At 62.9% G+C, this 48,801-nt stretch carries 54 protein-coding genes; 14 read left to right on the top strand and 40 right to left on the bottom strand.

Translation table 11 applies throughout. From position 1 onward, the window contains the following. Positions 1-8 precede the first annotated feature (8 nt). The 30 genes from ACBR42_RS14260 to ACBR42_RS14115 all read right to left on the bottom strand — a co-directional run bounded on the left by ACBR42_RS14260 (position 9) and on the right by ACBR42_RS14115 (position 29,077). Positions 9-641, bottom strand: a complete 633-nt coding sequence (locus ACBR42_RS14260) for a hypothetical protein (protein WP_371208441.1) — start codon at positions 639-641, stop codon at positions 9-11. A gap of 2 nt (positions 642-643) precedes the next feature. Next, positions 644-2,917, bottom strand: a complete 2,274-nt coding sequence (locus tag ACBR42_RS14255) for a type IV secretory system conjugative DNA transfer family protein (protein ID WP_371208440.1) — start codon at positions 2,915-2,917, stop codon at positions 644-646. 2 nt (positions 2,918-2,919) lie between these two features. After that, positions 2,920-3,357 carry a hypothetical protein gene (locus ACBR42_RS14250; protein ID WP_371208439.1) on the bottom strand — a complete coding sequence of 146 codons (438 nt, stop codon included), beginning with the start codon at positions 3,355-3,357 and terminating at the stop codon, positions 2,920-2,922. A 31-nt stretch (positions 3,358-3,388) separates the two neighbouring features. Then, positions 3,389-3,784: a hypothetical protein gene (locus ACBR42_RS14245; RefSeq protein ID WP_371208438.1), complete on the bottom strand. Its 396-nt coding sequence runs from the start codon at positions 3,782-3,784 to the stop codon at positions 3,389-3,391. Next, complete coding sequence (gene icmT, locus ACBR42_RS14240; RefSeq protein ID WP_225063057.1) at positions 3,781-4,029, bottom strand: IcmT/TraK family protein; 249 nt, start codon at positions 4,027-4,029, stop codon at positions 3,781-3,783. Before icmT ends, ACBR42_RS14245 begins: the two co-directional genes overlap by 4 nt. A gap of 2 nt (positions 4,030-4,031) precedes the next feature. Continuing rightward, positions 4,032-5,150: a type IV pilus twitching motility protein PilT gene (locus ACBR42_RS14235; protein ID WP_371208437.1), complete on the bottom strand. Its 1,119-nt coding sequence runs from the start codon at positions 5,148-5,150 to the stop codon at positions 4,032-4,034. Further along, positions 5,147-5,491, bottom strand: a complete 345-nt coding sequence (locus tag ACBR42_RS14230; protein WP_371208436.1) for a hypothetical protein — start codon at positions 5,489-5,491, stop codon at positions 5,147-5,149. The genes ACBR42_RS14235 and ACBR42_RS14230 overlap by 4 nt, the downstream gene beginning before the upstream one ends. Positions 5,492-5,507: 16 nt before the next feature. Next, a complete protein-coding gene (locus ACBR42_RS14225) occupies positions 5,508-6,668 on the bottom strand; it encodes a hypothetical protein (protein WP_371208435.1) in 1,161 nt (386 codons plus the stop codon). After that, the gene (locus ACBR42_RS14220) at positions 6,665-7,603 is read right to left on the bottom strand and encodes a type IV secretory system conjugative DNA transfer family protein (RefSeq protein WP_132307107.1); all 939 of its coding nucleotides are present in this window, start codon (positions 7,601-7,603) and stop codon (positions 6,665-6,667) included. Before ACBR42_RS14220 ends, ACBR42_RS14225 begins: the two co-directional genes overlap by 4 nt. Then, positions 7,596-8,039 (bottom strand): DotD/TraH family lipoprotein, encoded by a 444-nt coding sequence (locus tag ACBR42_RS14215; protein ID WP_371208434.1) that lies wholly within the window; start codon positions 8,037-8,039, stop codon positions 7,596-7,598. Before ACBR42_RS14215 ends, ACBR42_RS14220 begins: the two co-directional genes overlap by 8 nt. 7 nt (positions 8,040-8,046) lie before the next feature. After that, positions 8,047-8,769, bottom strand: a complete 723-nt coding sequence (locus tag ACBR42_RS14210) for a transglycosylase SLT domain-containing protein (RefSeq protein ID WP_371208433.1) — start codon at positions 8,767-8,769, stop codon at positions 8,047-8,049. 4 nt (positions 8,770-8,773) lie between these two features. Further along, a complete protein-coding gene (gene pilV, locus ACBR42_RS14205) occupies positions 8,774-10,414 on the bottom strand; it encodes a shufflon system plasmid conjugative transfer pilus tip adhesin PilV (RefSeq protein WP_371208432.1) in 1,641 nt (546 codons plus the stop codon). Beyond that, positions 10,414-10,887, bottom strand: a complete 474-nt coding sequence (gene pilM / locus ACBR42_RS14200; RefSeq protein WP_371208431.1) for a type IV pilus biogenesis protein PilM — start codon at positions 10,885-10,887, stop codon at positions 10,414-10,416. Before pilM ends, pilV begins: the two co-directional genes overlap by 1 nt. Before the next feature lie 18 nt (positions 10,888-10,905). Further along, positions 10,906-11,418, bottom strand: coding sequence for a type 4 pilus major pilin (locus ACBR42_RS14195; protein ID WP_371208430.1), 513 nt, complete (start codon positions 11,416-11,418; stop codon positions 10,906-10,908). Positions 11,419-11,463: 45 nt separating this feature from the next. Continuing rightward, positions 11,464-12,588, bottom strand: coding sequence for a type II secretion system F family protein (locus ACBR42_RS14190; RefSeq protein ID WP_371208429.1), 1,125 nt, complete (start codon positions 12,586-12,588; stop codon positions 11,464-11,466). Between the two features lie 68 nt (positions 12,589-12,656). Next, a complete protein-coding gene (locus ACBR42_RS14185; RefSeq protein WP_371208428.1) occupies positions 12,657-14,336 on the bottom strand; it encodes a GspE/PulE family protein in 1,680 nt (559 codons plus the stop codon). A gap of 1 nt (position 14,337) precedes the next feature. Further along, entirely contained in the window at positions 14,338-15,522 is a 1,185-nt protein-coding gene (gene pilO2, locus ACBR42_RS14180; RefSeq protein ID WP_371208427.1) for a type 4b pilus protein PilO2, read from the bottom strand. A 7-nt stretch (positions 15,523-15,529) separates the two neighbouring features. Further along, positions 15,530-16,222: a type IV pilus biogenesis protein PilP gene (pilP, locus tag ACBR42_RS14175; protein ID WP_371208426.1), complete on the bottom strand. Its 693-nt coding sequence runs from the start codon at positions 16,220-16,222 to the stop codon at positions 15,530-15,532. Beyond that, entirely contained in the window at positions 16,219-17,655 is a 1,437-nt protein-coding gene (locus tag ACBR42_RS14170) for a pilus assembly protein PilN (RefSeq protein WP_371208425.1), read from the bottom strand. The genes pilP and ACBR42_RS14170 overlap by 4 nt, the downstream gene beginning before the upstream one ends. Before the next feature lie 281 nt (positions 17,656-17,936). Beyond that, positions 17,937-18,737, bottom strand: a complete 801-nt coding sequence (locus ACBR42_RS14165) for a toxin co-regulated pilus biosynthesis Q family protein (protein WP_371208424.1) — start codon at positions 18,735-18,737, stop codon at positions 17,937-17,939. Beyond that, positions 18,737-19,720, bottom strand: coding sequence for a TrbG/VirB9 family P-type conjugative transfer protein (locus ACBR42_RS14160; RefSeq protein WP_371208423.1), 984 nt, complete (start codon positions 19,718-19,720; stop codon positions 18,737-18,739). The genes ACBR42_RS14165 and ACBR42_RS14160 overlap by 1 nt, the downstream gene beginning before the upstream one ends. Positions 19,721-19,761: 41 nt before the next feature. Continuing rightward, positions 19,762-22,848 carry a type IV secretion protein DotO gene (locus ACBR42_RS14155; protein WP_371208422.1) on the bottom strand — a complete coding sequence of 1,029 codons (3,087 nt, stop codon included), beginning with the start codon at positions 22,846-22,848 and terminating at the stop codon, positions 19,762-19,764. After that, positions 22,845-23,303, bottom strand: a complete 459-nt coding sequence (locus tag ACBR42_RS14150) for a hypothetical protein (protein ID WP_371208421.1) — start codon at positions 23,301-23,303, stop codon at positions 22,845-22,847. Before ACBR42_RS14150 ends, ACBR42_RS14155 begins: the two co-directional genes overlap by 4 nt. Positions 23,304-23,388: 85 nt before the next feature. Continuing rightward, positions 23,389-23,778 carry a hypothetical protein gene (locus tag ACBR42_RS14145; protein WP_371208420.1) on the bottom strand — a complete coding sequence of 130 codons (390 nt, stop codon included), beginning with the start codon at positions 23,776-23,778 and terminating at the stop codon, positions 23,389-23,391. Between the two features lie 34 nt (positions 23,779-23,812). Then, a complete protein-coding gene (locus tag ACBR42_RS14140; RefSeq protein WP_225063073.1) occupies positions 23,813-24,364 on the bottom strand; it encodes a hypothetical protein in 552 nt (183 codons plus the stop codon). A gap of 7 nt (positions 24,365-24,371) precedes the next feature. Next, positions 24,372-25,601: a hypothetical protein gene (locus ACBR42_RS14135; protein ID WP_371208419.1), complete on the bottom strand. Its 1,230-nt coding sequence runs from the start codon at positions 25,599-25,601 to the stop codon at positions 24,372-24,374. Between the two features lie 52 nt (positions 25,602-25,653). Further along, positions 25,654-26,997, bottom strand: coding sequence for a TrbI/VirB10 family protein (locus ACBR42_RS14130; protein ID WP_371208418.1), 1,344 nt, complete (start codon positions 26,995-26,997; stop codon positions 25,654-25,656). After that, the gene (locus ACBR42_RS14125; RefSeq protein WP_371208417.1) at positions 26,994-27,929 is read right to left on the bottom strand and encodes a DotH/IcmK family type IV secretion protein; all 936 of its coding nucleotides are present in this window, start codon (positions 27,927-27,929) and stop codon (positions 26,994-26,996) included. The genes ACBR42_RS14130 and ACBR42_RS14125 overlap by 4 nt, the downstream gene beginning before the upstream one ends. After that, entirely contained in the window at positions 27,930-28,514 is a 585-nt protein-coding gene (locus ACBR42_RS14120; RefSeq protein WP_225063077.1) for a DotI/IcmL/TraM family protein, read from the bottom strand. Between the two features lie 65 nt (positions 28,515-28,579). Then, a complete protein-coding gene (locus ACBR42_RS14115) occupies positions 28,580-29,077 on the bottom strand; it encodes a hypothetical protein (protein ID WP_371208416.1) in 498 nt (165 codons plus the stop codon). A gap of 584 nt (positions 29,078-29,661) precedes the next feature. Between ACBR42_RS14115 and ACBR42_RS14110 the strand changes: the two genes are divergently transcribed. From ACBR42_RS14110 to ACBR42_RS14075, 8 genes are all read left to right on the top strand, one after another. Continuing rightward, positions 29,662-29,820: a hypothetical protein gene (locus ACBR42_RS14110; protein WP_371208415.1), complete on the top strand. Its 159-nt coding sequence runs from the start codon at positions 29,662-29,664 to the stop codon at positions 29,818-29,820. Further along, on the top strand, positions 29,817-30,371 hold the full coding sequence (locus ACBR42_RS14105; RefSeq protein WP_371208414.1) for a hypothetical protein: 555 nt from the start codon (positions 29,817-29,819) through the stop codon (positions 30,369-30,371). Before ACBR42_RS14110 ends, ACBR42_RS14105 begins: the two co-directional genes overlap by 4 nt. Further along, a complete protein-coding gene (locus tag ACBR42_RS14100; protein ID WP_243705447.1) occupies positions 30,368-31,534 on the top strand; it encodes a hypothetical protein in 1,167 nt (388 codons plus the stop codon). Before ACBR42_RS14105 ends, ACBR42_RS14100 begins: the two co-directional genes overlap by 4 nt. 7 nt (positions 31,535-31,541) lie before the next feature. Further along, positions 31,542-33,113 (top strand): hypothetical protein, encoded by a 1,572-nt coding sequence (locus tag ACBR42_RS14095; RefSeq protein WP_371208413.1) that lies wholly within the window; start codon positions 31,542-31,544, stop codon positions 33,111-33,113. A 3-nt stretch (positions 33,114-33,116) separates the two neighbouring features. Beyond that, positions 33,117-35,450 carry a DotA/TraY family protein gene (locus ACBR42_RS14090; protein WP_371208412.1) on the top strand — a complete coding sequence of 778 codons (2,334 nt, stop codon included), beginning with the start codon at positions 33,117-33,119 and terminating at the stop codon, positions 35,448-35,450. A 5-nt stretch (positions 35,451-35,455) separates the two neighbouring features. Continuing rightward, entirely contained in the window at positions 35,456-35,782 is a 327-nt protein-coding gene (locus ACBR42_RS14085; RefSeq protein WP_371208411.1) for a hypothetical protein, read from the top strand. Between the two features lie 330 nt (positions 35,783-36,112). Beyond that, complete coding sequence (locus tag ACBR42_RS14080) at positions 36,113-36,388, top strand: type II toxin-antitoxin system RelE/ParE family toxin (RefSeq protein WP_371208410.1); 276 nt, start codon at positions 36,113-36,115, stop codon at positions 36,386-36,388. A 9-nt stretch (positions 36,389-36,397) separates the two neighbouring features. Further along, positions 36,398-36,718 (top strand): HigA family addiction module antitoxin, encoded by a 321-nt coding sequence (locus ACBR42_RS14075; protein WP_132307071.1) that lies wholly within the window; start codon positions 36,398-36,400, stop codon positions 36,716-36,718. A 217-nt stretch (positions 36,719-36,935) separates the two neighbouring features. Here the strand turns inward: ACBR42_RS14075 and ACBR42_RS14070 are convergent, their stop codons facing one another. The 3 genes from ACBR42_RS14070 to ACBR42_RS14060 all read right to left on the bottom strand — a co-directional run bounded on the left by ACBR42_RS14070 (position 36,936) and on the right by ACBR42_RS14060 (position 38,768). Then, a complete protein-coding gene (locus ACBR42_RS14070) occupies positions 36,936-37,295 on the bottom strand; it encodes a hypothetical protein (RefSeq protein ID WP_371208409.1) in 360 nt (119 codons plus the stop codon). A gap of 94 nt (positions 37,296-37,389) precedes the next feature. After that, positions 37,390-37,839 (bottom strand): hypothetical protein, encoded by a 450-nt coding sequence (locus ACBR42_RS14065; RefSeq protein WP_371208408.1) that lies wholly within the window; start codon positions 37,837-37,839, stop codon positions 37,390-37,392. Then, complete coding sequence (locus ACBR42_RS14060) at positions 37,836-38,768, bottom strand: DsbC family protein (protein WP_371208407.1); 933 nt, start codon at positions 38,766-38,768, stop codon at positions 37,836-37,838. Before ACBR42_RS14060 ends, ACBR42_RS14065 begins: the two co-directional genes overlap by 4 nt. A 136-nt stretch (positions 38,769-38,904) precedes the next feature. Here ACBR42_RS14060 and ACBR42_RS14055 point away from each other — a divergent pair, with 136 nt between their 5' ends. The 5 genes from ACBR42_RS14055 to ACBR42_RS14035 all read left to right on the top strand — a co-directional run bounded on the left by ACBR42_RS14055 (position 38,905) and on the right by ACBR42_RS14035 (position 43,142). Next, positions 38,905-39,369, top strand: coding sequence for an SH3 domain-containing protein (locus tag ACBR42_RS14055; RefSeq protein WP_132307037.1), 465 nt, complete (start codon positions 38,905-38,907; stop codon positions 39,367-39,369). Between the two features lie 5 nt (positions 39,370-39,374). After that, positions 39,375-40,082: a transglycosylase SLT domain-containing protein gene (locus tag ACBR42_RS14050; RefSeq protein ID WP_371208406.1), complete on the top strand. Its 708-nt coding sequence runs from the start codon at positions 39,375-39,377 to the stop codon at positions 40,080-40,082. A gap of 380 nt (positions 40,083-40,462) precedes the next feature. After that, complete coding sequence (repC, locus tag ACBR42_RS14045) at positions 40,463-41,770, top strand: replication initiation protein RepC (protein ID WP_371208405.1); 1,308 nt, start codon at positions 40,463-40,465, stop codon at positions 41,768-41,770. Beyond that, complete coding sequence (locus tag ACBR42_RS14040) at positions 41,767-42,486, top strand: HNH endonuclease (RefSeq protein ID WP_371208404.1); 720 nt, start codon at positions 41,767-41,769, stop codon at positions 42,484-42,486. Before repC ends, ACBR42_RS14040 begins: the two co-directional genes overlap by 4 nt. 11 nt (positions 42,487-42,497) lie before the next feature. After that, positions 42,498-43,142, top strand: a complete 645-nt coding sequence (locus ACBR42_RS14035; RefSeq protein WP_371208403.1) for a hypothetical protein — start codon at positions 42,498-42,500, stop codon at positions 43,140-43,142. 48 nt (positions 43,143-43,190) lie between these two features. On the opposite strand, the gene ACBR42_RS14030 is transcribed toward ACBR42_RS14035, so the two are convergent. The 7 genes from ACBR42_RS14030 to ACBR42_RS14000 form a co-directional block, all read right to left on the bottom strand. After that, the gene (locus tag ACBR42_RS14030; protein ID WP_371208402.1) at positions 43,191-43,919 is read right to left on the bottom strand and encodes a hypothetical protein; all 729 of its coding nucleotides are present in this window, start codon (positions 43,917-43,919) and stop codon (positions 43,191-43,193) included. Then, positions 43,862-44,185: a PHP domain-containing protein gene (locus ACBR42_RS14025; RefSeq protein ID WP_132307027.1), complete on the bottom strand. Its 324-nt coding sequence runs from the start codon at positions 44,183-44,185 to the stop codon at positions 43,862-43,864. Before ACBR42_RS14025 ends, ACBR42_RS14030 begins: the two co-directional genes overlap by 58 nt. A 3-nt stretch (positions 44,186-44,188) precedes the next feature. After that, complete coding sequence (locus ACBR42_RS14020) at positions 44,189-44,434, bottom strand: hypothetical protein (RefSeq protein WP_132307025.1); 246 nt, start codon at positions 44,432-44,434, stop codon at positions 44,189-44,191. A gap of 10 nt (positions 44,435-44,444) precedes the next feature. Next, positions 44,445-45,638, bottom strand: coding sequence for a DNA polymerase Y family protein (locus tag ACBR42_RS14015; protein WP_132307023.1), 1,194 nt, complete (start codon positions 45,636-45,638; stop codon positions 44,445-44,447). Continuing rightward, positions 45,529-46,329 (bottom strand): ImuA family protein, encoded by an 801-nt coding sequence (locus tag ACBR42_RS14010; protein ID WP_371208401.1) that lies wholly within the window; start codon positions 46,327-46,329, stop codon positions 45,529-45,531. The genes ACBR42_RS14015 and ACBR42_RS14010 overlap by 110 nt, the downstream gene beginning before the upstream one ends. 72 nt (positions 46,330-46,401) lie before the next feature. Then, positions 46,402-47,076 carry a MucR family transcriptional regulator gene (locus ACBR42_RS14005; protein ID WP_243705445.1) on the bottom strand — a complete coding sequence of 225 codons (675 nt, stop codon included), beginning with the start codon at positions 47,074-47,076 and terminating at the stop codon, positions 46,402-46,404. Between the two features lie 349 nt (positions 47,077-47,425). Then, on the bottom strand, positions 47,426-47,815 hold the full coding sequence (locus ACBR42_RS14000; RefSeq protein ID WP_371208400.1) for a hypothetical protein: 390 nt from the start codon (positions 47,813-47,815) through the stop codon (positions 47,426-47,428). Positions 47,816-48,005: 190 nt separating this feature from the next. Between ACBR42_RS14000 and ACBR42_RS13995 the strand changes: the two genes are divergently transcribed. After that, positions 48,006-48,539: a hypothetical protein gene (locus tag ACBR42_RS13995; protein WP_371208399.1), complete on the top strand. Its 534-nt coding sequence runs from the start codon at positions 48,006-48,008 to the stop codon at positions 48,537-48,539. The last annotated feature ends 262 nt before the right edge of the window (positions 48,540-48,801 follow it).

Below are 48,801 nucleotides of genomic sequence, written 5' to 3'. Positions count from 1 at the left end.
GGCACGGATCAATGACATCCCCAATCCACGCCTCCATGAACTCCTGCCCTGGCACTGGAAAGCCCACCAGCAGGTCCACAATACCATCGCCGCCTGAATACGCCCGCGTCTCCCGCCGGATGCTTACCGAAGAGGAGCATGGCCAGTGTGCCGATCTTCCTGCGATACGCAGTATCGGTGGTCCGCAGATCGGCGATATGCGTCACGATGAGCGCCATAGCGCATGCGACAGGAAGGTTATAGAAGATCGGCGACTGTCCGCTCTCGCCTCGCGCAAGGATGGGCCAGATTTCATAAATGACGGCGGCCATGAATGCCCCGCCGAGAGGCGCGATGATCCTGGCCATACGGCAGATCAGCAGCGCGGTAGCCCATAGAGCCAGCAGCGCACCCGTCTGATAGGCCACGATCCGGTAAGGGCCGAACAGATGGAAAAACCCATAGATCAGGAACAGCCCGACGGGCTTCCTGTCCCAGAAGTCCACATAGGGAATGTCTCCGTGCAGGAGCCGCCCCCCGCCGAACAGATAATATTGCTCGTCCCAGTCGAGCATCGGATTTCCGAAGGTATTGATCCTCAGGGCGGCGGCAAACCCGAGCAGGAAAAGGGGTGGCAGGAAAAACTGGAAGAACGATTTCATCTTTATTTCTGGGCCGGGCTATATGAGGCCGCATTCAGTGCGGTGGCGACAGCGTTACGGGCCTGCGCCTCGCCAGCACCCATGCGGATCTCGAAAGCAACCATCGTCTCGAACAGTGCGCGGCTGATTTTCGGGTTGATCAGGTTGCCGGCGGCGTCATGGCGTCGCGGATAGGGCGTTGGCAGGTTCTGGAACAGGCAGGCAAAGGGTGCTGCCGGGACAGATGGCATTCCCGGGCCGAACAGTTCCTGCACGTCTTCGGAAGGTGTCGCCTGAACCTCTATGATTGTCGCCAGCCGGTCGAAGACTACGCCGAGTGATCCGGGCAGCGCGGGCAGGCGCGATGCGGTGACAATGTCATCGCCCGCCACGAGATGCTCCCGGATGGCGGCGTCCGGGTCCGGGGCGTTGCCGGATGTGATGGCGGATGCGGTTCGCGAGGGACGCGCAAGGGACAGCATCGGGAAGACCCGGTTGACGCCGGACGGTTTTACGCCTGCATAGAACAGGCGGGTATAAATACGCTTGCCCCGGAACAGGACGATCGCCTGCCCCTGCTGCAGGGACTGGACGTCACTCCATGATACCCGTTTGACTTCCCGGATATCGGCGCGTGTCTGGTCGGTATAGACGCCGAGCGCCGTCGACGTGTCATAGCCGGGCAGAACACTGACCTGCATCGTGCCGGCCGTCTGTTCTATCCATTCGCGCGTGGGACCGGAATCCTCAAGATTTTCGATGATCTTGAGCTTGGGGTTGCCCAGGAGCGGCACGCTCCGGTCACGCCCCAGCGTCGCGTAGAACGATCCTACTTCCTGAAATGACAGGAGCAGGCTGATATTGAGTTCACGGCCCTGCGCCATCATGACATCGAGGCCACGGGTGGCGATATATCCGCCTTCGTCGATGATGATCGGATAGGGTGTGGCGGATGCGGACGGGCGGTTGGTGACCAGATCCTCGTAACTGCCCTCCAGCGACGTGCCGAGGGCGCCTGCGAGGGCGTAGCGCAGGGCGGTAATGATGGTCTTGCCCAGCGCTGCATTGGTCGAGGTCGAATTTTCGAGCGAAGGGATCAGGACGACGAGGACACGCCGGTTGAAGATGATGTCGCGAAAGTCGATATCGGGTACCGCGCACTGGAAGATGTGGCGCAGGGTCGTGGTCATCTGGGTGAATGTCCGCGCAAAGCCGCCCACGACATAGGAATGCTGTTCGCGTACCTTGTCCTGCCCGGATGCGTCGCCCTTTTCCGATGAATACCCGCCCGTTTCCGCAACATAGGCACGAACGGGGTTGAGGAGCTGGGCGGGAAACTCCGGGGGCAGGGGGATCGTCTCGATCTTCCCCGCGGTATCATTGTAAAAGTGGAACCGGCGTTGTGCGTTTGAATGGTCGGGAGAACGCGTCAGGTCGATAAGGGACTGGATGTCGGAGAAGTTGGCCCGGATCGTCTCCGCCGTAACGGGTATGCCGCAGTGATCGCGCAGCCAGACAAAGACATGCGCCATGCTGCGGATCAGGGCATCCGCCCGATCCCTGAAGTGCTGCGAGTTGCCCCCGCCGTTTTCATCTTCTGGCAGAAACAGGGTCAGGAGCAGTTCGGTCATGCCCTCGGCATTGACGCTGCCAAAGGGGTTCCACGTATTGGTTTTCCTGTCGCCGTCCGAGACGATCAGGTTGATGATGCGAAGATTGGCCCCCATGCCCCAGCGCTGCAGGAGTGCGGCGACGGAAAAAACAAGGTTGTTCGACCCTTTCGCGTCGACAATGGTGAAGCCGCTGCCCTGCGCAAGGGCGTTGCAGAGCAGGCTGTATATGAACTGCGTCTTGCCCGATCCCGTAGCACCAGGCAGGACGGCGTGCATCGTCATGTCCTCGCCCGCAAGCCATATCTGCTGTCCGGTCGTATCATCCCAGCCGAGGAACCAGTCTCCTTTCGCGGGGCCGGGGCGCTGGACGCCGACCCGTTTCGGGTCGGGTACGGGATTGCCGTAATCCTTGCGCCGGGTATCGGCGGGCAGGCGGAGCGGCATCGTGATGGGGCGGGTCATGACATAGCCCGCATAGGCAAGTGCAAGGGGAACGATCGCGGTCGTCAGTGCGGGTGCCGCGAAAACCGTCGCGGCCATGCCCACCAGTCCGATGGCGGATGCGCCGGTCGTAAGGGCTTCCTTAAGGTGTACGCCGACGGTTCGGGTGTCACGGTAGGCGATTCCGCCGCGCTGCTCATGAAAATCCTGCGGACCGTCGATGCGACGCTGGATGACGGCCATGGCTACTGCAGCCCGAACGGGGTGTTGACGGTGGCGGGCGTGTCCGGCCGTGATGGCGCCGGATCAGACGCGTGTGGCACGCCGGGGGCGGTCGGCGGGAAGGGCAGGTCTTCCGCATGTCGTTGAGGGCCCGCGACGTTATGGGCGGGCGCGGCCGGTGGGGCGGACGGACTGGCATGGCCGGACAGGAGCCCCCGACCGAACGCCAGTCCGATGAGACAGAAGGACAGGAGGCACAGGCCAACCCCCAGACGCCTTTTTCCCGATGCCACGGGCATGTGCCGATCGGCAGGATGCGGGGTTCTGCCTGGCTTGCGGATGATCGCCGCGGCATGAATGGCGCTGCCAGCGGTCATGCCGGACTCGCACACGACACTGACGCCGCTCTCGCCCGGCATGATGGTGACGGGAGCGTCACCGTTCTTCAGAATGATGATCACAGGTCGTTCCTCTGCATTATGACAACGACTGTTATGGGGCGGGCGGTTGTGGGTGCGTTCGCGGGTACAGTGCGGTTGCATATTGATGCAGCCCCTCCAGCGGGATCGCTGAACCGCCATCGCCCACGCGACGCAGGACCTCGTCCATGCACAGCACGACAAGAGAGAGCGGGGCATGATGGATGGCCGTAAGGCGGTGCTCCGCGAGGGCTTCGGGGTCCGGCTCGATCAGCAGGCCGAAACCGTTTCCGGTCTCCCGACGCCACAGTTCTTCGGCCAGTCGGCCAAGAACCGGCAGCAGGCAGTCGGGGGCGGCGATCTGCCGGGGCGTCAGGAAAGGCTGTGCCACGCCATCCATGGTGAAGACATAACCGCGCGTCCGGATCAGATCGCTTACGGCGTCGATTACGGTTTCGATGTCGTTCATGCGTAATCCCGCCTTTTCCATGCAGGCAGGAGAGGGCGACGGGGCCCTGACACGAACACCCGGAACATGCGCCAGGCGACGGGAAGGGTCAGCCCCAGCCATGCCAGCAGACCGAAGAACGCAACGCCGATGATTGCGGTGATGAATGTCCATTCACGCATGTGGATCAGCCATAGCCCCATGGGCGCCATTGCGCGGCAGTCGATGATGAGTAATCGGACGGGGTCGGCGGTAAAGCGCCACATGATCAGGCCTCCTGTCTGCGGGCGGCGGCTGCGACCGCCTCGGTGATCCGGCCTTCACTGAAGGCGGCGTCGATCGACTGCGCGAATGTCTGTCCCGATGTCTCGACCGCCTCTCGGGTAAGTTCGGGCCAGCGTTTCAGCTCCGCGTCGAGCAGTCGGTTGCGCAAGGCGCGGGTGACGGGGAGGAATTCGCGTACGGGCGTCCGCCGGCCATCCGTGGAAGGCAGCAGGCGCTGGTTCACGATCAGCCTGAGGTTTTCGACGAACGAGATGGTCAGGCTGTCGCGCTGGTCGGCGGGACACAGGGCGGCGGAACGGCGCATGGTCGAGGCGCAGTCGAAGGTGTGCAGCGATGAGAGAAGGCGGTGGCCGGAAATGGCCGCCTGAATCGCAGCCATCATCGTTTCGGGGTCACGGCATTCGCCCACCACGATATCGCTTGGTTCCTGTCGCATCGCGGCCCGGATGAAATCCGCGAAGGTCGGCAGGCCGCGCGGGATCTCGATCTGCATGACCGTGGAATTGATGGCCGGCACAAGATCGTAGAGCAGTTCAAGGGGCGCCGAGCCCTCCACCAGATCCATATGACAGTCGGGATCTTCCAGCCGCCTGCGGTTGATCCCCCCGAGCAGCGTGGTCTTGCCGCTGCCTGTCGCGCCGCAGATCAGGTACATGCCGTTATCGCCTTCCAGTGCTTCGAGAAGACGGGGCTCGATGTTCTGGTCGCTGAGCGGGCGGGGAATGTCGACGAGGGGCCGGATCGTGATGCCAACCGCCTGTGTCGGCCCGACCAGGGTGGAGACGGCGTTGACACGGAAGGAATGGCGTCGCGCGCGCCGGTCCGCCCACACGGTATGGGACAGGTCCAGCGCCCTGGCCTGTCGCAGATGCGTAACCGCGGTGCTGTCACGAAACATGTAATTGATGGCGTCTTCCACGACACCCGGCAGCAGCACATCGCGGGTGATCGTGCGGTTGCGACCGTGGACCCTCATGACAACGGGCCTGTCGGTCTGCAACTGGATACGCGAGGCGTCCTGCCGGGCGCACCATACGAGCATCCGGTCGAGCGCGTCGGCTCTCAGTGAGACCCCGTCTTCGGGCCAGTACTGCGCGTTCATGGCGAGGGCCTCCTGCCGCCCCGGCTACCGGGACGAAGCGAGCCTTCCATGAGTTCGCAGATCCGCCGGTGCGCCTGGTAAAGCCTGCGCGGCAGTTCACGCCCGCTGCGGGGCTGACGACCTTCGCGGATGGCGCTCATATAGTCCCGCACCGGTGTAATCAGGGTTTCTGGCGCGCGTGAGACGTCGTAGCCGTAAAAAGTGCCATGTCGCGCCACATGGTCGAGCTGCGGCAGGGTCATCACCATGCTGGTGTCGAGCTGGTTGTCTTCGAGCAGATAGGTGCGCAGCACCCAGTGGCGCAGCTCGGTTACGGCGCTGCGTGCGCCGAGGAAGAGCATCCCGGTTTTCGTGTCTTCAGGCGTCATGGGTGGAAATGCCAGCCTTTACTGATTTCAGGGTGGTGAAGGTGCGACCGATACGGGGTTCCCCGATCGGGCCTCCCTGCATGCCTTCGGCCTGCCAGTGTTCGATGAGCGCCTGTGCTTCCACGCAGACAGTGGTGGACAGCACGTATGGCGCAGAGCCGTGCTGGGGGTAGGAAGGAGCCGAGAGCGCGAGCCACAGATCGCGGTCAAGGAACTGCACCGCGCAGAAGAGACCCGGATTGACGACACCGCTGCGGCTGCGGGCATGCTGCAGCAGGGTAAGCAGGGCCGGACGGCTGTATGCGTGTGCGTTCGCCATGGCGATGGCGTCATCCCATGTATTGGCGTCATGGATCCGGTGAAGATGCCGGATGAAGCGTTCGGGGGCTGCGACCGGGGCTGCTGGCGCGCCTTTCTTCAGGTTGCCTGCGACGGCCCGCGACAGGGCTTCAAGAAGGTTCTGGGCATCCTCCTTGCGGCGCTGGCCGAAGAAGGCGAACACCATGAACAGACACAGTTCGGCAGGCGGGAGGGCTTTCGGAGCGCTCCATGGCTGGCCGAGCTGACGGGCGAGGGCGTCGCGGGCCGTCTGCCCCCAGTCAGGCGCCCCGGCATCTCCCGGGCAGTAACGGTCAAGCCATTCCATGGGCCGCAGCGCCGGATCGAGGGGACGCAGTGCCCTGCCCGGCGGTGCGGGCTCGGCGAGGGGCAGTCTCCCGCCAACCCACGCCGCACCGAGGGGATGGATGCGTGCGAGCACGGCCTGCATGCCATCGAGGCCAAAACGTTCGCGGTAGCGGCTGCGGGGTGCGCGGGCGAGACAGAGCGCCGCAAGGGCAATGATGAGGACAATGGCGGGAATGCGTAGCGCCAGTCCCGTCATTGTGCACAGACGCCACAGCGTATTCCACGACACCCGCTCGGGGACGGCGTGATGCAGGCTGTCATGGATCTGGTCGTAGCGATGGGTGAACAGGCCGATGACATCGAGTTCGATATCCTGAACGGACAGGATCACCTGCGCGATCTGCGTATGGAAGCGCAACCACGCCAGAAGTGTCAGGATGACACAGGCCAGCCCCATGCCGCCGATCAGGCTGGCGGCCCGTCCATGATCCCATGCGTTGGACGAAGACGTTCCGGGCGTCACTGGCCGTCTCCCGTAACATGCCAGTGGGCACGGTTCGCATCGAGCCCGGGCTGGGTGCGGATGCGGATATCCTGCACGTTGACGCGCATGAGGTCATGGCCGCCCTGTGTCGGATGATTGAGCAGCGCCACCTGTGGCGCTTCGACCTTGCCCGCCTTCAGCAACGCCCGATAGCGCGCCATGCCGATGATCTCGCGCTCGAGGCGCGCCAGATCGTCGAGGAAGATTTCGACCGCCTGCCGTTCGCCCGCCGCGAACCCGCGGGCTACGCCCTCGCGCCAGACTTCGACTTCGTGCGTCGTGCGGGGGCGTAGGGCATCGTTGGGGGCCGACGGCATCGCGTACCGGCGCGTGAGCCATGTGCGCCACTGGGGAATGGCGGTGACGACCTGCGCCTGCCGCGTGACTTCGTATATCTGTTCGGCGAATTGTGCTGTCTGTCCCGACGGATCGAGGGCGACGGACATCTGGGCGCTGGTGACGACCGGCGGTCGCAGGAGGAGTGTGCCGTTATTGATCGGCAGCACCAGTGGCCGGAAATCAAACTCCCGGTCCAGTATGGCGCTTTCGCGTTCGAGCATGAGGTTTATGGCGTATGAGCGTGCGGCCAGACCACCCTGCGCCCCATAGGCCCACGCGGCCTGACGGACGGTATCGTCACGACCGTTTCCGGCTTCCTGTTTCGGAGAGTATCCGGGACGGATGGCCATCAGGGCTTCCATGGAGGGCGGGCGGTTCACGTCGGTGATGACCGGTGCGATGAGCGCGCCTGTCAGTGGCGTGTTGATCGCGCCCGCCGCAGCATTCTGTGTGGCGGGCATCGCTGGCACGGGCAGGTCAGCAGGACCTTTGCCCGATACGTCCGCGGCCCATGCCAAGGCCGGGAGCAGTGACAGGCCGACAAGCAGCGGCAGGGCGTGCAGGGGCTTACGCATGGCAGATTATCCTGATGGTGTGCCGGGGCACGTCGATGTCGATTTCGGCACGGGGATCGGCAGCGGCCGCAAGGTGGTCGAACAGGCGTCCCGCCGTGGTGTTGTCGTCGTCCACGCGCACCGTGATGGCATGGGCGGGGGCCGGGGTGACGGCGGCGTAACCCACCCGGCGGGCCAGTATCCTGACCGCATCGTCCAGCGGTCCGGACCAGTGCCAGCTCATGGGGCGGTTCATTTCCGCGGGCAGGACCGATCCCGGGCGCACCATCGGGAAACGGATCTGTCCGAGACCGTCCATGGTTTCAAGCAGGCCCGACATGTCCTGCGCCATGGTCGGAGTGGTCGGTGGCGGTGCGGCCGGGTGTCCGCTGCACGCGGTCAGGGCCAGTGCGGTGGCGAGCAGCGTGCAGGCCATGAAAGGGGATGATCTCATCATGCGGGGATCATCCCGCAGGCTGTTGTGGGTGCGACGCCACTACGACATTTTTCCAGACTTTCGCCTGGTAGGCCCGGTTATGTTCCGGAGTGGTGCTGTTGTAGTTTCCGACCCGACGCCAGAACTCGGCCGGGTTGGCGGGCGTCTGTCCGTTCAGGGCGCGGGCGAGTATCCATGCGCCTATCTGGATGTTGAGGCAGCCGTCATTGATGACCTGTTCGCGCGTGATCCCCATGCGGGCCAGTTCGGGAAGGTGCGTCGAATTGACCTGTGCCGGTCCCATGTCATAGCTGCCGTTGCGGTTGCCGTTTATGTGTCCGACCTGTCCTCCTTCGGTAAGCAGGATGGCGCGGAACAGCACTTCGGGCAGACGGTAGCGACCGGCCGCGTCCGAGACGCAGGCGTCGAGACCGGGAGGAAGTCTCCCCGGCGGCGCGAACGCGGGTTGTGGCCGGCCGTCATGTGACGCATCGGGCGGCGGTTTGCGCTGTTGCGCAGCGCCACTCCATCTGAGGATCCATGCCCCGGCGGCAATGTTCATGCAGATGTCGGTTTTTATGGCGTCCGGTGAAAATCCCGCCTTTTCCAGAACGGGCAGCCAGCCGGGCTGTATACCCATCGGGCCGATGCCGCCCGAATGGGGCGTGCTGCTGCTGACATGTTCCACGATCGCCAGTGGGACGCCGTAGTATCCAGCCGCCACGGCGGCACAGTCCGGAAGTGTCGTCACGGCGTCAGTTGGCATAGCTGACGGTGGCGTTCGTGGCCTGGACCGTGGCCGTCCCGTCGAGGTCGATACATACGGCCGTGCCGCCAAGAGGGTTTCTGGCGCCGCGCGAAAGTATCCAGAACACGCCGCCATCAGATGCGGCACCGGGCAGGACGCGGGTGGCGTTCGGTGTGCTATCGGCACGGCTTTCTTCGAACGTACCGGCAAGGGCGCACATCAGATGCTCGCCAAGGTTGGCGATTTCACTGTCGCCATCATTCAGTGCGTATGTGGTTATGTGCAGGCCGGCCGAGAGGGGAGTCCACAACCCGTTCAGGCAGGTCATGATGGTGCCATCCCCGGACGCCTGCTGCGCGATCATGCCGTTTGGCGAGCAGCCATTTCCGCGAACCGCGCTCCCATTGGCCGTTCCCAGTTGGACATCCTCAAGGCTCGCCGAACCGGCGACGATGTCTCCGTTGGTTCCATCCCCGTGATGGAAATACGTGGCCCCCGGAGCATTGATCACCGCGTTCTCGCTGTCGCCGCAGAACTGGACATTGCCTACCTGAAAGCCGCAACCTGGATTTTCGACGTAAAACCTGTTCTCGGTCACCATCTGGTTCCCGGACGTCATCGTATCGCTGATATAGCCATAGCCGGATGTATCGAGGTAGCCGACCACCGATCCCTGCGTGCCAACTGCCACGGTTCCTTCAAAGTAACCATCCCAGCTGTGCACACCACCGAACCAGCCCTCTGGAAGACCGTTATCCGGATCATATCCGTGGGTCCCTATATTGCCCGAAAAACGGCCGCGTTCTGCCGTCAGGTCCGCATTGCTTCCGTCGGTATGCTGCATGAAGACGCCGCCCGACGAGGGGGCACGGATCGCGGCGTTGGTGTCGTCGCCATAGACCCAGGCGTTCCCTACCTGCACGCCGCCATAGCCGCCATTGGGGTTGCCGCCTGCGAACAGGCCGCGCGTTGCGTTCACATCGTTGGCGGCATTGATGTTGTTCCCGTTCATGTCGAGTTCCGCGTTCATGGTCTGGAATTCGGGATGCCCCTGCACCTGATCGCGATAGATGTAATCGGGGTTTGTAACGGGGGCGTTCGAATACTGCAGAAGTCCGACCAGATGGCCGGCGCCGGGGTTGGGTACCGATGTCAGGGGCAGGCTCCAGCTCCCGCTGGCCCCGGTGGCGGTTGATGAACTCAGGTGGCCGAACATGCCGTCATACGGGACGTATCCACCCTGCGCCCCTGTGCCCGAGGCGATGCGGACTTCGTCCGTCCCGTTGATCGTGCTGCCGCCCTGTGATTCAACCACCACGGACAGCGTTCCGGATACGGGCTGCATGAGATAGACCGCCCAGGTCTGGCCGTATGGGTTTATGGACGTGAAGCCGGGCAGGAGATCGCTGTCGCTGACAAGCGTCGAGAGGGGAACGGAAACCGCGGAGCCGTTTACCGGAACCGAGTTTGCGAGTTCCTCGCTATGTTTGTCCGTGTATTTCTGTCCTGCTTCGAGAAGGGAGCGGAACTGTCCCGACGTGGTCGCATCGACGGAAAAGCCGGTGCCCTGCTGCACCATGGACTGGAAATGAGGCAGGATCATCATGCCTACGATCGTTGCGATCAGGACACCAACAATATTTTCCATCAGAAACCTGTTCCGGTGAAGGATACACAGGAGACGACATCGCCTGTCGGTACCGTGACCGGCAGAGGTCCCATGTTCCCGTATGAAGGGGTCTCCCAGGTGTTCCCCTCGGAGATGCCTATGCTCTGGTCGCCCGCCGCAAGACGGCGGGCACTGGAGATGGCGGATCCGGACAGCGCCATCCAGGTGACGACCTGCGTTGTCCCGGCATCGCGTGTGACGAAATTTCCGGCCGTAGAGAGGCCGGGGCCGTCTGCTGGCACGCCAATCTGGTCAAGGGGGACGGTACCGGAGAAGGCGGGATTGCGTTCGACATAGGTCTGCACGGCATCCTTGTAAGCAAGCCATGAGAGCGCGGCGGGGTCGGCTACGATGTCAGCGACCGGCCGGATCTGCCGGTTGGTGACACCAAGCCCTTGCGAGAGGGCGCCGACGATGACAAGCATCGCCAGCGCGAGGATCAGGAAAGGCATCGCGGATGTCCTTTACGCCTAGCCGTCATACTCGAAGATAATGGTCGTCGTGGCTCCGGACTCGATGGCGTTGCAGGCGTTGGCGATCTCGCTCGTCGACGAGGTATCGGTTGGGGTGATCGTCGTGCCGCCAACGGTAATGTTGGATGCGGCCTGTGAACGGACGAACGAGGCGCAGCCATCGCTCTGCACATTGGTCCACAATGCCTGCCAGCCCGCACCGCCATTGGCGCTGCTCAGGGTTACGGTGGAATTAGGCCATGGGCCCGTGATGGTGCTGCCGTCCCCGTTGGTCATGCCATGTGGGACAGCGGCGGCCTTGATCGCAACCGAATTGGAGAGGTCGGAGTAATTGGCGGCCGACATGCCGCCATGGTAGAGTCCTTCGATATTGGTGAAGAGATTGCTCTGGTAACCGGCCGCCGTTTCGGCGCTACTTTTGTGGAACAGTTCGTAGATGAGGCCCAGCAGGGCTGCGAGTGCCAGCAGGGCTGTAACGACTTTGACGACAATAGGGACAATGGTGTCCATTACGTGATCTTCCTTTCTGTATTCAGGGGTTGTTCGGGGGGGGATCTACATGCCGCCCATTGACCCGGACCCGGAGCCGATATTGCTTCCGATGACGGCAAGACCCGCTGCGAGCAGCATCATGACGATGGAGAACACGGAGCGTGCCATGTTCGCGCCCGCCAGCGCCTGCTGCTCAAGCGCGTCCGCCCAGGCACGGCTGTTGCTCAGGAGGCGCTCGTAAGCGCCCTTGCCGCCCCAGCTTGCTTCGATATCGTCGATCATTTCGGGCGACGGGAAGTTGTATCCGGTGACGGACATGGCCTCGGGAAGCGATTGTCCCCGTGGCCCGAGATTGGCGAGGATGGCTTCAAGACGTTCGCGCAGCCACGGTGTTGCGCTGTTGGCCTGGTGCTGCAGAGCCTCGGTATCGGGCATGCCGGCGCGTACCAGCGCGATGAATCCTGCCAGCCAGACATATCCCTGGACATTGCGATAGGTGGACCATGGCGGCAGATGTTCGAGAAGCAGCCGTAACGGGCCGGTCAGCCGTGTAAGACTGAACCACAGCAGCACGACCAGCACGAGCATCACGCCCCCGGATACGAAAACCATTTTTCCGGTCGCCATGCCTGAGGCGAGGACGAGAATATGAAGCGACGTATCGTCGCTCTTCATGATGGAAGATGTCGTGACGAGGCTTGGCACGACCCAGTTCGCGATGACGTAGAGGGACACGAACAGGACCCCCAGATAACTGGCGGGCTGGTAAAGGGCGCTACGAATAGCCTGCATGATTTTGCGGATGCGCGACTTGACGTCACAGACAAGGTCCAGCGCTGCAGGGATATTGTTCGCCTTATCGCCCGATACGATCATCATGTATTCATCATCGGGGACATACGGCCGGATGGCTTCGGCGAAGGAGAGACCTTTCGTGTTCATGCGCTCACGGATGCTGTCGAGAATGTTTGGCACGGAGCGTTTGCGGCGACGGCGTAGCTGACGTGCATAGAGTTCCAGCACGCTTTCCGGGGACAGCCCCCAGCCCATGCGCAGGGAAATCATCTGGTAAAGGGTCGCCCTCGCCTTCCAGTTGAAGGACAGGTTTGCGTCGAGCCATTCCGCCACGGTTGTTCTGTGGCTGGCACCTGTTGGTGACACGTCCGAATAGACAATTTTCAGAGCCATGGTTCACGGGTTCCGTCTGTTCGCCGATAATGTCGCGCAGATGGTTGTGGGTCCGGACAGGGAGGGGATCACCGTCCCGGCTCTCCCCTGACATGCCTCGCACCGGCCTCGCGTTCGGCAAGCACCACGTCGCGCGCGCGGATACGGTCGACGGTCTGTGTTACGGTGTAGGGATCGACCAGCCCTTGGAACACGCGCCCCATCGCGGTCTCGACCATGGTAGGATCGACATCTTTCCTTGCCCGGAAGCGGTGGCGCGCTACGGCTGTCCCATATTCGACGAAATCCGACATGAGCTGTTCGTCGGTCTCCACCACCTCGGCGACCGCGGTGCGTCCGGCAATGCCGGTGCCGTTGCAGTGTTCACATCCGGGTCCCATCCTGCGTATGGCGGACGGGTCGTCTCCCCATGTCAGCACGGCCTCACGGGCACGGCGGGTCATGCGTTCGTCACTGACCGTCCACCGCTGCGCGCAGTGTGGACACAGCAGCGGCAGGAGGCGCTGCGCCACGATCCCGCGAACGACCGAGGCGTTGCAGGTGATCCCGAAATTCAGGCGGTCATAATCGAGATTGCGCAGCCGGAGCGGTGCGTCGAACGGGTCGTCGACGTGAAGTGTCGACATCACGAAATGGCCGGTCTGCGCGGCTGCGAATGTTGTCAGCGCCACTTCGGCATCGCGGATTTCACCAACAACGAGATCGTCGGGATCCATACGCAGGCTTGTGACCTGTCTGGCCCTGAACGCCTGGCCCACAGCCTCGGCATCGCGACCGGAATCACCGCCCGTATTCGCGATATCGAGCTGGATGGCCCATGGCATCGGAAGTTCAACAGGATGTTCGATGGTAACCAGACGGCGGCCGGGCTGCATGTCTGCCTTGTTGCGGGCAAGCTCGAAGAGCAGGGTCGTTTTTCCCGAACCGGTCGGTCCCGTGCAGATCAGGATCCCTGATGGGGCGTTCACGATATTGAGGAGACGTTCTATCTGTTCGGGCGAAAACCCGTAGGATTCCAGCCTGAGCTTGCCCGGCGGCCTGCGCGGTGGCCTGAAATCCACCTTGATCGGGGCCGCGGGTTTCCTGGCGTATTCACCGGCTGGCTGAAGACGCAGCACCATGAACTTTCCGCCTTCCGAGACCGGGAAGCACGGGCCACGGACAATACGGACGTTGGACAGGCCCATGCCGCGCAGGACATCGCCCGCGATGCTGCCGTCCTGAAAGGACAGGTCGCTGTACGCGGTTTCACGCGATGCCCCGAGCGAATACATCGCGCGCATGAGGCGATCGGCGTAGGTATTGTCGAGTTCGAACCGGTTCGACGTGACAAGGCTGCCATTGATGCGGAACTGGATTTCCGTATGACGGTCCTTGCGCATGATGTGAATGTCGGTGGCGCGCCAGGATGCGGCTTCCCTGAGGAGGTTGAGAGCGTGGTCCCGGACTTCCTCGTCAGCAGCCTCTTCATCGTGGACGCCACCGGCATGGTGTTCATGGTCCAGCCTGTCTGTCACCGTGCTGAGTGGCACCCACTGCACCCGGACAAGACGCATGTTCTTGTGACGGCGGGTGTCATCAAGCCATTCCAGAAAGCTGGTTTTCCTTTTGAGGTTCTCGCTGGCGAGCACCACCTGATTGATCTGGTCAATATAGATCTGCCCCTCAAGGTCCCCGGGAACGACGAGTGCCTCGCCATGTCCCCGATCCTTTTTCCTGAAGAGACCGTTCAGTAGCCGTCCGGGCATATTATGGTCCTGTGTGTCGGGAGGATGGGTCGGCGGAGCTGTCGAGCATCACCTGGATCTGGTATCCGCCGGTCGATGTGTCCTTTGATCCGCTACCGGTAGAGGCGCTCACCACGCGCGCGATCTGCATGACGTGGAGACCGCGGAACTGATTCCACGGGATCGCCTGCGGATCGGTCTGCCAGGTAAAGCTGGCGGACAGGACCGGCACGGGGCCACCGGCCCCCTTGCGCGCGGCTCCCGATGACGGCTTTCCGACAGTCAGGGTCGCGCCGGCCTTCTGGATGAAGGCGAGGAACTGGCGTTCATCCAGCGTCGGGGCCGGCAGGGCCGGGTCTGCTGGAGGAACACCAAGGAGAATGTGACTTGCGACCGTATTGCCGCTGTCCTGTATTTCACCGGCTGGGGCAGAGGCGAGCGTGCCGCCACTGCGCTGCCAGGTGACGGTCAGGCCATGGTCGAGACATTCCCAGTGCCCGAGTGTCCAGCCGCGGGCGAAGACCGGGAATGAGTGCGCAGCCCGCAGGCAGGTACCGACCCAGTCGGCGGGAGCAATCGGCGGCGGCGGCCTGAACGGGCGCGTGGTGTGGTTGAGGCTTTTCTGTGCGGCAAGACGGACGGCTTCCATCCGGTGTTGCTGGACGATGCGGGCCACCTGCAACACGACCAGGACGGAGACAAGGACGGCCGAGGCAGTAATATAGTAGGGCCGCAGGGATATTGACCGAAGGGCGATCGGCGCGGCGGGCAGTGCTTTCTGAAGCGTCGCGAACTCGTCTTCCGACAGGATGCCTTCACGGGTGAATGTGTGCCCTGCGAAAGACGTCCGGACCGCGTCGATCTCCGCGCTCGTGTAGATCCCGTCCGAACCGAGCAGCGGTATCCCGGCATCATCGGTGGCGATCAGCCAGTGCTGGTCGGGGCCGACTTCATATTCGCCGAAATACTGCGCGCCAAAATGGTCCGCGACGGACAGGAGCAGGCTGTCGGGATGGATCCTGTCGCGCTGCTGGTCCAGCCTGAGATACCCGATCCGGTTGGGTAGCTGGGCAGTACGCACGAAATGCGTCATGTCCATCGCCAGCGCATCACGCCGGATGGTGCGGAAGGAAGGCTTGCGCGGATACTGTTTCCAGCGCAGGTCGCCACACCAGATCCGCGCCCCGTCCTTGATGAAAAATCCCACGGTGACCTCAGTGCATTACAGGATAGGATGGAGGTATGGACGGCACGGGCGGGGGGGATGGTACAGGATGGCGTGCTGGCGTGGATGACGCGGCCGGCGCCGGGGTCTCGCCACTCTCAAAACGCAGGGGGCGGATGGTTCCGTCCGCCTGGGTGTAGACCCCGCCCTGCGATACGATGACCACCGATGATCCGTCGGGCAGGGTTGTCCCGCGACGGACTTCCATGGAGCCGCCATCAGGGAAAATCAGGTCGGCGCTGTAGGTCGCGCCGTCCCACATGATCCCCGTGACGACCGGCGGCTGCGGGGGCGGGGGAGGCGCTGCGACCGGCGTGGCCGCTTTTGCGGCCTGCGGCGTTGGCGTATCCATATGATGCTGCGGCATGGCCGGTTGCGGCGGTGCCATGACGCGGCTGGCGACCGCGGGATACGCGACAGGTGCTGCGACGGAAGCTTTCTCCTGTTTCCCTGAAGCGCGCCGGTTGGCCTCCTCGATCTTGGCTGCGGCTTCCGCAACCGACGTCTCCTGCTGCATGGTCAGGATGCAGGCATTGTTCGTGTCGATCTGCTCCTCGGTCAGGACGCCGCCGACGGGCGGTTGCGCGAGGTGGAGGGCGCATGAGGGCAGCGGGATATCCGCTGCGGGACAGGTCGCCGGAAGGGCTGCCATCATGGTCGCCGCCAGAAGGGTCCTCTTCATAGCGTGTGCGCCTCCACGGTTACGACGACATGGGTTTTCTGGACCACGGCGTCCCCGCCGCCGCCGAAGAGCCAGTTCATTGCGGAGCCCACGCCGTTGCGGGTGCGCTGGGTGGCGTCGTCGACGTAGCCGCTGAGGACGAGGGTCGAATTGTTCTGGAGCGTTACCGTATCGTCGAGCGAAGTGCTCGACGTCTTGGGCGCCTGAATGGAGGACCCGTTACTGGTGATCGTGGTGATCGACAGCAGTGTCTGCAGCAGGAAGTTCACATGAAGCAGGATGCGGTTGTCGATGACCTTGGGCGTGACCGACCCCATAAACCCGGACATGACGACGCCGGGAGAGAGGGTGCTGGATGACCCGGCATTGGTGGCGAGCATGGAGCTGGAGTTTTCAAGATAGGTCGTGTTGATCCCGTTCTGGAATGGCGCCACGAGCCCATTGGTGGTGACGACCGAGCGGTCATACTGTTCCGTGACATTGCCGATCTGCTGGAGGGCCTGCACCACCACCTTCGAGCCCGAGAAAAGGCCACCGGTCCCCTTGCCGGTATCGAGGATGGAAGCGCCGAACGAGAAGGGCGTGTCGGAAGTCTGCAATGCGGGGATGGAGGCAGGCGTTGAGGTCAACCCGACCAGTCCGCCATGAGAGGTGAAGGAGACCTGGGGACTGAAGCCGTAATTGCTCTCGCGCGAGACCTTCACGGTGTAGACATGGACCTCGACCGCGACCTGCTTGAGCATATTGTCGCTCAGGGCGTGCACCCAGTCCTCGACGCGCGCGATCTGGTCCGGCGTGCCCGTTACAGAGAGCGTGCCAAGGCCGTCATCCGCGACCACCTGTGCCCCGTTCGAGACGGTCCGAGCGGTTTTTTCGAGATTCTTCCAGCGATCGGTCTTCGTCTGGGTGTAGATGCCACCCATGCCCATGGACTGACCGGACGAACCGCTGTTGCCGCCCATGCCTCCACCGCTACCCATGCCGCCCGAAGACATGCCGCCGCCCATACTCCCCATGCCGCCGCCCATCCCGCCGGATGAACCGCCACCGCCGCCCGTATAGGCGATGATGGAATTGCTCGACGTGGTTTCGCCCGCGAATGCAGGAATGGGGAAAGTCCTGGTCTGGTAGCGGAAGAACTCGATATGGTCGTCGGCCCAGCGCTGCGAGATGCCGAAGCGTGTGGCGATCGTCTGGAACAGTCCTTCACGGGTGCCATGATAATCGAACCATGTGCCGCTCCGGCTCCAGCTCGAACTGCCACTTCGGGCAGCACTGCCCGAACCGCGCGTGGCGCTGGCGGCCGTCGTCGCACCCGGGGGCGGGGGGAGTGTCGTCCCGTTGAACGCCACCGGCATGGCAGTGGCCATGGTTTCCCCGCCGCTGTCATCGGCGTCGGCATCCGGGGCTATCCTTACAGGGATTGCCGTCACCCGGCTTGCGGCCATGACGAGATCGCGCAGCGACATGGGGCGTGCGAACGTCAGGCCGGCCGGTCGCAGCAGGGTTTCGGGCACCGGGTCCACGTCCCGGATGCTGTCCCCCAGAAGCCAGGGCTTGTCGCTGAATGTGACGACCGGCTGGTCAGGGACGTGGTTTTCTCGCGCGAACCTGCGGATGTCATCTTCGCTTCGGTGCGCGGTGTTGAAATCCTTGCAGCCGGCGAGAAGGGCAAGAAGGGCGCAGGATCCGACAAGGGTGCGGAACGGTTTCATTATCGGCTGTCTCCGCCCGGGGATGTGACGACCAGCATGCGGTTCGAGGCATGGAAGTCGGCGTGAATGGATTTGCCTTCGTCCGAGATGGTGCGCACCACGTCGCCCATGATCTTGACGAAGTCGCCGGTAAACGAGGTCATCGCCGGTACGGTCCAGTTCAGGGAATGCGGCCAGATGACTTTCCATCCGGCGCGGTCGCCCCATGCGATCATCTGGTCGCGGATGGGCTGGCCTTCGACAAGCGACCAGATTTCGACAGGCGGCGCGGCGGGTGCTGTCGGTGTTGCGACCGAATGACTGACCGGGTGGCTCGCCATACCGGCCGGTCCTGCCCTGGGGATGCGCAGTGTCAGGGCGGAGCCTGCGCGCAATGTGCAACTGCCCACGCGCTGGAGGGCGCCGTCTTCGTCATGGCCGTAAAGACAGGTTGCATCCGCGTCATCGACATCGAGTTCGAGCAGCAGGTTCTGGCCGACCGGCGAGACGGCGTATCGCACGCCGTGGGCGCCCGGATAACGCATGCCTTCCGGTGAGATGGCAAAGCCGCGCTCGCGTAGTGTGTCGCTCAGCAGGATCTGTGCGTGGTCCGTATCCGGACCCGAATACGGCACAAGCTGGATCGTCGACTGGGGCGCGTCCATGCTGTTGGCAAGAATATCGGCAATAAAGACGGTCAATGCCGACGTATCGCGAAACGTCGCGCCCGAAATATGGGAGGTCGCGTCAGGGGCCTGCCCTGCGCAGCCGCCGAGGGCTACGGCAATGGACAGGCCGGCGGCATGATGGCGCAGTCGCATTACTGCTTTCCTCCATGGACAATGCGGATTGTGGGGGAACCGGCTTCCCGTCCGATGAGCAGGGCATCATCGACGGGCCGGTTGACGATGTAGGAATCTCCGGTCGTCGCGTAATCCTGCACGCCTGATGCCTGCGGGGAGACGATGACCAGGCGGGGCGCGGCATTGATGCCCCCCGGTGGAAACTGGATGTATGTCCGGCCGCCGTCGCGATACACGCGCATGGGCTTCCATGATGGTTCCGCACCGCTCATGCGGTAGGAAAAGTCGGGAGGCGACCTGTCTTGTGTCCCGCTGGCGGGTGTCCAGGCCGGTTCCGGCTGGGAAACCGGATCATTCGCGCCATAGGCAAAGGCCACCGTCCGCATGCTCGGTGCATGGGGTGTGAGGCGCAGGATGTAGGAACGCCTGTTGGTCACAAGTCGCAGGACGGCCCCGGTCGCCTGTGATGTCGCTGAAATGGCGACTGCCCAACCTGCGTGCACGCCCTTCGTGCCGCGCACCACATCGGCCCGCCAGCCGGCACTTCCGGTCAGTACTGCCGCATCCTGCGATGCCGTCTCGCCTGCCTGCAGCCGCACAATGCACAGATCGCCCGCCGCACAGGTGATGACAGGAGAGCCATCCGCATAGGCGAACCATACGATACCGCCCTTGCCGTAGACGGGCGCGGGATCGGGACGGGCAGCCTGCGGCGTGGCGGCCCGCGCAGGCAGCGCGGGTGATGCGGATGGCGCGGCAGCGGGAGCCGTCTTCGCCAGTGCCGCTTCGGCCGCGCCGGGTGGGGCCGCTACCGGGGATGGCACGTCCAGCCGTTGGTTCAGGCTCCCCATGAAACTGTGAACGCGGTCGATACTGTGCTGGAGCGCCAGTTCGGGCGAAGGCAGTCCCGGTGTGGTCACATCGACGGGCGCCGTGTCCGGATGCGCCGCGCATCCGGCAAGGAGGGGCAGCGCCGCGAGCAGAAGGTGGTTTCGTTTCATGAAGACAGTGTCACGGCATCGTTTGTGGGTCCGGACATGCGTCACGCTTTTTCTTCGCGGATGACCGTGCCCAGCCCCGTGCCGTTGATGATTTCGCAGGCCAGCTCGCTTACGACGCCACCCATGGCCACCGTCGCCGTCTCGCCCTGTCGGGTCCGGGCCTGTTTCCGGCGCTCGATCTCCGTCAGGGCCGTGCCGCGCGGGAAGACCTGCGCCAGTCTGCGGCGGGCTTCGGTCGTGCCCAGTGCGTCATAGACCCGTCGACGCAGTGCCGTATCCTCGGGCGTGGTTGAAAGCGCCCAGAGTTCGATCGGTCCCATGAGGTTGAGGACATGCAGTTCGTACCATGCGCCATGCACGAGGATCTGCAGGAGCAGCGGAGATCCGGCCCCGTCCTGTCGCGGGCCGGTGAGGCCGGTTTCAACGATCTGGTGGCCAGCGGGTGTCAGGCGGAAGGTCTCGGCAATTTCCGTGGCTTCGTCCGGGTTGGCCGCGCCAAGGATGAAGCGTCCGGTGGAATGCTGGATGAGATAGGTCCCGAAATCGCCGAGTTTCTGGCTGGCGAGCCCGATTTTCACGTTGAGCTTGGCCGCGCGGCGGGCAGCTTCCTCGAACTGGCGCTGGATGAGTGGCGCACCCGCCGTACGCTGGAATTCATCGCAGCCGATGCGCTTGAAGGATTCACGGAATTCGCGAAACCGCCGTTCGTGATGGGCGCGCACATGCTCGGGGACGTCATGGGCTTCATCGGGGTCGAGGAAGAAGTTCCGGGCCATGATCTGGAAGCCAAGCAGGAACATGAGTTCCGTCTGGCGCTGGGACTCCCCGTGCCCTTCGGGTGCGACGCGGGCAATATCCACCACGATGATGCGCGCATCGCCAAGATCCAGCCTGGTCGGCTGGTTCAGGGTGGGATAGCGGCTGATGAACGAAGTGATGTAGCGGTGGAAGAGGTCGATCGAGTTTTCCTGTCCGCCTGTCGGATTGGGCTTTTCAAACGGAATCCTGATCCGGTCTTCGCGTATGGCGTCCAGCAGGTCCGCCATGACGGGCACCGCCTGCTGGGTCGCAAAGTGTGCGAACCGCATGTCACCGGCCTGCGCGAAGGCGTCGGCGATGTCCCACCATGTCGCGTATTGCGCGACGTCGATGCGCAGGCTGGCGAGGCGTGCGTCCACGTCGGGGCGCATGCCGGCGCGGTACATCCTGGGCCTGACCGACGGCCCTTCATCGGAATAGAGTTCATAGACACAGGTGATCACCGCCGAAATCAGCTGGTTCATGCTCTCGAATGCCTTGCCATCCAGCGGGGTGCAGACCAGCGAGAGGAAGTTTTCGAGAAACGTGCGATGATAGCTCAGGGGTTTGCGGCAGCACGCCTCGGTGTCGAAGATGTTGTAGGCGTGGTCGGCGATGAGCTGGAAGGGAACGTGCACCGCGAGGTGGCGGTCCTCGGGGCGCAGGCCATTGATCGCCATGTCGACAAAGCCACTGGTTGAATCCCCGACATCGAGCTTGCCGATCATGGGGATGCGCGGCCCTTCATCGCTCATGCTCGCATTGCTGAGCAGCGTGCCGAGAAGCAGGGCGTTATCGAGGACCGACTTGCCGCGACGGGAGGGGCCGACGAAAAGGTCGAGCACCGCGCCCCGTCCGGCGCCGGATGGGTCAAAGAAAACGATCTTCCCGTCCGCCGCACGGAACATGATCGCGCCGTCGCGCCATGGCGAGGCCTGCCGCGCCCACGGCATCAGGGTAAGGGCTTCGGTCAGGGGGGCCGCCGTTGGTGGCGCGGTTGAGGCGATCGCGAGCCCCGGCGATGAGGACATGACACCGGCAAGGGGGTCGCCACATACCCGTGTCGCACTGGCGCCGCCCCATGCCCCAATGGCCTGCTGCAGCCGTGAAGCCCTGATCCCGAGGCGTTCGTCGTCCCCCGTGCTGGCCCGCGTGGCAAAGGAGACGCGGAGCCTGGTGATCGCCTCCCCCTGTCGCGCGCGGATGGCGTCAAGTTCCTGAAAGGCGATGTGGATGGCCCTGTTGGTGCCGAATTTGAGAAAGGTGGCGATCGCGGCCTTCCAGTTCATGTAGCCGGGGCGCGCGCCCTCGATCAGCGCGCCCATCCGCCACGGCATCCTGCGCTGGGCCATGCGCGCGGCCAGTTCGGTGAACGGCGCCAGCGTATTGGGGTCCGGAGCGCGGGTCATGTCGACCGGCGTCCAGTCATTCACGCCGATGCGGATCGTGGAAAAATCCCGCGTATAGGCATCGTCAAGGAAAAGCTGTTCGCGCAGCGGCGGCCAGAGCATGTCTGAAATGTCCGCCGGCCTGTCCTCGTCGGGAATATGCTGCGGGGGACGGTCCAGGGGTGTGGACGGTGTCCATGTGCTGCCCGCCGTTTCGGGAAGGATTTCCTCACGGATCGCACGCAGCCCGTCGCGCGGCGGGAGTTCGTCCACCAGGACGTCACGTTTGGACATGGCCTCCATGACGCGACCGACGAAGGCTGTATGGATGGTTGCCAGTTCCGGGTTCGACAGGCAGGGGTTCTGCGCGTCACCGATCGGGGGAAGCATTGCCGTGTCGCGCTTCTGGCGTCGCGCGGCCAGCTTCTGTTCGGGGCGGGAAAGGCGGCCGGGGCGTGTCCATAGTACGAGCCATATGCGTTCCTCGCGCATGTAAGGCGTGAGCACGCGGGCGCGTTCGGAGAAGATATCCTCGAAGCCGGCGTTCAGTGCGCGGGCGATCGCGCGCCGGTCGGCAAGGTTGCGCTCCACCACGTCATGGGCGGCATCCGGATCGGCGGCGTAGCAGAACTGCAGGGCATGTCCGGGTTCGGTAAACAGGCTCACCAGTTCGTCGCGAAGCCCCCTGGCCGCGTCGATGATGTCCTGTTTTGTCGCCAGCCTGCGCAGGCCGCCGATGCGCAGGACGGTGGCGTAATCGCCACCGAAGGTAATCAGGCCACTCCCGTCGCATGTCGCGAGGTCGCAGAACGATGTGAGGTCGCGGCGGAATACCCGCGACAGGCTGGCAAGAACGCGCAGTATGGCGCCCGTCGGGGACGCCGTCCTGCGTAGTGGCATGTCGCGGCGGCCGACTTCGTGTTTCTGCGTTCGTGTTTTCATGAGCCCGTCGCCTGATCATGGAGCGTGCGGAGATAGAAGTCGGGGTCCGTGCCGAACCATGTTCCGCGCATGAGGATGCGCAGTCCCGACATGCCGTTACGGGCGTCGAGATCGGTGGACGGGGTGCGTGAGACCACCCGGCGTAGCGTGGCCGGTGAGTCCGTGCCGAAGCGTTCACGGGCCTCTGCGCGTAATGCATGGAGTTCGCCGAAAGTGCGGCTGGCGTGGTCTGCTGCCATGCCCATGCCCGCTACGTCCGTTATTTCGGGATGTTTGCGGGCCAGATGGATGGCGCTGACCAGACGGCCCAGAACGCCCTGATCCATCTGTGGCAGCCATATGAGGGCCGCTACCGTTTCAATGTCCGGCTCATCAAGGGCGTAGGCGGGCGCGCAGGTCAGGCACACGACGACATGAGCCACGGCGACACGGGCGTCGAGGCGACCGCAGCACATGCAGCCCTGTCCCGGCCTGATGCCCTGTGTCGAGAGTCTGAGGGCGCCTTCCGGCGCCCTCGCATGTATCACAGGATCATACATGTCACTGATCGAACAGCATCTGCTTCTGTTCGCCGGTAACCGCGGGAGACTGGTCGAAGAGGGTAAATGTCGCGGTCTTGGCGAGGAACGGCAGTGTCAGCAGCAACCCGCCGCAGACCAGACCGGCAATGACCATGCCCATCCGTATGCCGGAATTGGCGTTGCGCTGGTGCTGGTACCACGAGAATACGGAGATCGCGAGGAGCACGCCGCCGCCGATCCAGCAGACCATGTTCAGCAGGTAGCCCCACGCCGTAATGATATGGGCACTTGCGGTCTGCGCCATCTGGTCGATGGCCTGCGCGTGCGCGGCTGTCTCGGCCAGATGGAGTGCGATGAGGGAAACGCCGAGGATGGAGGCCAGTTTTCGTGCCTGATGAAGTCTGTTCATGGATGATTCACCGTGTGGATGTGGCGGAGCGTTTTCATGACGATGTCAGGTGCAGCTCTTTGAGGAGCATGGGGCCGATGACGTCCGCGTTCATGACAAAGAAGCCACCGGCCAGCATGACCATGTTCAGGCCGGTGGAGGAGTTGTTGATGCCCCGGGCGCGTCCGACCTGCCGGATGATCGCGAAGTAGACGATCAGCGCGCCGTAGCTCATGAAGTAGAACCGGAAGAGATGCAGGATTGCCGTAAGGACCTGTACCGGGCCGCCGGTAACGGCGCTGGTCAGGGCGTCGATGGATACCGCGGCGGGCGCGTTGCCACCCGACAGGGAAGCCGTGCTGTCGAAGCCGAGGGTCTGGTTGCCCATGTTCAGGAACTGCGGGAAGGACAGGAAGGTCGCGCCCGCCAGAATCATGAGTTCGGGCACGAAGGGACGGCTGGCCAGTCCGTTCGCCTGCGCCGAGCGCTGGTAGATCCCGTAGACGCCACCGATCAGGAATCCGCTGCCGCCGACGTAGCAGAACATCGGCAGGAGCCATTCCAGCGCCGAACCGATATCCGCAATGAAGTTGAACAGTCCCTGCATGGGACGATTACCGGATCACGCCATGATCGGTCTGGACCACCCAGCCGTTGCGCTCCTGGCGGACCGTGGAAACCTTGCCCCACGCTCCGAGATCCGTGCCGGGTTCCACCCGGATCGGGCTGCCTTCCGGCCCCGTCAGGATGGCGATGTCGGGGGCTGCCGCCTGCACCGTGTAATGCGGCAGGGAAACCGCCGGTGCGGCGGGGGCTTCATGGTGTGCGCTTTCATGGCGCGCGGGCTTCTTTTCCGGTGCGGGGGATGCTTTCGCGGGGGGCGCGGCACCTGCCGGTGCTGCGGCCTCGGTCGCGGGAGCCGGCGCGGGCTGCGGTTGCGCCCTGCTGGCCGCCTGTTCATGAGCCTGCGTTTCCAGCATATCCTGGCGGTGGCGCAGTTCATCAAGACGGCCACCGAATTCGCCGATGCTGGTCGCCAGTCGCTCTCCCATCGCCTGCTGCGTGGTGTCGAGCTGATGTTCAAGGGCGTCCACATGGTCGGACAGCTCTTCCATCCTGTGACTTACCTCCACGAGAAGGCGATCCTCGGCGCTCGGCTGCGTGGGGGCGGTGGAGGGTGCTTCGACCGCTGGCTGCGTCGGGGGTGCTGCAGGCAGGGCAGTGACAGGAGCAGACGGCAGGGCGGGGGGCTGCGGCTGTGCTGGCTGCATGGCGACATTCAATGACGTCGGCAGGGCCGCGTCAGATATCCCCGCCGGCGCCGGCGCCGGGGTCGCCGGGATGCCTGGAGGATGGGCAATGGCTGCATTCCGGGGCAGGGTCGGCGGCTGCACGGGGCCGCCCTGCGCCGACACGCCTGCTGCTTCAAGCTGGGGCGGCGAAATGGTTGCCGCGCGGGCCGATGCCGATGCGGGATTGAAGGCCGGGCCGCTGGAATGCGCAACCTCGTGCGTGGCAGCGAACGGCAGGCTTACGCCCTGACGCATGGCGACAAAGCCCAGAAGGGCTGTTGCGCTGATGGCGACTGTCGCACCGGTATAAAGTGTCCTGCGCGAAATGCCGGGTCGTGGGGCCTGCGCTCCGTCCTGCGGGACATGTCCCCGTGCGGTCATGACCTGTGAGGGGGCGGATTGCGTCTGCGTGCCGGTATTGTCCGGCTGCCGAAAGCCCGGCTGCATGGGCGGGGGCTGGGCGTCGGAACCGCCCGTTGGTGGGGCTGCGGGCGTGCGGAGCATCGTGACCGAGCCGCCGTCATTGTCCTGCATGAGTGCGCTACCTTTCATGGGGTATCTCTCCTTCTCACCCCATTGTGGGATGTCCGGTTGTGGGTGCGGATCAGGGCGCGTAGACGGGTTCGTCGAAGAGGACGCCGACCTCATCACCCTGTTTGAGCTTCACCGTCGCCTGCTGCGGGGTCTGCTTCTGGAGGACCTGCGAGAGTTCCTGTCCCATGCGACCGCCCGCGGCACCCATCTGCTGGGCAAGGTTGAGATGGGTGAAGGCGCTGACCCCATATCCCCCGGTGTATGATGTTGTGTTTGCACTCATCATCGCGTTGCCGAGACCTTCGACGAAGGCTGCGGCCGTGGGCAGGATGATGCGTGTGGCAAGGTGTTCGTTCACTTCGGACGCGACACCTGTTTCCGCCGTTTTGGGGGAGACGGCGTAGGCGGACACCTGGAGCGGGGCGGCATCGCCGATCATGAGGCGATTGAACCTGATGATGAGCCGGTCGTTTTTCATTTCCAGCGCCCCGCTTATGCGGGCTTTCGCAAACGGGCCTGAGTCGATTTCCACGAGGACTTCGCTACCCAGATCACTGTTCGAGGTGATCACCGAATGGCCATAGACGCCGCGTCCCGCCGCCAGCAGGAGCTTTCCGCCCGCATGCGCAGACGGATCCGTGCCGCCTGATGAGTGCGTCCGGGTCGCGCCACCGCCCGTGCTGTCCACATCCCGTGCCGCGTCCGATCGCGTCCCGGCCGTAGAAATGGCACCTGCAATCGTATTACCCCTGCGTGCCGTGCGCGGGCTGTCATTATCGGGAAGCATCATTTCAAGGGTGGAGCCATGTCCGGACCATGCCGCGATCAGTTCGGCCTGGGCGGCCAGACTGATGGCTGGCTCCGCTTCGTGTGCCTCCATGCGCTGAGCCCGGTGCGTGGCGGGCGGCGGCGACGCAGGCGCGTTACTGAAAGGGTCGTCCGCCGCTGCCGTCTGCGGTGGTGTCGAAGCAGGCTTCGCCGCGGGTGGCACCGGCGCCGCAGGGGGCGGGGGAACAGGCGCTTGCGGGGCGCTGGCGGGCGCTGGAGGCTTGGGTTTCTCCGTGCCGGGCAGGTCGCCCAGTTCGGCGATGTGCTGCTCTTTGGGAATGTCGCGACCGGTCAGGGCAGCGGTGTAGGACTGGTTCCTGCGCGCAGCGTCTTCGGCGTTTTTCTTTTCCTGCTGGCTGGTGATGTCATCAAGGCGGGATGACTGGTTGTCACCGCCTGCAGGCGCGTCCAGTGCCGGGCTCCTGACACTGGAAGAATGCGGCCTGTCCTTCTGGCCTACATGAAAGATGAAATACAGGCCGGCCAGAACCACCCCGATCAGGACCACCAGATAGCCTGCGACGCGTCGTGTGTCGTCAAAGCTTGCGCGCAACCGGGTTCTGGGGGGAGCAGGCTGGTCGTTCACGGGCCGTCCTTCGCGAGATGGAGGGGGAAGGACTGCGTACCGGCCCCGTTATTCACCAGGACTTCCGGTGTCTCCGGGATCTCGTAGACCACGTAGCCATACTGTTCCTCATGTCCGGTCGGGCCGGGCGACAGCACGTCGTAGTTTGTACGCAGATAGATGTGGTGGTCGTACTGCCACGCGCGCGCGCGATCGGGGTCGCCCCCGGATACGAGAAGCGGCACGGCTTCCGCAGGCGGGGTGCCATCGAGCATGGCGTTGAAGAACGACGATCCCGTGGCCGGGATTTCCGGCCCCGCACTGGGCCGGTCGCGGGCATTGGGGCCGCGTGCGGCGATGCGCGCCGTAAGATCGGCGTCATAGGAGCCTGTACCGGCCACGATCATGAAACTGATGGGCTTTGGCGCACCCTTCAGGCTCACGAGAACGCCGCCATGGGCGTAGCGTGTCACCGGGGTCAGCTGCAGGACGTTTGATCCCGGCTCAGGCACGCAGGCATTGATGCCAACCGGGCGCACGGCGGTATTATGCCCTGCGCCGTCCTGGTCGCAGCCGCCGTTTTTATTGCTGGCGATGTCCCATGCGATTGGCCACGGCTGGCCGGTTTCGTCGAGGAAAGTGATGGAGGCCGGGTAGTCCTGAGCGATCCGCACGATATTGATCTGTGCGCCGGCGGCCATCGCCACGGTGACGGAACGCGATACGGGCACGACGATACGATGTGGATCGTCCACGCCATCCAGCGCGCGCTGTCCCGAGTCAAAACGGTCGTAGAGCTTATTCACCGCATCAGGTGGAGGCGGCAGGGTGCCTGAATAGACAGGATCGACGTGGACGTTCCTGTCAGACTGGTTGAGCGACTGGGCGTACACAGCCGGGGCCGGGGCTGTTGCAAGGAGCAGTCCCAGTAATGCCACACGATAGGAGCGCATTCAGTCACCGCCATTACTGGCGCGGGGCGCGTTCAGTTCTGCAATGACCAGTCCATCGGGATGGAGCGGGTCGTTTGTCCTGCGGATGACGACATCGACCGAAAGCTGGTCGGTCTTCGACCCGCTTCCGTTCTCCCATCTGAGATACATCGGGAAATGGACATGCCATTCGTAATCGCCGCTCGGGGTTTTCCCTTCCCACCTGATGGAGGCTGCCGATTTCGGGGTGGCGGTCAGCATGACCCGTCTTGCCTTGATGAACTCGATGTTTCCGGGCTTGCGGAATGCGTCGAGCCATGTATTCCACGCGGCCGCCGTAAAATACTGCGCATAGGATGAAAGCTGCTGCGCGTATTGCAGGAAATTGATTGTATAGAGACCTGTTACTTTCTCGGTCGCCCAGTTCGCGACCTGCGCATCCGTAAAATAGGGCTCATTGGTGACGAGCAGCTCGCGTGGCTTGCCAAACGGGTCGTGATAGATATGCCGCACGCGGGGTGGATGGGTGATGGCGACGAACAGGCAGATCGCCAGTCCGAGGTTGAGCGCCATGCTGACAATAAGGCCGATGGCAAGCCTGCCCATCAACAGTTGCCCGAATGCCGGATCAAGTAGACGCCGTGTAATTGCCTGCCTGCTATTGCGCATATTCAGGCGAACCCGGCCGCATATGTGGCAAGGCGCCTGCGGCCCAGAAGGCTGCAATGGACTGTTTTCTGGTGACGCGGGGAGACGAAGAAGATGCGGCTGGTGACGCGGCAGATTTTTCTGATCATCTGGCCGGCCACCGTGCTGTTCGCAGGAACGGCAAACGGATCTTCGGACGGGCAGGTATTGAGCAGGGTCAGTCCGGTTCGTGCGGGCAGGCCGGCACGGCGGGCGGCTTCGCCCACGGTCTTGGGCGACAGGCCAAGAAGTTCTGCAATGAAAGTGGGGCTGTAAAGGCGCTTCCACAGTTCGGCAAGATGGGTGACGGCCCTGTCATCCCAGATTGCGCGGCCCGACCGGTTGCGTGAAACCAGGCCGGAAAAGTCAAGTTTATTTAAATAACTACTTGAATTTGTGATCGAAAAATGCGGGGGGGGGGGGGGCGTCATGAGCAGAGGCGGCGTCAGCCGCCCGACCGCGTAGCGGTCGACGTAAGCCAAGGCGTAAAGCCTTGGCGCGTACGGCCCCGATTGTACGGCCCGTAACGCTGGCGATGAATTTGACCGTAACCTGCGTGGGGTACCTTAATGTAACGTACCGCTCTTCATCCGCGCTCCAGCGCGCTGTGCGACCCGTCCTGCCGTTACCGGGGAACCTGCCGTCTGTACCAGTCCGCACAAAGGGAATGGCGGAAGGGATAAATACAGGAGTGAGCGGGTCCTGATAGAAACGGGAAAATGCGCTTCCTGTTATTAATGAAGATCGCACAAGAACCCTCCTGACCGGTAATCATTAGTGAATATGTTCGTTACATTACACGGCGAATAGCAGCTTTGCACGCATAATCGCTCTGGTCCGCGGTCGTGGACAGTAATTCTTCCGTTCTGAAATCCCTAGTTATAATAACGAATTCGCGTTCGATAGATTTTCTGTCGTACCTGCCATGTACTCCGCGCATGGGTGCAATGTATCCACCCGGCTGGACACGGAGTCTGGCCGCGACGGCGATGTGTGTCATCACGCCTGTCCGGACCCACAACCGCGAGACCTATCCTCGGCACGATAACGTCTGTCGGAGCCAGTTATGGATCATCAGGAAGATCGTGTGGTGGGAAGCCGCCTGCCGGAATGGCTGGATGCCGGGCGCGCCCGTGACGTCCTTGCGCCGCACCGCGAGAGGGTGGTGGCCGCTACCGGTCATGGCGATAACAGCGCGCACGCCATGCCGGAGCCCGGCGCATGAAACGGAGTGCGTATGCGGGCGCCATGGCGATAGCCTGTCTGGCCCTTCATGCCCGTGTGGCCATGGGGGCTTCTGCCACGGGATGCGAAACCCTGATCCAGTCCGCGGCGACAGGTGCTGCCGCCCAGATGAAAGCGGACGATACGACGATCCACCAGCCCCAATCCGTTACGCAGTTCACCTGTCTGGGCAATTTCTTCAATGGCGCGGGACTGGATGTGCTGACCAACGGGCTCAACGTCGCCTCGATCGCACAGGCGACCATGGGCAAGGTGTGCTCGGAACTGACCAGTGTGTGGCAGAACCTTGAAGGCGCGGCGCAGTGTGGCCTGACCGTAACCGGCCTCGACAACAATTTCGATCTCGGGCTGGGGGCAGGCGCGTTCTGTCCCTCGCTTAATTTCGGGGGTGGTGGTGACGCGCTTATCAGCACGGCCACGAATACCAGCGGCGACAGTTCGTGGGACGTCACGGGAGATTCCCAGCTTCCCGATGGCTATTCGCTCCAGCTCATGGGCCCTGGTTCCGGCATCTCGGAGATCTCCCAATGAGGGCGGCGCGCGGCATCCTGCTTGCATCCGCCTGCTTTGCCGCGGGCATGATGCTGGCACCCCGGCCAGCTTATGCGCTGTTCGGGATTGATGAAGGGCCGATCATAGCCGCCATCACCGCCCTGCAGAGTGCAATGAACTCGGTCGTCAATACGACAAAGACTGTTCTCAATGACTCGCTCGGCCTCATCAATGGTTCGCTCGGCAACGGGTTTACCCAGCTCAGCAATTATATGAAGGCGCAGGTGGGCGCGCAGGAGCAGATTGCGGATGCGAACAACCTGGTCCAGGCCCGACTGGCCCGCGATGTGCGTAATGCGCAGATCCGCGACGATCATGCAGTCAACCGCCAGGACTGCCTCAACCTTGAAGGTGGACAGTCAGCGGTCGTAGCGGCGCATAACGCAATGGCGGTCGCGACCGCGCTTGACGGGGCGAAGGACAACCGGACGCACGCGGCCCGGGATACGCCGTCATGGGCTGGCGGGGGACAGGCGGCGCAGGCCAACAATACGCATCATTTCTCGAAATACTGCGACGATGCCGAAGCAGAAGCCGGGATCTGTTCGCTTGCGGCCGCCGGGGTAAAGGCGGCCGACCAGAACGCCTCCAGCCTTCTGACCCCGCCCGTCTATGCGGACCAGACGGCGATTGATCGCGCGAACGACTACGAAACCACCCTGATCCAGCCGGTGGCGCCCGCGGCATTGCGGGGCAGCGCCCTCAACACTACCGAAGGGCAGCAGGGCCTCCCCCAGCGCCGGGGCTATAACGCGGCGATCTCCCTTGCACACAAGATCGGTGACGATGTCCTGAGCTGGCATACCGGCACGGTCACGCTTTCCGCGGCGCAGAAAGCCGAAGCGCAGCGTGAGGGCATTACCCAGACCGACACCGGCAGCCAGTGGGAAGCCACCGAGCTTGAGGTCAACCGCAAATATGCGGGCACGGACTGGCAGGGCGATCTTCAGGCGATGCCCGGCGAAAAGTCGGTCCTGATCCAGATCGCCCTCCTTGATGCGCAACGCAACTGGCTGCTGTGGCAGCAGCTCAAGCTCGACCAGACCCGCGCGCTGGCCGAGGCGACGCGTCTTTCCATTACGGCGGAACAGCGCAGGCCCCGGACTTCCCCGATGCCTGTCCCGTCCACTTCCAGCAACTGAGGATCATATGTCACAGACAACCACCTCCCAGAGTTTTATCGCAACGGCCCTTGCCGGTCTGGATGCGCAGCAGCGCACCGTTCCCGAGGGCGAACGCGGTCTTGCGAAGGATCTCGCAGACCTTCAGAAGCGCCTTGCGGAAAACCCGGCGCTTGAAAACGATCCCCGTTTCTGCACGCAGGTCGCATGGCTGGTGCAGGACTGGCAGAAATTCAGCGGCACGGGTCAGGCCCCGGCTGTCTCGCCCTTCCTGACCGCAGGCATGGCGCATCTGGCATCCACCTATCCCGGGCTTGAAAACCCGCAGATCCGGGCCGCCCTTGAGCAGACCGCCACACTGCATGACCACGCGCTGATTACGGACATCCGTTCGGTCGCGATGGAAACGGCGCGCCTGACGCCCGAGCAGCAGGAGTCCTTCATGGCCCGGATGGCGGCCGAGCATCTTGTGCAGCAGGTGCAGGCGTCACTGGGGGCGCCGGTTATTGCGCGGGCAGCCGCCCCGTCACCGGTCCAGCCGGATATTGCGCCTGAACTGGTGGCTGAACAGCCTGTCCGGAGCCCGCCCGCCCGGGCGGCCGCAGAGGAAGCGCAGCCATTCCCGCCGGAAGCCGGAGGCCCGGGATTTGCTGCGCCGCCTCAGGAGGCCGAGCTGGCGCGAGGGGCCGCGCCCGAGACCGTGCATGAAGATAGCGAACCGGGCACGGCTCCCGCCAATGAAAGATCATCGCGCGCATCACGGGGCGATGAGCAGCCTCAGGATGTGCCCGCTTCAGCAAAGGCTGCCAGTTCTCGAAATATAGAGGATCAGGTACGGGACGGGGATCGGGAGGCCGCGCGACAGGCCGAGGAATCACAGCCTTCTTCGGTTCGTGAACCACAAGAAGTTAAGGTTCCGAATAACGTTCAATCGCCAAAAGGTCCCGATCAAGAGCAGACCGAAGCGTCTGCCAGTCCCCAGAACAAACCGCAACCCGCACCTTCGAACATTCCCTCGCCGATTGCCGGCATCGGTAAATGGGCCAGTAATTTCAGGGGTAAGCGGGATGAGAGCCGGATCAACAAGATGATCGCCGCCACGACGACCGCGATGGATACGGTCAGGGATCGGCTGGGCGATCTCCGTCAGGAAGAGCCCGGTTTCTTCGAGCGTATCGAGACCGCCGCCCGCACGTCAGGGAAAACGGTTCCCGCTGTGGTGGCGGGCATGACAGCCGATGGCCCGTTCGCCGACCTGCGCAATGAATATAATACGATATGCGAGACTAATCCGGGCTTTGTCGCAGCACGCAACGAGCTTCATAAGGCTGGCATCGGACTGCGCACGGCTACGAGGCGACTGGACGAGGAGACACGCGAGCGCGGGGCATCCGAACAGGCCCCCGTTGTGGAGACGACCCGGAATGTCGCGGCTCTCGGCCTGGAACTCGAAAAAGTCCCGGGCGAGCAGGCTGGCAGGAATTTCCTGCAGGACATAGGGGGGCTGGTCGAACGACTGGTCGAGAAGTTTCGCGCGCATTTCGAACGTATCTTCGGGCAGCAGCGCGGACGTGACAGCAGCCCCTCCATGGAGCGCTGAGCCTTGATCCACACGCGCCCGCGCCCGGTCAGCCGCTTCTGGCTGATGGCTTTCGTGTTCCTGGCAGGTTATCTGCTCCTGTCAGGTAGCGCCCATGCGGATACCACCGCATCCGACGTCACCTGGAGCGATCTGGCGGCAGGGGATGACTGGACCGGGCGCGTGCTGGACAGCATTTTCCCGATGGGCAGTTCGTCCCAGACCACTACGGGAACGATGCTCTCGTATTTTTCCGCCTATGTCATGCTGATCGTCGCGGCATGGATCTCCTATGCCACGGTCATGCAGATCCACCGCACCGCTGAAAGCGGCAAGATATTCTCTGCCAGTTTCAGCGGCTGGGTTCCGGTGCGTGTGGCGACGGCGCTTATCATGATGAGCCCCATAAGCACCTTCGGCGGTTTTTCGACCGGTCAGGATCTGGTCCTGCTCGCCTCCAAATCGGCGATAGGCATGGCGCGTAATCTTCAGAATATTACGATCCGGGCCGTTGGTCCGGACGCCCTGCCGCTGGCGCAGCCCATGGCCCCCGCTACCCGTGAAATCATCTTCGGTGTGATGGCCAGCGAACTCTGTCGTGCCATAATCAACAACGCGTCAAACAACCACAATCTGATCCCCGAGCCCACCGTGCAGAATAACGGGTCCGGCAGGGTCACGCTGTCCTATAACCTCGCAGAAGGCGAACAGACCGCCGCCGCCCCATGTGGCAGCATTACCCTGCAGGTTCCAACGTCTTCTGCGCGCATGACCACATCGTCCCTCGGACCCTATATCGACCTTTCCTCCCTCGCTCCGCAGCAGCAGCAGGCCCTGACAAACCTCGTCAGCAACATCCGTGGCCCCATGCAGGGTATCGCAGCCACTTTGTGGGCAACCCGGAATGTTTCGACACTTCGCTCGCTTGATGCCGTTCTGATTGTCAACACGCAGTCCTATTCCAATGCGCTGTCGTCGATCGCCTCCAGTGCGGTCTCGCAAATACGGTCCGCGGCCGATGGATCGGGGGCCGATGCCGGGGTTACGGCCCTGCAGAACCTTGGATGGAGCGGGCTGGGAGCCTACTATCTGGAAATTGCCAGCCTGAACTCGGAAATCCTCGCCTTCTCGTCGCTCCGGCCCACCATCACCGCACCGGCATGGACGGGACTGGGCTGGTATCTTTCTGATGACGTCCTCCCGTTCGCACAGGCCATCGGCGATTACCTCGCCCAGCAGGAAGACAACATCATCACCGCCGATCAGGCCAGCGCGCCCTACGGCGCACCGCGCATGTTCGCCCGCGGACGCATCGGCAGTTCACCAGATTCCCTGCTCAGCCAGATTACGCGCGCCATCGGGATCAACGAGGATGTCTTCACCCTGATCCTCAACGAGATGATCGCCCCCAGTTCTGGCGATAACACCAGTCACCCGATCAGCGGGGGCGGGTCGGGATGGACCGACCCGCTGGCCAGCATGATTACGCTGGGACATGTGCTGATTGATATCGCCCTGACTGTCATAGGCATGGCGGCCGTAGGGGCGAGCAAGACCGCGTCCGGTGCGGCGGCCGTGGCGGGCTTTGTGACAGGCCAGCCCGGAGAGGTGGCGGCCGCGGCATCGGCCATGGTGTTCAGCGGCGCGATCAGCGCGCTCCTGACGCCGATTTTCGCGGGAGCGTTCATGCTGCTGGTGCCCGGTGTCACGCTGGCTTACGTGCTGCCCATGACCCCCTATCTTTACTGGATCGCGGGTGTCGGTGGCTGGCTCATCCTCGTGATCGAGGCGGTCATCGCCGTGCCGTTATGGATGCTGGCGCATATGGTGTTCGAAGGCGAGGGCCTGCACGGCAAGGGCATCCGGGGATATGAGGTGCTGTTCACCATCATCTTCCGGCCCTCCATGATGGTGATCGGGCTGATCCTGAGCTACACGATTTTCTCCGCGATGTCCTGGCTGCTGATGAAAAGCTTCTCCGTGACAACCGGCTTCGTGTTTGCGCAGGGCTACCTGCTGGACAATTTCGTCGGGATCGTGGTGATGCTGGCCATGTATGTCACGACGGAGATGACACTGGCCGTCATGTCTTTCCGGCTGATCTCCACGTTGCCGCATCATCTGCCCGCCATGGCGGGCATGAACGCGATGAGCCGTGTCGATAGTGATAATTTCTCTGACAGCACAACGCAGCCATTGGAACCGCATATGGAAAAAGGCGCGCGTCTGTTGCAGGATAGTGTTTCCAGTGCTGCAAGCGGTGGGGCAAAAGAAGAAAAGTCTGCCGCTCCCGGTTCAAAGGGACTGGATTCAACAACGCAGTCCCACCTTATGGTTTCAGGTCGCGAGGAAGGTTAGGCGCAATGGGTGATTTTCTTGACTTTGACCAGCTTATCCGCATCCGGCGCGCAACGGAAAAAATGGCGAACAACGCCATCTCGGTGGCGGATTATAACGCCGTTGTACGGCAGAACGAGGCGTTGCGGCAGGAGGTCATACGGCTTCAGGCCAATGCCCGGCACTGGGAGAGCGCCGCAGTCACGTATGAACAAAACCGCAATGAGTTCAGAGATTATGGCCGGGCAGTAAAAGCAGAACGGGATCTTTTTGACCGGAAATCAGAGCGCTTGAAAACGCGTGTGGCAGAGCTTGAAAGAGAAATTGCCGCACTCAAAGGACGCAAGGGATGATGCGGCTTGCATTGCTGGGTGGGCTGGCGCTTGCGGTTTCCGGATGTTCCCACGGGAACCTCACATCGGCATCTAGCCGACCGCTCAGGCCCCCAGCGGTCCGGCAGGCACTGTATGACCCGTATGCACCCTATGGATCGGTTCCGGCACGCTGGAAGCCTGCTGTCGCGTCACGCGCCGGTAATATCGTGAAACCGTCAGATCCGGCCGATCAGGCAGACCGACCGGATTACGAAGGCGCTTCGTGGTCGGTGGGCAACCAGTCCGGGAGGGCTGGCACCTTCTGAACTCATTGACATTTGTAAGCGGATTGCTTACAAGCGCGACAGAATGATCAAGACGTTCGCAAACAAGCAGCTCAAGGCGCTGTGGGAGACAGGAAAGTCGAGGATTGATGCGCGGTTTCATGGTCGTATTCTGCGTCGATTGGATGCGCTTGATGCGTCGGTCAATGCAGACGATATGAACCTGCCCGGGTTCGACTTTCATGCCCTCAAGGGGCATACACCGACCCGATATACAGTTCACGTAAACGGGCCGTGGTGTATTACCTTCGAGTTTAGAGACAGCGACGCCTACGTTCTTGATTTTGAACAGTACCACTAGGAGGCAACCATGGTTAGCACCGTTCGTCGCTGCCCAACTCATCCAGGCGAGTTGCTCCGAGAGGATGTGATTCCTGCGACTGAGCGGAGCAAGACAGAAATTGCGCAGTTTCTGGGCATTTCCCGACAGCATCTCTATGATATTCTCGCAGAGCGCAAGCCTGTGAGTCCGGAAGTGGGAGTGCGACTGGGCAAACTGTTCGGGAACGGTCCCGGTCTCTGGATCCGGATGCAGGCCGCTTATGATGAATGGCATGCGGCACGAGCAGTGGACGTTTCGAACATTCCAACCTTGCAGGCAGTCGGTTCCTACCGTCATGCCGCACGGTAAGAACATACGCGCCTGCCTGATACTGCGTTGAAAGACCGCAAGATTCAGTGGTTACGCCGGAAATGGAGCCGTTCGCTTCTGCAAACTGGTATTATCGCCGCCAGCAGTCACGTCTGTACCTGTAGAAAACCCGAAAATGATCCTTGCCTCCGCAACCATACCATCCAGTTTGAGAAATGCTGGCTGACATGCCAAATTCAGGCACTGCCACCACGAACTACAACAGCTTGAGCCAGATATATACGCCCAACCAGATATCAGCGATCACGATCGCTATTCCTTTCCAGGGGAAGGCGGAAAGGTATCTGTCAACGTCGTAGATGGCGTTAGAGGCATTGTTCATGACCGCCTCAAGTCCCTGAGCAATGGAGAACAGTGCCCCGACCGCCAAAATCAGCAGGATCAGGGAGAAGATGCCTTTTGCGGTCGGGAGCGAATTCCCTCCCGCCCCTATCCGGTAATTCCTGAATTCCTCTCGACCGCGGCGGATGAAGTCTCCATCGGAGAGCCAGCCTGATTCGCGTCGCGCAGGCTCCACCCGGGAGCCGTAATATTCTGAGTCCCTGAAATCGCCCATCTGGTGCTGTCCCGAGCCGTCTGAAGCGCGAACCGTGAAGGAATTTATGTTCGCGCCTACACGAACTGGAGTGCCACATTCCGGGCGGGTTCGTCTATCGCGGCCATAAGTCACGTCCGTCCTGCAGAAAATCAGAGAATGATCCCCGTCTGTGCGACCGTGCCATCCAGTTTGAAAAGCACAGGCTGACATACTGGGTGCCCAGTATGAGGGTCAGCGCCAGCGACCGGATGCTGGCAGGCGAGAGAATACCCTCCCCGTTCCAGAACACGGCGTGCCCCCACATCGCGATTACAATGGCCAGCAAGAGGGCACAGAACCGTCCGTATCGCCGGGTTCTGCTCCGTGCCTGCCGCCGGATGGCATCGTCCTCGATCTGCGACCGTGCGACTGCGGCTGGCATATCGTGATCCGGCCGCATGTCAGCCAGTGCGCGCATGCCGTCGCGCGCGACCCGGTAGCTTCTGACGAACTGCACCAGGAACGGCAAGGACAGCCATTTCAGGGCGCGGACCATCCGCCCCCGCCTCGTCGGCCCGCTCACGAAGCCAGTCCTGCGACAAACCCGTCCACGTCATCGGGTAGCCCGGCTTCCTCGTGGGGTGCGCCGTCCCGGCCACTCCAGATAATGGTGGGCGTGCCCCGGACGCCGATGGCGTGCGCTGCGTCGAGATTGAGCGTCAGGGCCGCTTCCGCAGTCTCGGATACGGCTCCGTCCGCAGGTGCGTGCCCCTGTGCCATGATCCGCCGCCATACCGGCACCATGCCATCAGGGGCCGCACTCAGCATGGCGACTGCCGCAGGCGTGCTGGCTCCATGGTTTTCGTAATCGTTGATGGAGATCGGCACGATGGCGAGCTGCAGCCTGCCCGCATCGACATAGGGCTGAAGGGTCTGTAGCGCCCGGGTGGAATACGGACAGAGCGGATCGACCACCATATAGACCCGTGGCGCGTCCCTGCGCCCGTACAGGCCAAAGGATGCGGCGGAAAGCCGGCCGACCGGATTGACGGTGGCCGGTGATGCGGCAGCCCCGGGTTCGCTCCGTGAACTTCCCTGACCGTGCAGGACCACAGTCGGAATGGTGCCCCGGATGGGCGCCACCTCATCGCGGGTCAGGTTATGGCCTGACGCATCCCACATCACCCCGCCGATTTCAGCGCCGCCATCGGGCGTGATGTAGAACACCCGGAAATGGTCGCCATTGCGCGCATAGACGGCGCGCAGGCCATGCTGGTCTTCCGGCCTGCCGATATCGAACACGCTGGCTCCCTGGCTCGCAATCCGGCTCAGGGCAGGACTCCGGGCGATCTCGGCCGCCGGTATGGGGCGGGGCTGTGGCTGCCCGCCGACCTGTGGAACAGCCACAGCCGCAGGCCGGGCGGGTGTATCGGCCACGGATGGGCATTGTGGCGCCGCCAGGGCAAGGCCGGGCAGGGCAAGGATGGCAAATGCGGGCATGAGGCGTCGCATGAAGGGTCCTCCAGTAAGGTTCCTTCACCATCCCATGCGTGGTTGTGGGTGAGTTTTTTTGCATGCCATGTCAGCACCCACAAACGGACGTGCCATCTTCAGTCCTGTAACGAACGCACCACCCAAGGAGGATTTCATGCGGAACACCTTTGCCCTGATGCTCGGTCTGGCGCTGGCGGCCACACCCGCCTTTGCCCAGCATCTCCCCCCCGACGCGCTGGATCATCTTTCAGCGGAACGGCAGGCCGAGATCGGCCATCGGAACTGGGGGCCGCCGGTCAACCCGCCCGCGCAGGCGCAGACCCTCTCGCCCCTTCCGGTTCCGGCGACATGCAAAAGTCCCGCCACGGATTTCGAACCACTTTACGCGGCACCCGCGCGCACGGCGCGTCAGGTAGGGGTGGCCGCCCCGCAGATCGCTGTCACCGATACCACCCGCGACGGCTGGACGCAGGTTGAACTCACCGGGCGCATCCTTGCATGGATCCCGAGCCGGGACGTGGTGGCCTATCGCCCGCTTGTCGCGGATCACCCGACCGGCTGCACGGTCGCGGGGCAGCGGGCGAACGGCATGATCGCCTTTTCCCACCCGGACAGATGATGCGGATGCGTCTTTTCGTAACGGCGCTGGCGCCCTCGCTGTGGCTGCATGCGGCCATGGCGCAGGTCCCCCAGCAGGTCATCCCGAGCATCATGGAGCCCGGCTCGCCGGAATTCGTCTATGCCGGGACATCGTCCCAGACGGGCGGCTCTTCGGGCGCCACGACCTATACGGGGGCCTGGGGGACGACCGACGCCATGTCCACGCTTCTCGCGCAGTCCTATGGCTCGAGCGCCGTGACTGCCGCCGAGGATGAAGGGATCAATCCCGATACGCTGGCGGCCTTTGGACAGATCGAGAGCCATTTCCAGAATGTCGGCAACGCCACATCCTCTGCGGAAGGCGTCTGGCAGATCACCAACGGGACATGGGATGAGTATGCCGCGAAGCTGGGGCTCAGCGATGCCGACAGGAGCGATCCGGCCGTACAGGCGGAAGTCGCCAGTGCGGTCATCAGCGACTACGCTTCGGCGGTTTCGAAATCGACCGGCACCAGTGCAACGGCGGCGCAGACCTATGGCGCCTACATGTTCGGGACAAAGGCCGGATCGGAAATCGCAACCGAGTCGGACAGCAGTACGCCATTGAGCAGATTCGTCTCCGCCAGAACCCTCGCCGCCAACAACATGACTGGCTGGACGGTGGGTCAGTACTACGCAACCATTTCAAATCGCATGGGAAATGGGGCGTCGGAACAGGTCATCAGCTCATGAAATACCATCCGGTTGCCGTGCCAAAATGGACACAAAAACGCAAGAAAAACAGCGGTTTACCAAGGTTTCGCTTGTGGCGCGGAATGAGTCGGGGCAAGGTGCTTTCGCGCCGCGGGCCGCATAGCCATGCAGACCGGGCGCCCGATTGCAGAGGCCCACCGATGACCTAGCCCAGATATGAGAAACCCTGCCTCTTCCGATCTCCAAATCGGAAAAGCCAGGGCACCCAAAAACCTTAGTTCATGTACGAAGAAATGCAGCAATTTCCTCGTACATGAGAGTCCCGTCGGAACGCAAGACAAAATTGCGAACGGGGGCGGTTTGTCCGGTGTCCGGGTCTTGAGGCTCCTGAAAACTTCCTGGTTCCCGGACTTTTTTGAATGGTGATACAAGCCCACAATGATGACCCGCGCCCGGTGCGCCGGCGCGGAAAGCGGACCCTTACCCCTGCCATGCTCGACGCCGTGGCCGAACTGGCGCGGCCTGCTCCGGCATTCCCCGGAAAATACGATGTCGTGCGGGTGTTGCGCGCGCTCCGCAGACCGCTTGGCCTGAGCCGGAACGCGTTCGAGCTTCTGGTGTGCATGGTCGAGCGCACGGCGACAGGAGACTGGGAGGAAGGGGCGACCCCCTTCATCTACGCCCATAACACCACGCTCGTGAACTGGACGGGGCTGTGCCTTACCTCCCTGCGCCGCGCCGTACGTGAACTGGCCGGGGCACGGATGCTGACCGCCCATGACGGGCGCAACGGTCAGAGGGGGCGGCGCTGGCAGGGCGAGGAGGATACCTGCCGGGTCGGGTTCAGCCTTGCCTCGCTACGCTATCGCTGGCCTGATTTCATGGAGATGCTGGAAGCGGAGCGGCGGCATCGCAGCCAGATCAGGTTCCTGCGTGATGCGATCGCCGACCTTAACGGGGTGATACGCCAGCGCGCGGAGCAGCAGGGCAATGAGGCGGCAATCGTGCAGGCATCTGGCATCATGCGTCGTCGGCTGCGCTCTGAATCCATCGAAACACTGAGTGGCTATCATGACGACATGAAAGCCCTCTGGCATCGTCTGGAGGCCTGTCCGGCCCCTGTTGATAACCCGTCTCCGGATGCCCGATGGACCCCGAAAGTGGCACCCATGGACCCCGATTGTGGCACCCACTATACAGATACAAAAAACAATCTATCTCAAATTAAGGTAGTCACCGTAGCGGCCACCGGCCGCAATCGCATTGAAGCAATGCGGAGCGCAGCGCCAGCGGATCCAGTCGTCACATCATCCGGACCCGACCTGTCCGCCCTGCGCGGTTTTCGCGGCACATCGACGTTCTATCTCGAAATCTGCCCGCCGCTGCGCGACCTGTGTCCATCCGAAAAGCCGACCCAGCCCCAGCTGACGGATGCCGCGGAGTATCTTTCCGGCCAGATCGGCATCACCCATCACGCGTGGCGACAGGCCTGCGTGGTCCTTGGTCGCCTGCAGGCCAGCATCACCGCCATCATCATGGCCGCCCGTCTCCATCGTGGGGAACCGATCCGCTACCGGGATGCCTATTTCCGCTCCCTCGTGGATCGGGGGGCGCGCAATGCGCTCTACCTCGACCGCAGCCTGTATGCCCTGCGCGATGCCTGCGCCCGGATGACCCTTTCGGCCGGGCCGTCCCGATCCACTGGCCCTATCGGATTACGGCAGTGACAGGGGCTCAGGGATCCATTCCGCTGTGCGTCCCGCGTGACAGAGCGAAACAGGCCGCCGGGGCCGGTGCACGATGGGACAGGGTGCAGCGCTGTTTCTTCTGGGACACAGGGATTGCCGACATTGCGGAAAACGCGCCGGTCCTGGCGTTCCTGCCGTTCCGCTTTCGCCCCGACCGCAGGCCGCCTTATGTGCGGCCGTGGATGGTCCCGCAATCCCTGTGGGGATGGAACCTGCGCGCCGTGCTGCATCGCGAAGACTGGGACAGGATCCGCCGCGATGCGTACAGGCGGGCAGGCTACCGCTGCCGCATCTGTGGCGGTATCGGTCCCGCCCATCCTGTCGAGGCCGATGAAGGTTGGGCCTACGACGACACGCGCTTCGTGCAGGTTCTCAGGGGCGTGATCGCCCTGTGTCCCGACTGCCACGCCGTAAGGCACTGGGGACGGAGTATGGCAACCGGAAAGGAACAGCATGTCCTGCGCTGGCTGGCATGGATCAACGGGTGGACACCAGCGCAGGCCCGCGCCTGTGCGGATGAGGCCATGGCACTGTGGCATTGGCGGAGCGGTCATACGGGCTGGACCTGTGATATCGGATGGGTAGAAAAAGTCTTCGGCGTGCAGCCCGTAGCGGATGCCATGGTCCGGGCAGCGGCAACGCAGCAGGGTCTGGTCGCATTGGCGCGGCAGTCGCGCGACGGTGAAATGCGCTGATCGAGGTAGAAATGACGGATAACCCCGCTCCCGTAGAACCCATTGCCGACGCCCTGACCGTCGCGCGGTTTCCGCTGGAACGCCGTAAGGCGCGTTCGGTTGAATTCATGCAGATGCTGAGCCTTGACCGCGATGACGTGGTCGAGGTGATGAAAGAGGCCGGACAGAAGCCGCCCTACGCCCTGTCCACCCTGAAGCGGGAGGGCGCGCGTGAGGTGCGCTCCCGTCTCAGGGAATGGGACCTGAGCGTCTTTGCTGACGCGGCCGAACTGGAGGATGCCCTGCGTGCCTGGTTCCAGCCTGCCGTTACACTGGCGATCAGCGAAACGGCAGAAGCCCGTGACCTTATCATCCGGGAGCGGCAGATACGCCTCGCCACGAATGTCGAACAGAGGCTCATGGATACCGCCTACCGGCAGCAGCGGGCGCTTGCCGCCCAGCAGGTCAGCGAGACGTGGATCCTGAGCGGCCGGATCATCGGCGGATGGGAGGTCGTCATCGCCTGTCTCGAACGCTATCGCGAAGGTCGGCATGTGCGGAAGGCGAAATCTGAGATGCTGCCCGTAAGCGCACCTGTCCAGTCCGAACCGGTGGTGCAGGATGGAAATGTGGTGTCCCTGGGCGCCTGGCGGAACAGAAGTAAAGGCACCGGCTAAGTTTTTTCCTGTGCCACCATAGAGTTCGGGTTAATGCGGCGCAGTTCTTCATTGACGCGGGTCTGCCAGCCCGATCCTGTTGACCGTCAGGAAATACGGCGCGTAATCCAGCGAAGCGATCAGATCGAGTTCGTGGCGGAGCTGGGTCAGAACGCCGTCCGGCGCGCCAGCAGGATAACGGTCTTTCAGATGCGTCCGGACAAGGGCTGCAAGGGTTTCCTGTGGCGTATTCCCTGATGCGTCGGTCTCATCGGGATACTGGTAGGCCAGATCATCGAGCGAGAAGCGGCATAGCGCGGCAATCTCGGCGCTACGCGCAATCGCGGCCTCATGCCCGGCATAGTCCTCACGGATCTCGCGTTCCGCGACAAGATGCCGTCCCGAACAGGTTTCGCGCCGGTCGCCCAGCTGGTCGACCGTGCAGCCATGGCGGATGCAGCCCAGCACGTCCTGCAGGATATGCCGCCCGGCGTTGTGATACAGGACATCGCCGGTCACGACGGGACGCAGGCCCGCCGTCATCGCCATGTCGGCCATGCGGGCGAGACGGGCTGCATCTCCCGGCCGGTAGCGCCGGACAAGGGCGACATAACCGGGCAGGCCACCCGTGCGGGCATGCGCTTCCATGCGGGCCAGGGCAGCGGAAAGCGTGGCATCGGGTGCATCGGGCAACAGGATCAGGAGCAGGCCCGCACCCTCGCGTTCCAGATCGCGCCATGTCAGGGAAAAGCCGCCCCCTTCCCTGCCCGTTTCCTGCCCAGCGTCAGGAGACGGCACAGACGGCCATAGGCCATGCGGTCGGTAGGATAGGCGAGGACGGGCGGTATATCCTCCAGATCCAGACGGCAGCCCACGACAAGGCGGACCCCATGTTCGCCCGCTGCCCGGTGCGCCCGGACGATCCCGGCGAGGCTGTTATGATCGGTGACGCCGATCGCCCGAAGCCCCAGTTCCCCTGCCCGCGCGAACAGTTCGTCGGGATGGCTTGCGCCCCGCAGGAAGGAATAGTTGGTGGCGACCTGAAGCGGGACGTAGCCGGACATCGCCTAGCCCGCATCCGCGTGCGGATGGCGGTGCGTGCTTGTGCTGGGCGCGGGAGAGCCTGCCCGCCGCAGGATGACGTAGCCGCAGCTCTGGAGGTAGGCGACAAGACGTTCGGCTGTAATCCGTGCCATCATCTCATCGGCCGTGTGCACCTTGCGGCGCCCGTCATAGCGCAGGCCATGCGACAGGGAGGCTTCGATTTCCTCCAGACTGGCCGGACGCAGATCGGGGGGACTGTCCTTTACCATTGCGCGCTCCTCAGAAAAGACCATGCAGAAACCACGAGGCAGGCGCATCAGCCGTCCCCACGCAGCGGACGGACTGGAACAGCCAGAACTGGAGGCCGCCCCCTTCCGCCGCGATCCAGTAATTCCGGATGCGGCCGTATTCGCGCGTGTCATACCACCATTCACCATGCACGCGCTCGGGACCGTCGCATGCGACAATCCTGTAGGCATGACCGCGCCACGCCACCTGCTGCGGCACGCCCGCCGCGTCCTGCCGGATCATCACCACCGGTTCAGGTGGATCGAACCGCCGCACGGGACGTGGCCATGAACATGACCAGTCTGTGGATGTCGTGGAGGGTGTCGCAGGCGTCATGACCTGCCTTGCCCCCTCCCCGCGCTGCGCCAGTTCCATGCAGACCGTGTCCACCAGCACCCCGATCACCGTGGCGATGGCGTCCGCCGTGGAGACAGGTTCCAGCAGGGAGCGACGGCCCTGTACCGCATCGCGTGGCAGGACGGGCCGGACCGGTTCCGGCACCCGTCCCAGCGCCTGATCCAGGCGCAGCATGAGGTCTGGACCGAAGCGGCGAACCAGCGGTGCCCGTGGCGCGGTCCGCACCTGTCCGATACGTTCCAGACCGAGCTGGAGCAGTCCCTTCAGGGTGGCGCCGTCCAGACGCAGGGCGGCAACGGGCAGTGGATCGAGTGCAGCAGCCTGCCCTCGTTCGGGGATGATCTCCGCCCCATGAGGTCCCGCATGTGCGAGCGCCCAGGCGCAGCCCGGCGTATCCGCCATTGCGCCCCGCACTGCCAGGCCCATGCCAGACAGGCGCTCAAGCAGGGTGGTGAGCATGGATGTTTCGCCGCCATGCAGGTGTGCGCAGCCCGTGGCGTCAATCCAGATGCCATCAGGATCGGTTGCGGATGTCAGCGGCGCGCACCACAGGCACCATTCCGCCAGTCGTGACAGCGCCTGCGCGTCGTCATCCGGATCGGCGGGTGCGACGGCAAGATCCGGCACGAGGGCCTGCGCCTGTGCCAGCGGCAGGCCGGGGCTGATCCCGGCCTCCATGGCCGCCCGGTCGACCGCGGCGATCATGTAGCGCCGTCCGTCATGGGCGCGCGTGACCAGCGGTTGGGAAGTCGGCAGGTTGCGCAATCCATGCCGGCGCAGCCGGTCGGTCGGCCAATGGGGAAACCACAGCGAGATGATCCGGCGCATGTTCCGTCTCCACGATCCACTCCCCAGCCCTGCCACCCCGATGGCGCAGCAGTTCGACATGCATGCGCGGCCGTCCGGGACGGAATGCAACCGGAGCGGTTCCGGCCGGAAAGGGCGCAGGCCCTACGCGCCAGCGCGTGGAACTGGCCGTCGGATGCACGAGGGCGGGATCGTCCATTTTCCTGGCGCGACGCAGCAGGAAAGCGGTCTGTCCCGACCCTTCCGCCGCCAGCCGCAGGCGGCGCGACGCCGTCAGGCCCAGAGGCTGGTCGAAATCGGTAACGACTGCGGCCAGTCCCGTCTCACGCAGCACATCTTCGGTCAGGCCGAGAACCCGATCGGGAGCGGCGTGAAGGCAGATCAGGCGGTCGGGAGAAAGCCCGGCCTGGGACAGCCCTTCGCCCAGCAGGTTCAGCCGTCCGGTATGGATCCATGCGACCGGCCCGGTCGTGCGCGACAGGATGGTGGCGATCCAGCGGGTCGGATAATAGCCGAGAGGCGTGTCGGCGCCACGGCCGATCACTTCATGGGTCGTGCCCCGCTCCAGGCCACCACAAAGGTGAGTGTCGATTTTGGTGGCGCCGCAGGCTAGTCGTGCGACATCATGTGCCAGCACGCCTGACCGCCGTTCGATCCGCAGGATCTGCGCCCGGAGAACGGCGACGGTATCGTTGTCCTGTGTTCGCGCCATGTTCTCCTCCCTTAAGGGAACACTTAGAGAACACGATATGATCCTGTAAAGCAGAAAATGCGTGAGGGTGTGTTACGCCTGTGTGTCGGGTGTTGTCTTGCTGCGGGTTTTCCGGGGCTGAGGCGGTTTGCCGGCCTCTTTCGTGTCAGAACTCTTTTTGGGCTGGAATCTGTCTCGTGCCCATGTTTCAGGTTTTTTACGACGATCGCTTTTCCCGGCTTTCGGGACTGTGACGCCACTTTCATCGCTAGCCGTCATTGCGACTGCAGCGTCTCCCTTGCGCTGTGTTTTTGAAACCTGTCCGGTATCCTCGACCCGCGGGCGGCCCAGTCCTATTTTCCGTGCCAACGTCGCGCGCTGCTCAGCATAGGCGGGCGCGGTCATCGGGTAGTCCGGCGGCAGGCCCCATTTCTGGCGATACTGCTCGGGCGTCATCTGGTAGACCTGTTTGAGATGGCGCTTCATCATCTTGAACTTCTTCCCGTCCTCAAGACAGACGATATGGTCGGGGAAGATGGTTTCGGAGAGCGGCACGGCGGGCACAGGCTTTGTGCCAGCCGGTAAGGCAGGCGAGGGAACCGCTTCCGTTCCGCTGGCGATATCTTCCCTCACGGCTGCCGTCACACTCCGGATCAGCAATGGAATGGCATCAGGGGTCAATGCTGTCTGGGGGTTGCCGAGATACGCTGAAACGATGCTCGTCATGGCGGTGATGATGGTATGGTCCGGCCCGTCAGCTTGATTCACTGAAATATTCTCCTGTTGTTTACGCTTCTATATTTCGAATACTGTGCCCGAGTTTATTTACTGGCACAACCAGCCGTGGTCCGGCGGGTATTCGTGCATCACGTCGAGACCAAATCTTAACCCTTCTCGTGGTGGCTATAACTGGTGCAGTGCCTATATCGGGATGCCCCATGGCGCAAATGTGTAATAATAGATGAAGAGCCCTATCCACGAAATGGCAGTGACAGATAGCCACGTCCTGCGCGTTTTCAGAACAAGCCCTGCAAGACACAATATCATCACGCCAGCGGCCATGATTTCTATCTGAAACTGGAGAAGTGCTTCAGTATCATAGTATCTGTCCATTTATTCAGCACCTCTGTTCCGATGCCTTATCTGTGTAATCCGGGCTTTCCGGACAGCGTGCCCGGATCACGTTGTTTCCCCAGGCGATAAAATCTTCCATGCTCTGCTTCGTGGCGAAGCCAATGATGACGTTCCCATCAATGACTTCCGAGATTACCAGACTGCGGCATGCCAGCCGTTTGGCATGGTCCTCAGCGTCCAGATCAGCATCATCGAACAGGACGCCGTCAAACAGGACGAAGTGTTCGATATCGAAATCCGTCGCACGCTGGATAAACGCGTCCCATTCCCGGGTGATGTAATCGTCACTCCCGTCCCGTATCTGCGCCAGTGTGGCGACAGAGCAGCGGTTGATCGCCCATGAGCGCGGCCTGGCCTCTTTCGCATCAGGCATAGAATGTCTCCTTCTCCATTGGCTGTATCGCCCGATGCAATGTGCGCTGATCGTTTGTGGGTGCTGGATCGCATACCTGCTCGGCTGCTCTGACACCGCACCCACAAGCGATGGCCTCATAACAGGCGATAGGGATTTTTGGATGCCTTAACGCGCTGATTCCGATGAAGGCGCCCGGTTCATCCAGCTCTTGATGAAGGACTTTGTGATGCGTTGTTTGCTTCCTCTGGCGGTACTTGCAGTCGTCGCCACAAACGTGACCATGTGGACGCCTGCCTATGCGGCGGACCCGGTTTCAAAGCCGCTGTCTACATCGGCGACCTCTGGTTATAATCTGGTGTCGATCAGTGAGATGAACCCGATCGCCAGATGGGGAGAAACCGACTTCTCCATCGTGGCCGACGGTCGGGACGTTTCCATTGTGAATGATACGAAATCAGCCGACACACATGATGCTGTGGTTCCGGTTCTGATCGGCGAAACAACCGTCTACAATGCGTCCCCGCTGCCGGGCGGACGAGTGCTGGTGAAGGTCCGGAGCGAGACGACACGTCTGACGGGACTGGAGCCGATCAAGGAAGACGGTAAAAATATTCGCAAGCCTGTGCTTCGCCACGCAAGATATGAAACCGCGCTTGTCCTGGCAGGCCGACAGAGAAAGACAGTTGACGTGCCAGTGGCTGGTGGTCAGATGGCCACCATTATTATGTCCCGGTCCGAATAACGTGAGAGCTGCCCCCGGGCCGGTCTGACGCCTCTGGACGCAGCGACCGCGGGCCGGCAGGAACACCGACGCGCCCCTGTGACGGCCCACCTTGCGGCTGAAAGGAATGGGGCAGCGGCAGGCATACCTTACGACGACCTGGAGGGTTCGAAAAACCCTCTGGTATTGAGGTCTGCTCTGTGATTCCATTTTCCTTGCGTTGATTGGAGTATGGATCATGAAGCAGGCGGGATTTTTTGACGTTGAAGAGCGGCTTGCCCGG

It is taken from the genome of Komagataeibacter sp. SM21 (assembly GCF_041402665.1).
GTDB classification, from domain to species: Bacteria; Pseudomonadota; Alphaproteobacteria; order Acetobacterales; family Acetobacteraceae; genus Komagataeibacter; species Komagataeibacter saccharivorans.
The sequence above is the reverse complement of the archived record's forward strand: the minus strand, read 5'-3'. Positions and strand labels throughout refer to the sequence as shown.

What these genes read in the sequence shown, in the direction of transcription:
- ACBR42_RS14190 (WP_371208429.1), bottom strand. Translation starts at nt 12,588, where the DNA reads ATGGCTCTGAAAATTGTCTATTCGGACGTGTCACCAACAGGTGCCAGC.
- ACBR42_RS14120 (WP_225063077.1), bottom strand. Translation starts at nt 28,514, where the DNA reads ATGGGCAGGCTTGCCATCGGCCTTATTGTCAGCATGGCGCTCAACCTC.
- ACBR42_RS14215 (WP_371208434.1), bottom strand. Translation starts at nt 8,039, where the DNA reads ATGATGAGATCATCCCCTTTCATGGCCTGCACGCTGCTCGCCACCGCA.
- ACBR42_RS14155 (WP_371208422.1), bottom strand. Translation starts at nt 22,848, where the DNA reads ATGAAAACACGAACGCAGAAACACGAAGTCGGCCGCCGCGACATGCCA.
- ACBR42_RS14015 (WP_132307023.1), bottom strand. Translation starts at nt 45,638, where the DNA reads ATGCGCCGGATCATCTCGCTGTGGTTTCCCCATTGGCCGACCGACCGG.
- pilM (WP_371208431.1), bottom strand. Translation starts at nt 10,887, where the DNA reads ATGCCTTTCCTGATCCTCGCGCTGGCGATGCTTGTCATCGTCGGCGCC.
- ACBR42_RS14245 (WP_371208438.1), bottom strand. Translation starts at nt 3,784, where the DNA reads ATGAACGACATCGAAACCGTAATCGACGCCGTAAGCGATCTGATCCGG.
- ACBR42_RS14220 (WP_132307107.1), bottom strand. Translation starts at nt 7,603, where the DNA reads ATGCGTAAGCCCCTGCACGCCCTGCCGCTGCTTGTCGGCCTGTCACTG.
- ACBR42_RS14060 (WP_371208407.1), bottom strand. Translation starts at nt 38,768, where the DNA reads ATGCGACGCCTCATGCCCGCATTTGCCATCCTTGCCCTGCCCGGCCTT.
- ACBR42_RS14150 (WP_371208421.1), bottom strand. Translation starts at nt 23,303, where the DNA reads ATGTGCTGCGGTCGCCTCGACGCCCGTGTCGCCGTGGCTCATGTCGTC.
- ACBR42_RS14080 (WP_371208410.1), top strand. Translation starts at nt 36,113, where the DNA reads ATGATCAAGACGTTCGCAAACAAGCAGCTCAAGGCGCTGTGGGAGACA.
- ACBR42_RS14135 (WP_371208419.1), bottom strand. Translation starts at nt 25,601, where the DNA reads ATGAAAGGTAGCGCACTCATGCAGGACAATGACGGCGGCTCGGTCACG.
- ACBR42_RS14050 (WP_371208406.1), top strand. Translation starts at nt 39,375, where the DNA reads ATGCGTCTTTTCGTAACGGCGCTGGCGCCCTCGCTGTGGCTGCATGCG.
- ACBR42_RS14140 (WP_225063073.1), bottom strand. Translation starts at nt 24,364, where the DNA reads ATGCAGGGACTGTTCAACTTCATTGCGGATATCGGTTCGGCGCTGGAA.
- ACBR42_RS14125 (WP_371208417.1), bottom strand. Translation starts at nt 27,929, where the DNA reads ATGCGCTCCTATCGTGTGGCATTACTGGGACTGCTCCTTGCAACAGCC.
- ACBR42_RS14100 (WP_243705447.1), top strand. Translation starts at nt 30,368, where the DNA reads ATGAGGGCGGCGCGCGGCATCCTGCTTGCATCCGCCTGCTTTGCCGCG.
- ACBR42_RS14095 (WP_371208413.1), top strand. Translation starts at nt 31,542, where the DNA reads ATGTCACAGACAACCACCTCCCAGAGTTTTATCGCAACGGCCCTTGCC.
- ACBR42_RS14020 (WP_132307025.1), bottom strand. Translation starts at nt 44,434, where the DNA reads ATGGTAAAGGACAGTCCCCCCGATCTGCGTCCGGCCAGTCTGGAGGAA.
- ACBR42_RS14260 (WP_371208441.1), bottom strand. Translation starts at nt 641, where the DNA reads ATGAAATCGTTCTTCCAGTTTTTCCTGCCACCCCTTTTCCTGCTCGGG.
- ACBR42_RS14195 (WP_371208430.1), bottom strand. Translation starts at nt 11,418, where the DNA reads ATGGACACCATTGTCCCTATTGTCGTCAAAGTCGTTACAGCCCTGCTG.
- ACBR42_RS14160 (WP_371208423.1), bottom strand. Translation starts at nt 19,720, where the DNA reads ATGAAACGAAACCACCTTCTGCTCGCGGCGCTGCCCCTCCTTGCCGGA.
- ACBR42_RS14165 (WP_371208424.1), bottom strand. Translation starts at nt 18,737, where the DNA reads ATGCGACTGCGCCATCATGCCGCCGGCCTGTCCATTGCCGTAGCCCTC.
- ACBR42_RS14025 (WP_132307027.1), bottom strand. Translation starts at nt 44,185, where the DNA reads ATGTCCGGCTACGTCCCGCTTCAGGTCGCCACCAACTATTCCTTCCTG.
- ACBR42_RS14070 (WP_371208409.1), bottom strand. Translation starts at nt 37,295, where the DNA reads ATGGGCGATTTCAGGGACTCAGAATATTACGGCTCCCGGGTGGAGCCT.
- ACBR42_RS14255 (WP_371208440.1), bottom strand. Translation starts at nt 2,917, where the DNA reads ATGGCCGTCATCCAGCGTCGCATCGACGGTCCGCAGGATTTTCATGAG.
- ACBR42_RS14055 (WP_132307037.1), top strand. Translation starts at nt 38,905, where the DNA reads ATGCGGAACACCTTTGCCCTGATGCTCGGTCTGGCGCTGGCGGCCACA.
- ACBR42_RS14010 (WP_371208401.1), bottom strand. Translation starts at nt 46,329, where the DNA reads ATGGCGCGAACACAGGACAACGATACCGTCGCCGTTCTCCGGGCGCAG.
- ACBR42_RS14235 (WP_371208437.1), bottom strand. Translation starts at nt 5,150, where the DNA reads ATGAACGCGCAGTACTGGCCCGAAGACGGGGTCTCACTGAGAGCCGAC.
- ACBR42_RS14000 (WP_371208400.1), bottom strand. Translation starts at nt 47,815, where the DNA reads ATGCCTGATGCGAAAGAGGCCAGGCCGCGCTCATGGGCGATCAACCGC.
- pilV (WP_371208432.1), bottom strand. Translation starts at nt 10,414, where the DNA reads ATGGAAAATATTGTTGGTGTCCTGATCGCAACGATCGTAGGCATGATG.
- ACBR42_RS14035 (WP_371208403.1), top strand. Translation starts at nt 42,498, where the DNA reads ATGACGGATAACCCCGCTCCCGTAGAACCCATTGCCGACGCCCTGACC.
- ACBR42_RS14230 (WP_371208436.1), bottom strand. Translation starts at nt 5,491, where the DNA reads ATGCTCTTCCTCGGCGCACGCAGCGCCGTAACCGAGCTGCGCCACTGG.
- ACBR42_RS14145 (WP_371208420.1), bottom strand. Translation starts at nt 23,778, where the DNA reads ATGAACAGACTTCATCAGGCACGAAAACTGGCCTCCATCCTCGGCGTT.
- ACBR42_RS14185 (WP_371208428.1), bottom strand. Translation starts at nt 14,336, where the DNA reads ATGCCCGGACGGCTACTGAACGGTCTCTTCAGGAAAAAGGATCGGGGA.
- pilP (WP_371208426.1), bottom strand. Translation starts at nt 16,222, where the DNA reads ATGAAGAGGACCCTTCTGGCGGCGACCATGATGGCAGCCCTTCCGGCG.
- icmT (WP_225063057.1), bottom strand. Translation starts at nt 4,029, where the DNA reads ATGTGGCGCTTTACCGCCGACCCCGTCCGATTACTCATCATCGACTGC.
- ACBR42_RS14105 (WP_371208414.1), top strand. Translation starts at nt 29,817, where the DNA reads ATGAAACGGAGTGCGTATGCGGGCGCCATGGCGATAGCCTGTCTGGCC.
- repC (WP_371208405.1), top strand. Translation starts at nt 40,463, where the DNA reads ATGGTGATACAAGCCCACAATGATGACCCGCGCCCGGTGCGCCGGCGC.
- ACBR42_RS14110 (WP_371208415.1), top strand. Translation starts at nt 29,662, where the DNA reads ATGGATCATCAGGAAGATCGTGTGGTGGGAAGCCGCCTGCCGGAATGG.
- ACBR42_RS14085 (WP_371208411.1), top strand. Translation starts at nt 35,456, where the DNA reads ATGGGTGATTTTCTTGACTTTGACCAGCTTATCCGCATCCGGCGCGCA.
- ACBR42_RS14075 (WP_132307071.1), top strand. Translation starts at nt 36,398, where the DNA reads ATGGTTAGCACCGTTCGTCGCTGCCCAACTCATCCAGGCGAGTTGCTC.